The sequence below is a fragment of the Glycomyces rhizosphaerae genome (genome assembly GCF_042647865.1).
Taxonomy (GTDB): Bacteria; Actinomycetota; Actinomycetes; order Mycobacteriales; family Micromonosporaceae; genus Glycomyces; species Glycomyces rhizosphaerae.
On record NZ_JBHRWO010000012.1, the window covers coordinates 168983 to 226653 of the forward strand.

At 70.1% G+C, this 57671-nt stretch carries 44 protein-coding genes and 2 pseudogenes (2 of these 46 running past the window's edge); 37 read left to right on the plus strand and 9 right to left on the minus strand.

What is annotated here, in order from left to right:
* The 5 genes from ACFO8M_RS15135 to lhgO all read left to right on the plus strand — a co-directional run.
* On the plus strand, positions 1–435 hold the final stretch of the coding sequence (locus tag ACFO8M_RS15135) for an L-talarate/galactarate dehydratase (RefSeq protein WP_387976919.1). It extends 789 nt beyond the left edge of the window; the window shows 435 of its 1224 coding nt (coding positions 790–1224); its start codon lies off the left edge, out of view; its stop codon occupies positions 433–435.
* A gap of 108 nt (positions 436–543) precedes the next feature.
* The gene (locus tag ACFO8M_RS15140; protein ID WP_387976922.1) at positions 544–1326 is read left to right on the plus strand and encodes an IclR family transcriptional regulator; all 783 of its coding nucleotides are present in this window, start codon (positions 544–546) and stop codon (positions 1324–1326) included.
* A gap of 140 nt (positions 1327–1466) precedes the next feature.
* The gene (locus tag ACFO8M_RS15145) at positions 1467–2969 is read left to right on the plus strand and encodes an aldehyde dehydrogenase (NADP(+)) (protein ID WP_387976926.1); all 1503 of its coding nucleotides are present in this window, start codon (positions 1467–1469) and stop codon (positions 2967–2969) included.
* A complete protein-coding gene (locus ACFO8M_RS15150) occupies positions 2966–3739 on the plus strand; it encodes a sulfite exporter TauE/SafE family protein (RefSeq protein ID WP_387976929.1) in 774 nt (257 codons plus the stop codon). Before ACFO8M_RS15145 ends, ACFO8M_RS15150 begins: the two co-directional genes overlap by 4 nt.
* Positions 3740–3762: 23 nt before the next feature.
* On the plus strand, positions 3763–4953 hold the full coding sequence (gene lhgO, locus ACFO8M_RS15155) for an L-2-hydroxyglutarate oxidase (protein ID WP_387976932.1): 1191 nt from the start codon (positions 3763–3765) through the stop codon (positions 4951–4953).
* A 1311-nt stretch (positions 4954–6264) separates the two neighbouring features.
* On the opposite strand, the gene ACFO8M_RS15160 is transcribed toward lhgO, so the two are convergent.
* Positions 6265–6486, minus strand: coding sequence for a hypothetical protein (locus ACFO8M_RS15160; RefSeq protein ID WP_387976935.1), 222 nt, complete (start codon positions 6484–6486; stop codon positions 6265–6267).
* 47 nt (positions 6487–6533) lie between these two features.
* On the opposite strand from ACFO8M_RS15160, the gene ACFO8M_RS15165 reads away from it, so the two are divergent.
* Positions 6534–7418 carry a pirin family protein gene (locus tag ACFO8M_RS15165; protein ID WP_387976938.1) on the plus strand — a complete coding sequence of 295 codons (885 nt, stop codon included), beginning with the start codon at positions 6534–6536 and terminating at the stop codon, positions 7416–7418.
* Here the strand turns inward: ACFO8M_RS15165 and ACFO8M_RS15170 are convergent.
* Both ACFO8M_RS15170 and ACFO8M_RS15175 read right to left on the minus strand, forming a co-directional pair.
* Positions 7406–8470: a LacI family DNA-binding transcriptional regulator gene (locus ACFO8M_RS15170; RefSeq protein WP_387976941.1), complete on the minus strand. Its 1065-nt coding sequence runs from the start codon at positions 8468–8470 to the stop codon at positions 7406–7408. The two genes, ACFO8M_RS15165 and ACFO8M_RS15170, sit on opposite strands and share 13 nt — an antisense overlap.
* Before the next feature lie 52 nt (positions 8471–8522).
* On the minus strand, positions 8523–9530 hold the full coding sequence (locus tag ACFO8M_RS15175; protein WP_387976944.1) for a hydroxyacid dehydrogenase: 1008 nt from the start codon (positions 9528–9530) through the stop codon (positions 8523–8525).
* Between the two features lie 267 nt (positions 9531–9797).
* On the opposite strand from ACFO8M_RS15175, the gene ACFO8M_RS15180 reads away from it, so the two are divergent.
* From ACFO8M_RS15180 to ACFO8M_RS15195, 4 genes are read left to right on the plus strand one after another with little or no spacing between them, the layout of a single operon-like run.
* Positions 9798–11168, plus strand: coding sequence for an ABC transporter substrate-binding protein (locus ACFO8M_RS15180; protein WP_387976947.1), 1371 nt, complete (start codon positions 9798–9800; stop codon positions 11166–11168).
* A 57-nt stretch (positions 11169–11225) separates the two neighbouring features.
* Positions 11226–12191, plus strand: coding sequence for a carbohydrate ABC transporter permease (locus ACFO8M_RS15185; protein WP_387976950.1), 966 nt, complete (start codon positions 11226–11228; stop codon positions 12189–12191).
* Positions 12188–13048, plus strand: coding sequence for a carbohydrate ABC transporter permease (locus tag ACFO8M_RS15190; RefSeq protein ID WP_387976954.1), 861 nt, complete (start codon positions 12188–12190; stop codon positions 13046–13048). Before ACFO8M_RS15185 ends, ACFO8M_RS15190 begins: the two co-directional genes overlap by 4 nt.
* Positions 13045–13746, plus strand: a complete 702-nt coding sequence (locus ACFO8M_RS15195) for a hypothetical protein (protein WP_387976957.1) — start codon at positions 13045–13047, stop codon at positions 13744–13746. The genes ACFO8M_RS15190 and ACFO8M_RS15195 overlap by 4 nt, the downstream gene beginning before the upstream one ends.
* On the opposite strand, the pseudogene ACFO8M_RS15200 reads toward ACFO8M_RS15195, so the two are convergent.
* Positions 13743–14198: pseudogene (locus tag ACFO8M_RS15200) on the minus strand (LLM class flavin-dependent oxidoreductase); the annotation flags it as partial. The gene ACFO8M_RS15195 and the pseudogene ACFO8M_RS15200 overlap by 4 nt on opposite strands.
* 124 nt (positions 14199–14322) lie before the next feature.
* On the opposite strand from ACFO8M_RS15200, the pseudogene ACFO8M_RS15205 reads away from it, so the two are divergent.
* Positions 14323–15353 (plus strand): annotated as a pseudogene (locus ACFO8M_RS15205) (aldo/keto reductase).
* Between the two features lies 1 nt (position 15354).
* The gene (locus tag ACFO8M_RS15210; protein ID WP_387976960.1) at positions 15355–16392 is read left to right on the plus strand and encodes an LLM class flavin-dependent oxidoreductase; all 1038 of its coding nucleotides are present in this window, start codon (positions 15355–15357) and stop codon (positions 16390–16392) included.
* A 225-nt stretch (positions 16393–16617) separates the two neighbouring features.
* Here ACFO8M_RS15210 and ACFO8M_RS15215 read toward each other — a convergent pair whose 3' ends face one another.
* A complete protein-coding gene (locus ACFO8M_RS15215; RefSeq protein ID WP_387976963.1) occupies positions 16618–18333 on the minus strand; it encodes an RICIN domain-containing protein in 1716 nt (571 codons plus the stop codon).
* Between the two features lie 245 nt (positions 18334–18578).
* Between ACFO8M_RS15215 and ACFO8M_RS15220 the strand changes: the two genes are divergently transcribed.
* From ACFO8M_RS15220 to ACFO8M_RS15245, 6 genes are all read left to right on the plus strand, one after another.
* Positions 18579–19526 (plus strand): carbohydrate ABC transporter permease, encoded by a 948-nt coding sequence (locus ACFO8M_RS15220; protein ID WP_387976966.1) that lies wholly within the window; start codon positions 18579–18581, stop codon positions 19524–19526.
* Positions 19527–19537: 11 nt separating this feature from the next.
* Entirely contained in the window at positions 19538–20353 is an 816-nt protein-coding gene (locus ACFO8M_RS15225; RefSeq protein ID WP_387976969.1) for a carbohydrate ABC transporter permease, read from the plus strand.
* A 38-nt stretch (positions 20354–20391) separates the two neighbouring features.
* On the plus strand, positions 20392–21714 hold the full coding sequence (locus tag ACFO8M_RS15230) for an ABC transporter substrate-binding protein (RefSeq protein WP_387976972.1): 1323 nt from the start codon (positions 20392–20394) through the stop codon (positions 21712–21714).
* A 32-nt stretch (positions 21715–21746) separates the two neighbouring features.
* Positions 21747–22784, plus strand: a complete 1038-nt coding sequence (locus ACFO8M_RS15235; RefSeq protein ID WP_387976975.1) for a LacI family DNA-binding transcriptional regulator — start codon at positions 21747–21749, stop codon at positions 22782–22784.
* 11 nt (positions 22785–22795) lie between these two features.
* Entirely contained in the window at positions 22796–24871 is a 2076-nt protein-coding gene (locus ACFO8M_RS15240) for an alpha-galactosidase (protein WP_387976978.1), read from the plus strand.
* A 63-nt stretch (positions 24872–24934) separates the two neighbouring features.
* Positions 24935–25441, plus strand: a complete 507-nt coding sequence (locus ACFO8M_RS15245; RefSeq protein ID WP_387976981.1) for a GNAT family N-acetyltransferase — start codon at positions 24935–24937, stop codon at positions 25439–25441.
* 113 nt (positions 25442–25554) lie between these two features.
* On the opposite strand, the gene ACFO8M_RS15250 is transcribed toward ACFO8M_RS15245, so the two are convergent.
* Positions 25555–25896 (minus strand): ArsR/SmtB family transcription factor, encoded by a 342-nt coding sequence (locus ACFO8M_RS15250; RefSeq protein ID WP_387976984.1) that lies wholly within the window; start codon positions 25894–25896, stop codon positions 25555–25557.
* A gap of 55 nt (positions 25897–25951) precedes the next feature.
* Here ACFO8M_RS15250 and ACFO8M_RS15255 point away from each other — a divergent pair, with 55 nt between their 5' ends.
* The 6 genes from ACFO8M_RS15255 (at position 25952) to ACFO8M_RS15280 (ending at position 32466) form a co-directional block, all read left to right on the plus strand.
* Entirely contained in the window at positions 25952–27814 is a 1863-nt protein-coding gene (locus ACFO8M_RS15255) for a heavy metal translocating P-type ATPase (protein WP_387976987.1), read from the plus strand.
* A 172-nt stretch (positions 27815–27986) separates the two neighbouring features.
* Positions 27987–29129, plus strand: a complete 1143-nt coding sequence (locus ACFO8M_RS15260) for a GTP-binding protein (protein ID WP_387976990.1) — start codon at positions 27987–27989, stop codon at positions 29127–29129.
* Positions 29126–29977: a class I SAM-dependent methyltransferase gene (locus ACFO8M_RS15265; protein WP_387976993.1), complete on the plus strand. Its 852-nt coding sequence runs from the start codon at positions 29126–29128 to the stop codon at positions 29975–29977. The genes ACFO8M_RS15260 and ACFO8M_RS15265 overlap by 4 nt, the downstream gene beginning before the upstream one ends.
* Before the next feature lie 249 nt (positions 29978–30226).
* A complete protein-coding gene (locus tag ACFO8M_RS15270; protein WP_387976996.1) occupies positions 30227–31519 on the plus strand; it encodes an MFS transporter in 1293 nt (430 codons plus the stop codon).
* A 36-nt stretch (positions 31520–31555) separates the two neighbouring features.
* Complete coding sequence (clpS, locus tag ACFO8M_RS15275) at positions 31556–31852, plus strand: ATP-dependent Clp protease adapter ClpS (protein WP_387977454.1); 297 nt, start codon at positions 31556–31558, stop codon at positions 31850–31852.
* Positions 31852–32466 carry a DUF2017 domain-containing protein gene (locus tag ACFO8M_RS15280; RefSeq protein WP_387976999.1) on the plus strand — a complete coding sequence of 205 codons (615 nt, stop codon included), beginning with the start codon at positions 31852–31854 and terminating at the stop codon, positions 32464–32466. Before clpS ends, ACFO8M_RS15280 begins: the two co-directional genes overlap by 1 nt.
* A 33-nt stretch (positions 32467–32499) precedes the next feature.
* On the opposite strand, the gene ACFO8M_RS15285 is transcribed toward ACFO8M_RS15280, so the two are convergent.
* A complete protein-coding gene (locus ACFO8M_RS15285) occupies positions 32500–35256 on the minus strand; it encodes an exo-rhamnogalacturonan lyase family protein (RefSeq protein WP_387977002.1) in 2757 nt (918 codons plus the stop codon).
* 180 nt (positions 35257–35436) lie between these two features.
* On the opposite strand from ACFO8M_RS15285, the gene ACFO8M_RS15290 reads away from it, so the two are divergent.
* The 6 genes from ACFO8M_RS15290 (at position 35437) to ACFO8M_RS15315 (ending at position 44920) form a co-directional block, all read left to right on the plus strand.
* Complete coding sequence (locus tag ACFO8M_RS15290; protein WP_387977005.1) at positions 35437–37290, plus strand: rhamnogalacturonan lyase family protein; 1854 nt, start codon at positions 35437–35439, stop codon at positions 37288–37290.
* A 53-nt stretch (positions 37291–37343) separates the two neighbouring features.
* The gene (locus tag ACFO8M_RS15295) at positions 37344–39056 is read left to right on the plus strand and encodes a DUF2264 domain-containing protein (protein WP_387977008.1); all 1713 of its coding nucleotides are present in this window, start codon (positions 37344–37346) and stop codon (positions 39054–39056) included.
* 121 nt (positions 39057–39177) lie between these two features.
* Positions 39178–40470, plus strand: coding sequence for an ABC transporter substrate-binding protein (locus tag ACFO8M_RS15300; RefSeq protein ID WP_387977011.1), 1293 nt, complete (start codon positions 39178–39180; stop codon positions 40468–40470).
* Positions 40471–40544: 74 nt separating this feature from the next.
* Complete coding sequence (locus ACFO8M_RS15305; RefSeq protein WP_387977014.1) at positions 40545–41348, plus strand: SDR family NAD(P)-dependent oxidoreductase; 804 nt, start codon at positions 40545–40547, stop codon at positions 41346–41348.
* Positions 41349–41428: 80 nt separating this feature from the next.
* The gene (locus ACFO8M_RS15310) at positions 41429–42508 is read left to right on the plus strand and encodes a LacI family DNA-binding transcriptional regulator (RefSeq protein ID WP_387977016.1); all 1080 of its coding nucleotides are present in this window, start codon (positions 41429–41431) and stop codon (positions 42506–42508) included.
* A gap of 171 nt (positions 42509–42679) precedes the next feature.
* The gene (locus tag ACFO8M_RS15315) at positions 42680–44920 is read left to right on the plus strand and encodes an endo-1,4-beta-xylanase (protein ID WP_387977019.1); all 2241 of its coding nucleotides are present in this window, start codon (positions 42680–42682) and stop codon (positions 44918–44920) included.
* A 379-nt stretch (positions 44921–45299) separates the two neighbouring features.
* Here ACFO8M_RS15315 and ACFO8M_RS15320 read toward each other — a convergent pair whose 3' ends face one another.
* A complete protein-coding gene (locus ACFO8M_RS15320; protein WP_387977022.1) occupies positions 45300–46199 on the minus strand; it encodes an alpha/beta fold hydrolase in 900 nt (299 codons plus the stop codon).
* Between the two features lie 81 nt (positions 46200–46280).
* On the opposite strand from ACFO8M_RS15320, the gene ACFO8M_RS15325 reads away from it, so the two are divergent.
* From ACFO8M_RS15325 to ACFO8M_RS15335, 3 genes are all read left to right on the plus strand, one after another.
* Positions 46281–46958 carry a TetR/AcrR family transcriptional regulator gene (locus ACFO8M_RS15325; protein ID WP_387977025.1) on the plus strand — a complete coding sequence of 226 codons (678 nt, stop codon included), beginning with the start codon at positions 46281–46283 and terminating at the stop codon, positions 46956–46958.
* Positions 46959–47312: 354 nt separating this feature from the next.
* Positions 47313–48410, plus strand: a complete 1098-nt coding sequence (locus tag ACFO8M_RS15330; protein ID WP_387977028.1) for a polysaccharide deacetylase family protein — start codon at positions 47313–47315, stop codon at positions 48408–48410.
* 146 nt (positions 48411–48556) lie between these two features.
* Entirely contained in the window at positions 48557–53317 is a 4761-nt protein-coding gene (locus ACFO8M_RS15335; protein WP_387977031.1) for an ATP-dependent helicase, read from the plus strand.
* On the opposite strand, the gene ACFO8M_RS15340 is transcribed toward ACFO8M_RS15335, so the two are convergent.
* Positions 53314–54492: an FAD-dependent oxidoreductase gene (locus ACFO8M_RS15340; RefSeq protein WP_387977034.1), complete on the minus strand. Its 1179-nt coding sequence runs from the start codon at positions 54490–54492 to the stop codon at positions 53314–53316. The genes ACFO8M_RS15335 and ACFO8M_RS15340 overlap by 4 nt on opposite strands.
* 104 nt (positions 54493–54596) lie before the next feature.
* On the opposite strand from ACFO8M_RS15340, the gene ACFO8M_RS15345 reads away from it, so the two are divergent.
* From ACFO8M_RS15345 to ACFO8M_RS15360, 4 genes are all read left to right on the plus strand, one after another.
* Entirely contained in the window at positions 54597–55196 is a 600-nt protein-coding gene (locus tag ACFO8M_RS15345) for a TetR family transcriptional regulator (RefSeq protein ID WP_387977036.1), read from the plus strand.
* A complete protein-coding gene (locus ACFO8M_RS15350) occupies positions 55189–56340 on the plus strand; it encodes a damage-control phosphatase ARMT1 family protein (protein ID WP_387977039.1) in 1152 nt (383 codons plus the stop codon). The genes ACFO8M_RS15345 and ACFO8M_RS15350 overlap by 8 nt, the downstream gene beginning before the upstream one ends.
* Before the next feature lie 15 nt (positions 56341–56355).
* On the plus strand, positions 56356–57282 hold the full coding sequence (locus ACFO8M_RS15355) for an alpha/beta hydrolase (protein ID WP_387977043.1): 927 nt from the start codon (positions 56356–56358) through the stop codon (positions 57280–57282).
* A 167-nt stretch (positions 57283–57449) separates the two neighbouring features.
* Positions 57450–57671, plus strand: partial view of a GAP family protein gene (locus tag ACFO8M_RS15360; protein ID WP_387977046.1) — the 5' portion only. 444 nt of this gene lie beyond the right edge of the window; only the first 222 of its 666 coding nucleotides appear in the window; it begins with the start codon at positions 57450–57452; its stop codon lies beyond the right edge, outside the window.

A 57671-nucleotide genomic window follows, 5' to 3' on the forward strand; every position in this document is an offset into this window, starting at 1 on the left:
CTCGACGCCTACGACGCCGAGGGCCACGCCGACCTCGCCCGCGAGCTCGCCACCCCCATCGCCACCGGCGAGATGCTCACCAGCGTCGCCGAGCACGCCGAGCTCATCTGGCACCGCAGCGTCGACTTCATCCAGCCCGACGCGCCCCGCGTCGGCGGCATCACGCCGTTCCTCAAGATCATGTCGCTCGGCGAGCACGCCCGCGTGCGCATGGCGCCCCACTTCGCGATGGAGATCCACCTGCACCTCGCCGCCGCCTACGAGCACGACCCGTGGGTCGAGCACTTCGAATGGCTGGAACCGCTGTTCAACGAACGCCTCGACATCGCCGACGGCCGCATGATCGTCCCGGCCCGCCCCGGCCTGGGCTTCAGCCTCAGCGACCAGGCGCGCGCCTGGACCTCCGACGCCGAGCGGTTCGGATCGGACGTGTGACACCCCGAAAGGACCCCGCCCGCCGGAGGGCGCGAACCCCGCTAACCTGGTGGCCACCCGGCGCACCCGCACCTTCGTGCGCCGCAACAGACCTAGAAGGACACAGTCATGGCGCGCGAGGAGGCGGCCCCCAAGGGCGCACTGGACAGGGCCCTGGAGATCCTCGAGGTCCTCACCATGCGCGGCAAGGCCACGACGGCCGAACTCGTCGAAGCCGTCGGCGTGAGCCGCAGCGCGGTGTACCGCCTCGTCGAACGCCTGGAAGCAGCCGAGTACCTGACGCTCTCGGACGGCCAGTGGCGGCTCGGCCCGGCCGCCGCGCGGATGGCGATGGCGGCCGTGCAGAACATGGACGTGCTCGCGGTGGCCCCGCCGATCCTGCGCGAACTCGCGCACCGCACCGGCGAGACCGTGAGCCTCGGCGTGCACAGCGGCGACGAGATGGTGTTCGTCTTCAGGGAGATCGGCCACCAGGCCGTCCACGTCCGGTCCGAACTGGGCGCCCGCCGGCCCCTGCACGCCACCTCCGTCGGCAAGGCCTACCTGGCCGGGCTCTCGCCCGAGCGCTGCGAGGAGACCGTGGCACGGCTCCCGATGCAGATCTTCACCAAGTCCACGGTCACCGACCGGGACCTGCTGCGGGAAGCGGTGGGCGAGGCGCGGCTGCGCGGCTGGGCCGAGGAGCACGGCGAGTTCGACGCGGGCAGCACCTGCTTCGGCGCGCCCGTGTTCGACCAGAGCGGCGCGGTCACGGCGGCCATCAGCATCGCCGGGCCCACGGCCCGCATGGACGCCGCGCGCGACCCGTTCGGCCCGCTCGTGGCCGAGACCGCCGCCGCCATATCGCACCGACTCGGCTACAGCGACCGGACGAAACCGCAACAGCACTGACCGCCGCCTTCGAGCCGAACGGCCGATGAAGCACGCCAGCAAGGGACTCGGCGACGAGCGCATCGCACCTGTAGGCCACCGCCTCGCCTCTCCACCACCGCGAACCCACCACGAACTCGCCGGAAACTAAGGAGCCCAATATGACCGACCTCCTCGCCAGCACCGACCCGCGCACCGGCGACACCGTCGTCCAGGTCGCCCGGACACCCGCCGCAGAGGTCGCCCGCGTTGCCGCCGCAGCCGCCGCGGCCGCACCCGAACTCGACCGACGCGGTCGCGAGTTCCGCGCCCGCCTGCTCCGCGCCATCGCGTCCCGGCTCGAAGCGAGCCGCGAAGCCATCGTCGCTCTCGGCCAACGGGAAACGGGACTCCCCGAAGCCCGCCTCAACGCCGAACTGACCCGAACCGCCTACCAGGCCGAATTCTTCGCCGGCGTCATCGAAGAAGGCGGGTACCTCGAAGCGACGATCGACCACGCCGCCGACACCCCCATGGGCCCCGGCCCCGACCTGCGCCGACTCCTGATTCCAATCGGCCCCGTCGCCGTCTTCGGCGCCTCCAACTTCCCGCTGGCCTTCTCCGTCCCCGGCGGCGACACCGTCTCCGCGCTGGCGGCCGGATGCCCGGTCGTCGTCAAGGCGCACGACTCCCACCTCGGGCTTTCGCAGCTGTCCTTTGCGGCCCTTGCCGAAGCGTGCGCCGACGTCGACGCGCCGGAGGGCACGGTCGGCATCGTCTTCGGCACCGAGGCCGGAGCGGCCCTCGTCGCCGACCCGGCGATCAAGGCCGTCGGCTTCACCGGGTCGCTCTCGGGCGGCCGGGCCCTGCTGGACATCATCAACGGCCGCGACGAGCCGATCCCGTTCTACGGCGAACTCGCGAGCGTCAACCCCCTCGTCGTCACCCCGGCAGCCGCCGCCGAACGGCCCGAGGCGATCGCGAGCGGCCTCGTCGCCTCGGTCACCGCGTCGGGCGGGCAGCTCTGCACCAAACCCGGCATCGTCTTCGTTCCCGAAGGCGCCGAAGGCGACCGGCTCCTCCAGGAGGCCGCGTCGCTCATCGGTGAGACGGCGGCCCACCCGCTGCTGAACGCCCGGATCGCGGAGTCCTATCGCGACATCACCGCAGCCTTCACCGACGCGCCGGGCGTGAAAGTGCTCGCCACCGGCGCCGCCGCGCCGAACGAAGGACGCTTCGGCACGTCCCGACTGCTCGAAGTGGACGCCGCCGACTTCACCCCCGCGGTCGCCGAGGAATGCTTCGGCCCCAGCGCGATCGCCGTCCGCTACCGCGATGCCGGGGAGCTGCGCCGCGCGTTCGCCGCCCTGCCCGCCTCCCTGACCGCCACCCTCCACGCGGCGGCCGACGACCCGGACCTCGAAGCGCTCGTCGCACTGGTGCGGCCGCTGGCCGGCCGCCTGGTGTTCGACCAGTTCCCGACCGGCGTGCTCGTCTCCTGGGCCCAGCACCACGGCGGCCCGTGGCCCTCCACGAACACCCTCCACACCTCGGTGGGCGCCACCGCGATCCGCCGCTTCCTGCGCCCGATGGTCTGGCAGAACGCGCCGCACGCCGTGCTGCCGCCCGAACTCCACGACGACGCCGGCGTCCCGCAGCGCGTCGACGGGCGCCTGCGCCTGTGAGCGAGCTGCCAGCCGATGCCGCCGCCTGGGCCATGCTGGCCCTCGCGGCGGCGCTCGTCGGCATCGCCAAGACGGGCTTCAGCGGCATGGGGTCCCTGCCGATCCTGCTGTTCGCCACGGTGCTCCCCGCCAGGGAGTCCACCGGGGCGCTGCTGCCGGTCCTGATCCTCGCCGACCTCTTCGCGATCCGCTTCTACTCGCGGCACGTCGAATGGCGGGTGCTCGCCCGCCTGGCCCCCTGGGTCATCGTCGGCACCGTGCTCGGCGCGGTCGTGCTCTGGTTCGTCGACGACACGTTCATGCGGCTGCTCATCGGCGCCATCCTCCTGGCGATGCTCGCGATCCAGGTGTGGAACCGGCTGCGGCCCAAGGCGGTGGAGCCGAAGCCGCCCAGCGGCCTCGCCCGGCGAAGCGCCGCCGCCGGCGCGGGCGTCGCGGCGGGCGCGACCACGATGATGGCCAACGCGGCGGGACCGGTCATGGTCCTGTACCTGATGCTCTCGGGCTTCCCGAAGCTGCGGTTCCTCGGCACGATGGCGTGGTTCTTCTTCGCGGTCAACCTGTTCAAGGTCCCGTTCAGCGTTGGCCTCGGCCTCATCTCCTGGCACACGCTCCTCATGGCCGTCCTGCTCGTCCCGGCCGTCGCGGTCGGCGCGCTCGTCGGCCGCGCGGTGGTGCACCGGGTGAACCAGCGGCAGTTCGAACTCGCGACCCTCGTCCTCTCGGGCGTGGGCGCGGGCCTGCTCATCCTCTCGGCCGTCACGAGTTAGCAAGCGACAAAAGGAGGTCCGCAATGGCAGACGAGGTACTCGGCGTGGTCGGGGCCGGGATCGTGGGCCTGGCCGTCGCCCGCGAACTGACCCGTCGCCGCCCCGGGGTCCGGGTCGTGGTCTTCGAGAAGGAAGACCACGTCGCGGCCCACCAGACCGGCCACAACTCCGGGGTCGTCCACGCCGGGATCTACTACCCACCGGGCAGCCTCAAAGCGCGCCTGTGCACCCGCGGGGTCGCCCTCCTCAAGGAGTACTGCGCCGAACACGACCTGCCCTATGTCGAATGCGGGAAGCTCGTCATCGCCCTGCGCGACATCGAGATCCCGCGCCTGGACGCACTCCACGAGCGAGCCGTCGCCAACGGCGTCCCCGGCATCCGCCGGGTCGGCCCCGAGGAGCTCCGCGACATCGAGCCGCACGCGACCGGGCTCGGCGCGATCCACTCCCCAGGCAGCGCCATCACCGACTACGCCGCCGTCGCTCGCGCCTTCGCCGACGAACTGACGGCCGCCGGAGGCGAAGTGCGCCTTGGCTTCCCGGTCGAACGGATCGAACCCGAAGGCGCACGCGTGCGCGTCTCCTCCGGCGACGAACGGGTCACCGTCGACCGGCTCATCCTCTGCGCCGGGCTCCAGGCCGACCGCGTCGCGGCACTCGCCGGCGACGAGCCCGGCCCTCGCATCGTCCCCTTCCGCGGCGAGTACCTGCGCGTCAAGAACGCCAAGGCCGACCTGCTGCGCGGCCTGATCTACCCAGTCCCCGAACCCGGCTACCCCTTCCTCGGCGTCCACTTCACGCGCCGCACCGGCGGCGGCGTCGAGATCGGCCCCAACGCCGTCCTCGCCCTCGCCTCCGAGGGCTACCGCTGGCGCGACCTCAGCCCGGCCCACCTCGGCCGCCTCGCCGCCTGGCCCGGCGCCTGGAGGATGGCCGCGCGGCACTGGCGCATGGGGGCCAAAGAGGTGTACGGGTCACTCTCCAAGCGCGCCTATATGAAAGCCGCGCAACGCTACATGCCCGAGATCGGCATCGAGGACGTCGAACCCGATGGCGCCGGCGTACGAGCCCAGGCCCTCGACCGGGACGGCTCCCTGGTCGACGACTTCCGCATCCACCGACTCGGCCCGGTCACCGCCGTCCGCAACGCGCCCTCGCCCGCCGCCACCTCCTCGATGGCCATCGCCGAGCACATCGTCGACGCCATCGGCTAGCACGCGCAACACCAGCTTCCCGAAGGTGTGCCGCCCGCGCGGCTTCAACCCGTCAACGACCGCGAGGCGGGAACCGAGGGCGCGCGGCCGGGACCGGGCCGGGATTCGGACGGTGTTCAACCCGTCAGCGACAGCGTGGCGGGGGCTGACCGGGGAGTCCTGGGCCTGGTCGTGGTTGGGAGATGTGGCGGCCGAGTCGACCGCGCAGTGTCGGTCGTTCACGCCCGTCAGTCTTGCTTTGCTTGCACTGCACGCGGCCAGCGACGGCGAGGCTGAATCCCGGCCGGGGTCGTGTGGCCGGGGCCGGGCTGGTCGATGTCGCTGCTCAGCCGCCTGCGCGGTTACGGTCACCGACGCCCTCGATCTCGTTCTGCTTGCGCTACAAGCAGTCAGCGATGGCGATGGCGATGGCGATGGCGATGTCGGATCGGGTCCTGGGTCGTGTGCTCGTGGCCGGGTCGGTCGATGCCGCCGTCTGGCTGGCTGGGCGGTGCCGGTCGGCTCGGCCTGCTCGGCCGTGCTTCGGTTGGGCCGCTGCCAGTTGGCGTCGGCGCGGTCGAAGCTGGTCCAAGTGTTCGTGGCGTCAGCGATGGCCGCCGTGCACATACTGGTGCCGATCGCCGCGCTGAGGGCAGCCCTGCTCGCCGTGGCGGTGCCGGTCGGTGTCGTCTGCTCGGCCGCGCGGGTTCGTTCGCGCCGTCGAGCATCGGGCATCGTCGTGTCAGTCATATTTATGGACATGGTCTTTCACCTCCTTCCAGCATCCAGGTTCGAGCTTCGGTTTTGCCGTGCCTTGCTTGGAGTCGGCCCGTTCCTGTGGGCCGTCTCGCGGTGGGGTGTCGTCTCCTTCGTTGTTGTGGGTGCTTTGGTATGTCCGGCCTGTGATTGTCGGCCGGTCATCTCGCCGCAAGTCGGCTTATCCACCTTCGGGACCTCGACGGGGGCAATGGCACAAGCATGGAAGCGGTCGGATCTCTACGCTTCTGCAGCGCGGGCGACTGGTGCTTCTACGTGGTCGACGGAGTATCCGGCCAGAGGCTTATGTCTTAGTCTGCTTTCCACCGGACTCTGCGTCTACTATGTTCGGATTTCGCATCCTTGTGCGTACTTTCAATTATCCGCGATGCGAGGTCGGGCGGCAACACCCACAAGGTGCGAAAGGTTTCATGTTCCGCGCCCGCCACGACCAGAACCGCTGCGCCCCAATCGAAACCGGCCCGCCACCCGAGATCCGGCCCCACCCGTCCACCTCCTCGTCGCTGCCATCTTTGACCTGGTGCACCACCGGCCCATGGGAGCCCGGTGCGGTGGTTAGCGGCGGCGCTGGGGAGCGGTCGAGCCGCGGACGACGATGTGGGTGCCGAGGACGACCCGGTCGTTCGACGAGCCCTCGCTCTTGCGCAGCGCCAGGAGCGAGACCAGTCCTTCCTCGCCCTCATCCTCGACTGCCCGCGTCCCGAAGACGCGAGCCCACTCCCCGAAGCCGCACCCGACCTGGGATGAGCGAGCCGGACCTGCAAGATGAAGTGTCAAGTACGTTTGGGGTACCAGATCGAACACCAGTGATCGGAGTGCGGACCGTGGAACTCGAGAACGCGCGGCAGCGGACCCTGAACCGGGTGGAGACCAGGCAGTTGCTCGGCCCGGACTCCCAGGTCGACGACAAGGCGCTGGCGTTCGCGCCGAACGATCCGGCCCTGACCGACCCGTTCCTGATCATGGCCGAGGACTGGTTCTCCAGCCCCGGTTTCGAATGGCACCCGCACCGCGGCCTGGAGACCGTGACCCTCGTGGTCGACGGCGTCCTCGAACACGGCGACAACCTCGGCAACGCCGGGGCCCTCGAGCCCGGCGAGGTGCAGTGGATGACCGCCGGGAAGGGCATCGTCCACCGCGAGCTCGCCTATCGCGACGAGCACGCCCACACCTTCCAGCTGTGGCTCAACCTGCCGCGCGCCAAGAAGATGACCGACTCGCGCTACCAGGACCTCACCCGCGACGCGATGCGGCAGGTCCGCGCCCCCGGCGTCGTGCTCGACGTGCACGCGGGCACCGTCGACGGCGTCACCGGCGGGGCCGACACGCACCAGCCCGTGCAGGGCGTGCTGGCCCAGCTCGATCCGCTCGCGTCCTACGGGCTCGCGGTGCCCGCCGAGCACCGCCTGTTCGCGCACGTCGTGAGCGGCCGCGTCCTCGTCGGCGGCAGTTTGCTGGAGGCGGGTCAGACCGGCTGGTCCGAACCCGTGCCCGGCGCCGGCTCGACGACGCTGCACCTGGCCGCGCCCGACGGCGACGAACGGGCGCGCGTGCTGGTCTACAGCGGCACCCCGCTGCACGAGCCGGTCGCGTTCGGCGGTCCGTTCGTCATGAACAGCCGCACCGAGATCCAGCAGGCCTTCCAGGACTTCCAGCGCGGCGACTTCGGTCGGGTGCCGCGCCAGGCCCGGCTCGCCTACGACCGCTGACGGCGCGGGGGAGCGGCCGAGTCGCGGACGACGATGTGGGTGCCGAGGACGACGCGGTCGTTCGCCGAGCCCTCGCTCTTGCGCAGCGCCAGGCGGACGGCTTCGCGGCCGAGCTGCTCGTGGGGGACGTGCACGGTGGTGAGCGCCGGGGTGAGTTCGGCGGCGATCGGGATGTCGTCGAATCCGACCACGGACATGTCCTCGGGGACGCGGACGCCCTTCTCTCGCAAGGCCTTCAGCACGCCGATGGCGACCATGTCGGTGCCCGCGAAGATCGCGGTCACGTCCTGGCGTTCGGCCAGGAGCCGCTTGGTGAGCTCGTAGCCGCTGTCGATCTGGAACCTGCCGGGCAGGATGAGCGATTCGTCGAGGTCGACGCCGTGCTCGGTGTGGGCCCGGCGGAACCCTTCGATGCGTTCGTCTGAAGTGGAGAGACCGACTTCCCGGCCTAGGTAGCAGATCTTGCGGTGGCCGGCCGAGAGCAGGTGCGCGGTCATCGCGTAAGAGCCGCCCACGTTGTCGTACTGGACCACCAGCGCCGGAACGCCCTCGCCCAGCGACGGCCGGCCGCACAGGACGAGGTGCGAGCCGGACTTGTCGAGCGCCTTCGCGAAGTAGGCCATGCGCTCGGTGTAGACCTCGTTGTCCCAGGCGCCGCCGACGAGGATGACGGCCTCGGCGCGCTGCTCGCGCATGAGCTCGACGACGGCGAACTCGCGCTCGGGGTCCCCGTGGGTGGTGCACAGCAGGCACAGCCGCCCTTCAGAAGCGGCCTGCTGCTCGACGCCGCGGGCGATGTAGGCGTAGAAGGGACCGGTCACGTCGTCCACGACGAAGGCGATCGTCTTGGTCGTCGCTCCCGCGAGGCCGCGGGCGTGCGCGTTGACCACGTAGTCGAGCTCTTTCATGGCCCGCAGCACTTTCGCGCGCGTGGCGGGGGCGACCGGGTAGTTCCCGGCGAGCACGCGCGAGACCGTGGGCGCCGACACCCCGGCGTGGGCGGCGACGTCCTTGACCGTGGGTCGTCTACCGCCGCCTGAGGTCTCTCGCACCTGGTGCCCCTTTCGTATCCATCGTTCCCAAGGCTAGTTCAAGCGGGAACGGTCACGCCCGCCTCCCGAGGAGTTCGGGGTCGACGCGGTGCAGCAGCGGCAGGCCGGCGGCCAAGCGCTCGGCCTCCTCCACCATGTACAGCCCCATCCGGGCGAGTTCGTTGCCCTGCGAGCCCGCCACGTGCGGCGTCATGAAGACGTTGGGCAGGTCGAACAGGGGCGAGTCGTGCGGCGGCGGTTCGGGGTGGGTGACGTCGAGGACGGCCGAGAGGCGCCCGGTGCGCAGTTCACTGATGAGCGCATCGGTGTCGACGAGGCGGCCGCGAGAGGTGTTGACGACGACGGTGCCGTCCTTCATCGCGGCGAGGCGCTCGGCGTTGATCAGGTGGCGGGTCGCCGCGAGGTCGGGAGCGTGGACGCTCACCACGTTGGCCTGCGAGACCAGGTGGTCGAGATCGACGAGCCGGGCGCCGAGCGCCGCGGCCTCCTCCGGGGCCACGTACGGATCGGCCAGCAGGATCTCGAAGTCGAAGAGCCGCAGCAGTTCGATGACCCGTCGCCCGATCGCCGAAGCCCCGATGACGCCGACGCTGATGCCGAAGTTGCCCACCTCGGGGTGGATGAGGCCGAGCTCGAACGACCGGTCGGCCCGGAAGCGCTCGCGGAGGTTGAAGATGCCCTTGCCCGCCAAGAGGATCGCCGCGAGCGTGTACTCGGCGACCGGCAGCGCGTTCGCCCCCGCCGCCGACGACACGGCGATGCCGCGCGCCCACACGGCATCGCTGGTGTGGCCCTTGACCGACCCGGCCGCGTGGAGCACCGCCCGCAGCCTCGGCGCGCGCTCCAGGACACCTTCGTCGAGTTTCGGTGAGCCCCAACCGGAGACGATCACATCGACCGCAGCCAGAGCTTCGTCGATCTCCGGCCCGTCGAAGCGCTCGATCACCGTCGCGGGGTCGATGTCGACCACCGCACCGAGTCGGCGCAGGAGCGGCTCGGGGAACAACTGCGGCAGGAACACGGGGTTCATCGCGAACAGCGCCTTGGGGAGATCGGCCACGAGAAGAGTCCTCCGAACGGTTCGTATAGAAATCGATTTCTACTCTAAGGGAGCCTGGTGGATTTGTCGAACCCGAACCCCCGGCCGGCGACAAGCCTTCGAGATGAGTGCATTCACCTGCATGTTCGTCATCAACAGCAACTGTTTCGACCTCCGCGTGTAACGATTCGGCAAACTCGGCTTGCGCTCGTGACAGCGCTCACCTAGTCTCACAGAATCCGGTTTCTATGAGAGCGAGCCACTCGCTCACCCCCTGAAGGAGAACCCATGAGCACTGGGACGGAGCGGGCCGCGGCCCGCACGGCGTTGCCCGAACTGCACCTCTCGCGCCGCGCGATCGTCAAGGCCGGAGCGGCCGCCGCGGTGGCGGCGCCCGCGCTCGCCGCGTGCGGACCCTCGGCCGGCGGCGGCGGTGAAGGCAAGACCCTGATCCGGTTCCTGTACGCCACCGGCGACGCCACCTGGAACGAGGTCGTCGCCGCGGTCACCGAGGCGTTCAACGCCCAGAGCGACAACGTGGTGGTCGAGCCCGAGCCCCTGCCCGCCGGCGCCGACTACGCGACGGCGCTGAAGACCGTCGACGCCACCGGCAAGTGGCCCGCGCTGGTCGACATGCGCGACACCCTCACCTACATGGAGGCCGGCAAGATCGCGCCCATCCCCGAGAGCGTCACCTCACTGCTCAACGACGAGGTGTACGCCCCGTCCGAGGACGGTGAGGTCTACATCGTCCCGAGCACCGCGCTCAACGGCGAGATCGGCTTCAACATCGTCTACGACAAGGACTACTTCGAGGCGAACGGCCTCGCCGTGCCCACCACCTACGCCGAATTCATCGCCCTCATGGACGCGATCAAGGCCAACGGCGACGTGCCGCTCGCCATGGCCGCCGCCGAGATCTGGCCCTCCGACCAGATCTGGAAGCCTCTCGCCGCCCCGACCTTCGCCCAGTACAGCGAGGCCGGCGGCTTCTGGAACGCGGTCGAGGCGGGCGACGCCGCGATCGCGGACCTGCAGGACCCGATGGAGCGCTTGAAGACCATCACCGACGAGTACGCCCTCGAGGGATGGCAGTCCACCCAGGACGCCCAGACCTCCACGCTCCTCGTCAACGGCCAGGCGATCATGGCCACCTCTTCGGCCGGCCTCGGGCGCCTCAACGACATCGCCAAGGTCGACCCCGAGTTCAACGCCGGGCTCTTCATCATCCCCGCCGACGACGGCACCCTCCACGTGCTCAAGAACTCCGTCAACGGCGACACCGCCTCAGGCATCGCGATCTCCAAGCAGGCCCAGGAAGACGGCGCCGAATACGAGGCCGCCGTCGAGTTCCTGGAGTACTTCTACTCCGTCGACGCCTGCAACCTCATGGAGGCCACGGGCGTCGTCTCCCCGAACATCAAGCAGGCCGCCGAGGTCAAGCGCAACGACACCATCCCCGGCGCCGCAGACTACTTCGGACTCCTGGAGAACCCGAAGCTCTCCTGGTACGAGAACTCGCCCACCAACCCGAACCACAGCACGTTCCAGACCTTCTTCCGCCAGAGCCGGATCGAGATGATGGACGACCAGATCACCGTCGACGATCTGATCGAGAAGTCCCAGGTCGAATTCGAGAAGAACATGGCCGAGGGCTAGGCAGCACCGGCGGCGCCCACCCCGGGGCGCCGCCCGAATCGTCAGAGAGGACGACCAGTGACCGACCAGCGAGTGCTCGAGAAGGCCGCTCCGGCCGAGCCCCCGCCGCCCGCCGTCCGGCCCGCGCCGGGCCGCCGACGCCCCCGGTTCGACCGGCAACGCGTTTCGATGCTCCTGTTCATCGCGCCCGCCGCCATCCTTTACGCGCTCATGATGATCGTGCCCTCACTGCAGTCGATCCAGTTGAGCCTCACCGACTGGGACGGCATCAGCCCCACCTTCGAGTACGTGGGCCTGCGCAACTACGAGGACATCCTCACCGGCGGGCGCTTCTGGAACGCCGTCAAGAACACCCTGATCCTCGGCCTCGGCTCGGCCGTGATCGTCAACGTGATCGCCCTCGCGGTCGCGATGATGCTCGACAAGCTCGAGCACGCCCAGGGCTTCTTCCGCACCATCGTGTACCTCCCCGCCCTGGTCAGCGGCTTCATCGCCGCCACCATCTGGAAGTACGTGCTGAACTACAACTTCGGCGCCGTCAACTCCACGCTCAAGAGCCTCGGCCTGGACGCGCAGACCCGCGACTGGCTGGGCGACCACGACATCGTGATCGGCGTGCTGCTGTTCATCATCTGCTTCACCCTGGGCGGCAACACGACCCTGATCTACCTCGCGAACCTCCAGTCGGTGCCGCAGGAGCTCGTCGAGGCCGCCCGGATCGACGGCGCCTCGCGCACCCAGGTGTTCCGCTACGTCACCTGGCCGATGCTCGCCGGGGCCGTCACCGTCAACATGACGCTCATGATGATCGCCGGATGGACGATCTTCGACCAGATCATGGTGCTCACCATGGGCGGGCCCGGTTTCATCAGCGAGACCATGGCGTTCTTCATCTACAAGGTCGGCTTCGGGGAATACCGCGCGGGATACGGCAGCGCCGCCGCCGTCGTCCTGTTCGTCGTGGTCATGGCGACCACGGTGATCGCCAACCGCTACATGCGCAGCAGGGAGATCCAGGCATGACCGCAGCGAAGCCCAAGCGCGCCAAGGAACGCCGCCGCCTCACCGCCGGCGAGGTCGTCGTCATGGCGGTCCTCTCGATCCTGGTCCTCGCCGTCTCCTTCCCGGTGCTGTACGCGCTGCTGAACTCCTTCCGCGGCTACGCGGACATCACCAAGGACCCGATGGGCCTGCCGACCTCGCTCGACTTCGGCAACTACGTGACCCTCTTCCAGACCACCGAATACGGTGAAGCGCTGCTGAACACCCTGATCATCACGGTCGGGACGCTGTTGATCCTGATGGCCCTGGTCCCCATGGCCGCCTACGGGATCGAACGGGTCGGCGGACGCACCGGCCGGTGGATCTACCTGCTCTTCATCGCCGGGCTCATGATCCCCTTCCAGGTGCGGATGATCCCGCTGGTGACCTCCATGAACGAGGTCGGGCTCTACAGCACCCTGACCAGCGTCATGCTCGTCCACTTCGGCGGGTCCGCCGCCTTCGGCGTGCTCCTCTACTGCAGCTTCATCAAAGGCGTGCCGCGCGAGATCGAGGAGGCCGCGAACATGGACGGCGCGGGCCGCCTGCGCACGTTCTGGTCCATCGTCTTCCCGATGCTCCTGCCGGTGACCTCGGCGTTCGTGATCATCCAGGCCCTCGGCCTCTGGAACGACTTCTTCATCCCGCTGGTGTTCCTCGACGCCTCCTCGGCCGGGACGATCAACGTGGCACTGAGCCGCATGTCCGGGCTCATGGCCTCGCAGTGGGAGCTGATCTACACCGGCGCGATCGTCGCCACGGTGCCGTCGGTGATCCTGTTCGCCGCGTTCCAGCGCTACTTCATCAAGGGCATGTCGATCGGGGCGGTGAAGGGATGAGCGCCACCGGAACCCAGCGGGCGCTGTTCGCCTACGACGGGCGGCTCGCCCGAGCGCTCCTGGCGGTCTTCCAGTTCTTCGCGGTCTCGGCGCTGTTCCTGCTCACCGCACTCCCGGCCCTCGTCCTCGACCAGGCCTCGGGCAGCGTCTCCCACGTCGCGATCTGGCTCGGCGTGCTCGCCGCGCTCCCGATCGGGCCCGGCGCGTACGCGGCCCTGTCGGGCATGCGCGGCTTCATCGCCGAGCGCGGCTACCCCGGATCGCCGTTGCGGCGCTTCGGGAAGGCCTTCGCCGAAGGGACGGTGCGGCTGCGCTGGCTCTGGGCGGGCGGGGCCGGGATCGGCCTGCTGCTGGCGTACAACGCGGCGCTGTACGGCGGCGGCGACGGCGCGTTCCTGGCCGTCTCGGCGGTGGGCGCGCTGGTCGCGGTCGCAGCCATCGCGGTCTGCTGCATTGCGCTGCAAGGCGCTTCAGGTCGGCCTCTGGAAGTTCTCACGCTCGCGCTGCACGCCGCGACGGCCCGCCCGCTGGCCCCGGCCGCCTGGCTGGCCGTGCTCGTCACCGCCTTGGCCGCAACGCAACTGCCGATCTTCGGCACGAATCTCGCGCTGTTCCTCCCAGCCGCAAGCGCATGGGCGATCCTCACGGCCAATCGGCTGGTCGGATTCGACCGCAAGACCGCGGACCTCATCGGCTAGGCGCGCAGCAGCGGCAGGAGCTGCTCGCCCTGGCGTTTGATCTCCGGCGGGTACGGCGTGTCGGAGAGGACGAAGTGGCTGATGCCGAGGGCCTCGTATCTGCGGAGCGACTCGGCGACGTCTTCGGCCGAGCCGACCAGCCAGGTGGTGCCCGCGCCGCCGCCCAATCTCCCTGGGGCCGTGTAGAGGTTGTCGTCGAGCACGTCGCCGCGCGCGGCCAGCTCGTGGAGCCGCCGCTGCCCGGTGGCGGCCCGCCAGTCGTGATCGGGCGCGGTCTTCCCCGCGCTCGCCATCTGCGCCACCTTCGCTTCGGCATCGGCCCACGCCTGCTCGGTGGTGTCGCGGACCAGGGTGGTGACGCGCAGGCCGAACTCCAGCGGCGCGTGCTCGCGGCTCAGTTCGGCACTGAGCCGCTTGAGCCGGTCGATCCGCTCCGCGACGGGCTGTTGTGGCCCTGGACGACGTCGTCGCCGCGGTGGCCGGGGCGGGCCTGGTTCGGATTCGGCAAGGCGGTGCCTCTTCGCCCGCAGTCCCGCCCTCCGCGACCGCGCGAACCGTGGCTGAAAGGCTTCCCCCATGGCACACGGAGCTTTCGAAACCACCTATGCGGCCGCCCCGGACCGGTACGAGCACCTGCCCTACCGGCGGGCCGGCCGCTCCGGGCTCGACCTGCCCGCGCTCTCCCTCGGCCTGTGGCAGCGGTTCGGCACCGACCACGCCTACGCGACCCAGCGCGAGATCATCCTGCACGCCTTCGACCTGGGCATCGTCCACTTCGACAACGCCGACCGGTACGGCCCGCCGCACCGCGCCGCGCAGCAGGTCTTCGGTCAGATCCTCGCCAAGGATCTCGCCCCGTACCGGGACGAGCTGGTCCTCACCACCAAGGCGGGCAACCCGATCGGCCCGAACCCCTACCTCAAGGGCGGCTCTCGCAAGTCACTCCTCGGCTCACTCGACCACAGTCTGCGCGACCTCGGCACCGACTACGTGGACGTCTTCTACCACCACCGCCACGACCCGACCACCCCCATCGAGGAGACCGTCGGCGCCCTCGCCGGCGCCGTGCAGCAGGGCAAGACGCTCTACGTCGGCCTTTCCAACTACGAGCCCGAGCACGCGCACGAGGCCGCTGAACTGCTGCGGCAGGCGGGCGTCCCGCTGCTGGTCCACCAGCCGCGCTACTCCATATTCGACCGCACTCCGGAGATCAACGGCCTGCTCGATCTCGCCGCCCGGGACGAGTTCGGCCTGGTCGTCTACTCGCCGCTCGCGCAAGGGCTCCTCACCGACAAGTACCTCGAGGACATCCCTGCGGACGCCCGTGCCGCGAACAGCGCGTTCCTCTCGCCCGACGTCATCGACGACACCTACCGCAAGCGCGCCTCCGCTCTCAACGACCTCGCGAAGGAACGCGGCCAGTCGCTCGCGCAACTCGCCCTGCAGTGGGTGCTCCGGCGGCCCGAGGTCACCTCGGCGCTCATCGGCGCCAGCTCGACCGCGCAGCTCGACCACAACGTCCAGCCCTCGCCGCCGCGCCGCTGTCCGAAGAGGAACTGGCACTGATCGACGAGCACGGCGTGCACGGCACCGGGCTCAAGGCCTGACATGGGCCCGACCATCGGCGCGGGCATCGCGGACGGCCGACCCTTCCGGTTCGGCTTCCTCCTTCACCTCGACGGCGACCTGCCGCCGGACCGGGCCTACCGGGAGGCGGCCGAGCTGTTCGTCGCCGCAGAGGAACTGGGATTCGACTCGGGTTGGGTCGTTCAGCGCCATTTCCGGCAGGGCGACGTGCAGGTTGCTTCGCCGCTGATGCTGCTGGCCGCGATCGCCGGTCGCACCAATCGGATCAGGCTCGGTGCCAGCGCGCTCGCGCTCCCGCTCGAACACCCGATCAAAGTCGCCGAGGACGCGGCGACGCTCGACGCCTTGAGCGGCGGCCGGGTCGAACTCGGCGTCGGATGGGGGCCCTCCCCGGGCGCATGGGAGGCGTTCGGGAAGGCCTTCGCGCGCAGGCATGTCAGCTTCGAGGCGTCGGTGGTGCGGCTGCACGAGGTGTTGGAAGGCAAGGCGCTCAACAAGCTCGGCGACGTGCTCCACCCGCCCGGGACCGGGTTGCGGCGACGGCTGTGGCGGGCCGTCGGCGGCGAGCCCGACCGGGTGGTCGCGGCGGCCGCCGCCGCGACGGCGGGGGACGGGCTCCAGGTGCCCCGTGCCACCGCCTGGCGCGCCGCCACCGTCCTCGAAGCCCAACGGCGCCAAATCGAGCTGATCGACGCCTACCGCGAGGCTTGGTCCGACGGCACCCGCCCGGCCCGCGTCCAGGTCACCCGCGCCGTCTACCCGCATCCCGACCGCGACGAAGCGCTCAGACTGGTCGTGCCGGGCGTCCGACGGCGCACGCCCGCTGCCGATCTGCCCATCGAGGAGTACCTGGCGCGCGACCCCGTCTTCCTCGGCCCGCCTGACCGGATCGCGAGCGAACTCGCCGCCGACCCGGCGTTGCGGCAGGCCACGGACCTGCTCGTGAGCTTCGCCCCGGGCGTGCCCGATCTCCCCGAACACGTTCGCCTGCTCACCGCGGCCGCGACGGAACTGGCCCCGCGGCTGGGCTGGCGCCCCGCGCTGGAAGGAACCGCATGACCGGCACCCCGACCGCCCGATACGGCGACTCCGACGCGAAACTCGAGGTCGCCAGCGACGTCGTCGGCCTGCTGTCGCGGTGGACAAGCGCATGAGGCGGCGCTCGCACCGGCCGCGTCCGACCCGAGTGAAGTATCGCGGTGACGGCGGGGGAGCAGCGTCCCGACCGACCGCGCTGAAGCCCCGGGCCGGAGTCGCGAAACCCGGCCCGGGGCGCAGTCGTCCTTACTGGAGCGTCCACTGCTGGTTGGTGCGGCCGTGGCAGGTCCAGAGCAGCGCCTTCGCGCCGTTCGCGGTCGAGGCCTGCTCCACGTCCAGGCACAGGCCGGACAATTGGCTGGTGAGGGTGCCGTTGGCGTTGAGGCGCCAGCGCTGGTTGGCCTGGCCGTTGCAGGTCCAGATGATCACGGGTGTGCCCGCGGTCGTCCCGTTCTCATAGGCGTCCAGGCACCGCCGCGTCTGTCCTGAGTACACGCTCAGTTCGCCGTTCGCGGACAGTGTCCAGCGCTGGTTGGCCTGGCCGTTGCAGGTCCACAGCGCCAGTTGCGTTCCCGCGGTCGTCGAGGACTCGGGCACGTCCAGGCACTTGCCCGCACCGACCGAGCGGAGGGCGCCGGTGGTGTCGCCGCCGGTCGACCCGCCCGCCGTCAGCACGAGGCGATAGGCGCCCAGGTAGTCCTGGTTGTTCACCGGGACGCTGACGCTGCCGTTCGTGACGTTGAAGGTCTGGCTGAAGATCCGGGTCGGGCCGCTGACGTTGGTGGTCCTGCCCGATCCGGGGATGTACTCGAGGGTGCCGGTCACCGTGGAGCCGAGGGCGCCCAGGCCGTTGACCTGCACGGTGTTGTTCCCGGCTTCGCCGGCGAAGACGACGCTCACTTCCTTCTTGGCGGAGTCGTAGGAGGCGACGCCGTCGTTGTAGGTCGTCGGGTCGACGTCGACGATGCTGCCGGACTGCTCCGCGTACCACTTGTACATCCAGTAGGAAGCGGTCGGCTGGTTGTTGTGCAAGAGCCCGTTGAGGGTTCCGGCCTCGTACCAGAACGCGCGCTCGGCGTCGCGCACGCCGGAGCGCTCGAACTGGGCGACGTAGTGGTTGACGGTGCTCGGCACGTCGATCTCGCCGGTCCCGGCGTATTCGTTGATGGAGATCGGCAGCGGGCCGATGCCGAGGGACCGTTCGAGGGCGCGGTAGGCGGCGACGTGGTCGTCGACGTTCTGCCAGCCCGACAGCTCGTGCCAGGAGATGACCTGCGGGACGGTGCCTGAAGCCTTGGCCGCGTTGAGGAAGTTCCTCATGCCGGCCTCGTTCCAGTGCGAGGTGCTCGGGCCCATGATCGGGGTCGTCGGGTCGCTCGCGCGGATCCGGTCGTAGGTGCGCTCCCATCCGGCGTTGAAGGAGCCCGCCGAACTCGGCCAGGTCCAGTCCGGTTCGTTCCACGGCTCCCACGCGGTCACATTGGTGATGTCCGGGCGGGCCTCGAGGTCGGCGATCATCCGGTCGACCCGGCCGAGCCAGTCGTCCCAGCCGAACCACTGGTAGGGGAAGCCGGGGAGCGAGTCGGCCATGTCGACGGTGATGTCGGCCCCGGCCGCCATCGCGTTCCCGGCGATGTCCAGGGTGTCGCCGATCGGTTCGGTCTCCCCGTTGGGGATGTGGTCGTGGTTCGGCGGCGGCTGGCGGAGGGTGTTGAGGCCCAAGGGCATCAACAGGCCCACCGGCGGCTTGTCCGCAGTGGACAGGCCGTACAGCATGCCGTTGCCGACCTGGGTGACCGGGCGGATCGTCGAGCCCGCGTTCACCACGAGGACGCTCTGCGCCTCGACTTGTGCTTGCGAGGCGAGGGTGCCGGTGAACAGGGAGGCGATCAGCGCCAGCGCGGCGGCGAGCACGCCGAGCGTGCGCCGGCGGCGCCGGGTGAACAGGGGAGGAGCGGTCATCGCGGACTGCCTTTCGATGGGGGAGTGAAGACTGTTAGCGCTAACTGATTCTCAGGGTAGAGCGACCGGCGATCATCGGTCAAGGGCCGCATCCGTGCAAAGATGGCCAAAGCAACCGCATTTACCTGTGAGAACACCAGATAAATATTGATACGTGGAAATATTCATTTCCGTCCTTGACGCGATGCACCCGTGAGCGCTAACATTTGTTCGCATCCAGACCCTACGCGAGAAGTCAGGTGCCCATGACAGATCTTCTCGACACCGAACCGCGTTCCGAGTCCGCGAGCGCACGCCGCAAGCCACCGCATCGGCGACGACGACCGCGCGCGACGATCGAGGCCTACGCGATGCTCGCCCCGAGCATCCTCGGCTTCGCGGTCTTCCTCATCGCGCCGATCGTGATCGTCGTCCTCCTGAGCTTCTTCGACTGGAACCTCCTGTCCGACCCCGAGTTCATCGGCCTCGAGAACTACCGCCAGCTGGCCGGGGACGAGCGGGCGCTCCGATCGATCGGCAACACGTTCTACTACGTGCTGCTCAACATCCCCGTCCAGACCGCGCTGGCCCTCCTGCTCGCGCTCGCGCTGAACTCGAAGATCAAAGCCCGCAACGCCTTTCGCGTGATCTACGTGCTGCCGTGGATGGCGATGCCGGTGGCGCTCGGCGTGATCTGGCGGTGGGTCTTCGACCCGACCTACGGAGCGCTGAACCGCTTCCTCGGCCTGTTCGGGATCGACGGGGCCGCCTGGCTGACCGACTCGACCTGGGCCATGCCCGTGATCGCCTCGGTCAACGTCTGGCAGTACACCGGCTACACGATGCTGTTCTTCCTCGCCGGGCTCCAGGCGATCCCCGCCCAGCTCTACGAGGCGGCCGATGTGGACGGTGCGTCGCCGCTGTACCGGTTCTTCAAGATCACGCTGCCGCTGCTGCGCCCGGCGATGCTGTTCGTGCTCATCACCAGCGTCATCGGCTCGTTCCAGGTCTTCGACACCATCCACGTGATGACCGCGGGCGGCCCGGCCGGGTCCACCGCGACGCTGAACTACCAGATCTACCTGGAGTCCTTCACCCAGCGCAACGCGGGCTACGCCTCGATGCTCGCGGTGGTCCTCTTCGCGATCATCGCGCTCATCACCTTGACGCAGGCCGCGTTCTTCCGCAAGCGCACCACCTACGACTTCAGTTAGGGGCCAACCGCATGAAGAAGCTCCCGCTCTACCTGGTCCTCGTCGCCGGCGCGCTGATCTCGGTCGGCCCGTACCTGATGACCCTGAACGCCGCGTTCAAGTCCAAACAGGAGATCCTCACCTCCGAGCCGTGGGCGCTCCCGGCGAACCCGATCGTGTCGAACTTCGGCGAGGTCTGGAGCCGGTACGACTTCGCCACGTTCGTCGTCAACTCATGTGTCGTGGCCGTGGCGGTCACCATCGGGCAGCTCGTGTTCTCCACGCTCGCCGCCTACGCGTTCGCGCGCCTCGACTTCCCCGGCCGCGACCAGCTGTTCTGGGCCTACATCGCGACCCTGATGGTCCCGCAGATCGTGACGCTGGTGCCCACCTTCATCATCGTGCGCGAACTCGGCCTGGTCGACACGCACGTGGGCCTGATCCTGCCGTTCGTGTTCGGCTTCCTCATGCCGTACGGGGTGTTCCTGGTGCGCCAGTACTTCAAGACCATCCCCGAGTCGATCGAGCACGCCGCCCGCATCGACGGGGCCGGGACGTTCACGATCCTGTGGCGCGTCATGGTCCCCATGGCGAAGCCGATCCTCGGCACGCTCGCGATCATCAGTTTCGTCAACACCTGGAACAACCTCTTGTGGCCCTTGATCATCACGCACTCGGAGTCCACAAGGCTCATCACGCGCGGCATCGCCCAGATGCAGAGCCAGTTCAACCAGGAGTACCACCTCATCCTGGCCGCCTCCACCATGGCGCTCCTCCCGCTGGTCGTCGTGTTCCTGATCTTCCAGCGCCACATCGTCCGCTCCATCGCCCTGAGCGGCATGAAATGACAGCCCGGCAACCCTCTCAAAGACGAAAGGCAAGCAGGATGAACAAAACGCGCTCGGCGGCCCTCGCCGCCCTCGCTCTCGCCCTCCCAGCCGGACTCGCCGCCTGCGGCGGGGACGACGGCGGACCGGTGACGCTGCGCTACGCCTTCTGGGACGACAACCAGCGGCCCGCACTGGAGGCCATGATCGCGGCCTTCAACGAGGACCACCCCGACATCGAGGTGGAGCTCGAGCAGAACCCCTGGGAGGACTACTGGCCCGGCCTCGACAGCCAGTTCGCCGCCGAGGACGCCCCCGACGTGTTCTGGAACCACGTCTCCCGCTTCCCGACCTACGCCGACAACGGCGTCCTGCTCCCCATCACCGACTACCTCGAAGAGGACGGCGTCGACGCCTCGATCTACCCCGAGAGCCTCTACGACTCTTGGCAGTTCGAGGACGACCAGTACGGCCTGCCGAAGGACTGGGACTCGATCGCCCTGGTCTACCGCCTCGACGCGCTCGAGGCCGCCGGGATCGACCCGGCCACCGTGAACGACCTCGAATGGAATCCCGTCGACGGCGGCACCTATGTGGAGTTCCTCCAGAAGCTCACCGTCGACGCCGACGGCGACAACGCTCTGAGCCCGGACTTCGACCCCGAGAACGTGGTCCAGTACGGCACGGCCATGGCCTCCTCCACCGGCCAGACCGACTGGTGGAACTACGCGGTCCAGAACGGCTGCTCGCTCCAGACCGAACCCTGGGGCGACTACGCCATCGACGCCCCCGAATGCGTTGAGGCCCTGCAGTTCACCGCCGACCTCTACAACAAGTGGCACGTTGCCGTCCCGGCCGAATCGACCAACCAGCCCAACGGCGGCGTCCCCGGCGACTACGTGGTCCCCGGCCAGGCCGCGACCACGCTCGACGGCTCGTGGATGCTCAGCTTCTACCGCGACGGCCTGGAGCCCGGCTCCTGGGCGGTGGCCGACAACCCGTCCGGCCCGGTCGGCTCCGGCACCGTCATCAACGGCCTGTCCAACGCGATCTACGCGGGCACCGAGCACCCCGACGAGGCCTGGGAACTGGTCAAGTTCCTCGGTTCCGAAGAGGCCCAAGCGATCGCCACCGACATGGGTTCGGTCTGGCCGGGCGTCACCTCCCTCAACCAGGGCTTCGCCGACTACTGGGCGGGCGAGGGCATCGACGTGACGGGCTTCCAGACCGCCGCCGAGGGCACCACCATCGGCTACCCGTTGTCGATGAACGACGCCGCCTTCGGCACCGCCGCGCTCGACGAGTTCAATCAGGTCTGGCTGGGGCAGAAGGACGCCCAAGCCGCGGCCGAGGCGGTCGTCGAGCTCGCCAACGCCGAATGACCCAACGACTTCCTGGAAGGTGACCGACCGCCATGAGCGCCGCCGAACCCAAACCCGTGAGCATGTTCGACGTGGCGAGACGTGCCGGGGTGTCGCACCAGACCGTCTCGCGAGTCGTCAACGACGCGCCGATGGTCGCCGCGGCCACCCGGGCCAAGGTCAAGGCCGCGATCGCCGACCTGGGCTACCGGCCCAACCGGTCGGCGCGAACCCTCGCCGGCGGCACCGTGCGGTCGGTCACCGTCTTCACCTTCGACACCTCCCTGTACGGCACGGCCGAGACGCTGCGCGGCATAGAGGACGCCGCCAGCGCCGCCGGCTTCACCGTCCTGGTCTCCGTGCTCGATCCCGAGCAGACCTACACCGAGGGCGACATCCTCGGCCGCCTCTCCCACGACGGCGCCCCCGCGATCGTCATCGCCCACGATGAGACCACGCACCGGGCCCGGCGCATCCTCAGGAAGGCCCAGCCGGGCGCGGTCGTCGCCACCGGCGACGACATGCTCCTCGCCGAGCCCGACGCCGACGACTGGCTCGTCCCGCTCGACGACCGCCTCGTCGCCAAGCGGGCGACGAAATACCTGCTGTCGATGGGGCACCGGACGGTCCACTACCTCGCCATGCCGGGCAAGGCGAGGCGCCAGGACGGCTGGTCCGAGGCCCTCGTCGAAGCCGGGATCGAACCGCACGAAGTGGTCCGATCGGGCTGGACGATCGGTTCCGCGGCCGCGGCCGCGGCCGGGCTCGTCGCCGACCCCGAGGTCACCGCGATCATGTGCGGCAACGACGACCTCGCCTTCGGCGTCCTCCACGCCGCCCACCACGCCGGGCGCAGCATCCCCGGCGACCTGAGCGTCATCGGCTGCGACGACAGCCCGATGGCCGCCTACCACGTACCAGGTCTGACCACTGTGGACCTCGATTTCCGCGGGGTCGGCCGCAGCGCCTTCGAACTGCTCCGGCAGCGGCTCGAAGGCGGCCCCAAACCCCGTCCCGCGTGGCGGTCACCAGAACTGATCGTCCGCGAGACCTCCGGTCCCCCTCGGCAACGAGGGCCACACCCGCTGTGAAAGGAAACTGAATGCCAGCACGCGACACGCGCCTCTGGTCCATCGACACGCCGAACACGAGCTACGTCGTGACCGTGGACGAACACGACCGGCTCCGCGGCCTCCACTGGGGACCCAGGCTGAGCCCCGAGCAGGCGCTGGCCCTCCTCGACCTGCCGGAGTCCCCGTTCCGGCCGGTCGTGGGCCGCGAGCCCCGTTTCGACCTCGGCGCGGGATCGGCGTTCCAATACGGCCACAACGGCGTCCAGGTCCGCTTCGCCGACGGCACGCGCGACCTCGAACTCGTCTTCGCCGAGGCGATCGAGGAGGAAGGCGACCTGACCTTCGTCTTCACCGACCGGCACTATCCGCTCGAAGTGCGCACCCGCTACCGCAGCCACCCCGGCACCGACGTCATCGAACGCACACTCGCCCTGCGCAACACCGGCACCGAGCAGATCGAGGTCGTCCGGGCGGACTCGGCGACCTGGGTCGTGCCCGGACTCGACACCCCGCGTCTGAGCCAGCTCCACGGTGAGTGGGGCGCCGAAACGCAGCTCACGCGCACCACGATTCCTCACGGCGAGACCGTGATCGGCTCCCGGCGCGGTATCACGAGCCACCAGGCGAATCCGTGGGTCGTCATCGACGACGGCGCGGCCACGGAGACGTCGGGCCCGGTCTGGTCGACCGCGCTCGCCTGGAGCGGCACCTGGCGCATCACCGTCGAGAAGGGCCCGACGGGCAGCGTCGTCGTCTCCGTCGGCTTCGGCCACGACCCGATCGCGATCCGCCTGGGCGGCGGCGAGACGCTCGAGACCCCGATCGCGGCCGGGCTCCATACCGCAGGCGGATTCGCGTCGGCCGCAAGCGCGTGGCACGACTACGCACTCGCGCATGTCCTACCGCACCCCGAAGAGGTCCGCCCGATCCTCTACAACTCCTGGGAGGCCACGGAGTTCGACTTCACCGCCGAGGACCAGATGCGGCTGGCCGACCGGGCCGCGGCGATGGGCTGCGAGCTGTTCGTCATGGACGACGGCTGGTTCGGTGCGCGCGTCAACGACCGGGCGGGGCTCGGCGACTGGACCCCGAACCCCGACCGCTTCCCCGACGGCTTGGGGCCCTTGATCAAGCACGTTCACGGCAACGGGATGCGGTTCGGCATCTGGGTCGAACCGGAGATGGTCAACCCCGATTCGGACCTGTACCGGGCCCACCCCGACTGGGTCTACCACCAGCCGCACCGCCGCCGCAGCGAAGTGCGGCAGCAACTGGTGCTGAACCTGGCCCGCCCCGATGTGGCCGACTACATTCACGCCCGCCTCGACGAGCTGCTGAGCGAGAACGAGATCGACTTCGTCAAGTGGGACATGAACCGGCCCTTCACCGAGGCGGGCTGGCCCGGCTCGGACGACCCGGACCGGCTCTGGTTCGACCACACCCGCAACCTCTATGCGATCCTCGACCGGCTCCGCGCCGACCATCCTGCCTTGCGGATCGAGTCGTGCTCCTCCGGCGGCGGACGCGTCGACTTCGGCATGCTGCGCCGCACCGACCAGGTGTGGATCTCGGACAACACCGATGCGGTGGACCGGATCGCGATCCAGGACGGCTTCGCGCAGGTCTATCCCGCCCGGGTCATGGGCGCGTGGGTCACCGACTCGCCGAACCCGTTGACCCGCAGGGAGGTGCCGCTCGACTTCCGCTTCCACGTCGCGATGGCGGGAGTGCTCGCCGTCGGCGGGGACCTGCGGATCTGGAGCGATGAGGACCAGGCGCGCGGCGCGGAGCTGGTGTCCGACTACAAGCGGATCCGCCCCGCAGTGCAGCTCGGACGGCGCCAACCGCTGCGAGCCGGGGCCGTCACGGGCGTCCAGTACGACCGGGGCGACCAGACGGTGGTCCTGGTCTGGCGCAAGGCCCGGTCGTTCGCCTACCCCGACCCGCTGCTCAAGCTCCACGGGCTCGATCCCGATGCCCGCTACCGCGACGGGCGCACCGGCCGCGTCCACCACGGCGCGATCCTCGCGACGCACGGCCTCGAACTGGGCCTCGACCCGGCCGACTACGCCTCGGCGATGATCGAGCTGACGAGGCTCCCGTAACCGGACCCGGTGGCGGCGGCCATTTCGCTTGCCGCCACCGGGCCGGTCCCGCACACTGTCCCGATGCGCATTCGAGCCGTCGCCGCCGCCGAACTCCCACTCCTCCAGGACATCGAACGGGCCGCAGGGGAGTGCTTCCACGACATCGGCATGCCCGAGATCGCGACCGACGAGCCGCTCAGCCTGGACGAACTCGCCCGCTACCGGCGAGCCGACCTGGCCTGGGCGGCAGTCGACGACGAGGACCGGCCGGTCGCCTACCTCATCGCCGAGCCGGTCGACGACGCGCTCCACATTGAGCAGGTCTCGGTGCATCCCGATTGGGCGCACCGCCGCATCGGCCGCGACCTGATCGAGCACGCGGCCGCCCGCGCCGCCGCCGACGGCCTGGACTCGCTGACCCTGACCACGTTCACCGAGGTCCCCTGGAACGCCCCCTACTACGCCCGTTGCGGATTCGTCCCGATCGCCCCGGGCGACCTCACTCCCGGCCTTCAGAAGATCCGCGACCACGAAGCCGCCCACGGCCTCGACCGCTGGCCCCGCACCTGTATGCGCCGCGCGCTCTAGGGCCGGCCGAGCGTCGCCGGTCATTCCGGGAAATGGCCGCTCTGGAAGGGACACAACGGCATCACCGCGGGTTGCGGAACGAGCGGCGCGCGGTCGGACTCGCCGCGGCAGCGTCAGGACTCCGCGGGACTCGCTGTGCCGGTGACGAGGGCGGCGTGGGAGAGGACCTGTTCGAGAAGCGGCTCGATGTGGTGGTCGGCCGCCGAGTAGTAGACGAAGGTGCCCTCGCGCCGAGTGGTGACCAGCCCGGCGAGGCGGAGCTTGGCCAGGTGCTGGCTGACGGCGGTGGGGCGGGCGCCGGTGAGTTCGGCGAGGCAGGCGACGTTCTCCTCGCCTTGCAGGAGCGCCCACATGAGCTTGAGGCGGGTCGGGTCGGCGAGCATGCGCAGCGCGTCTGCGGCGACGCGGGCCTGCTCGTCGCCCGGCATCTTGAAGTCCTCGATCCCCTCGTGCATGGGCCCAGCTTACCCGTCTCACTATCTGCGTATCTGCGAATATAAGATGATGCGCATGTTCACGAGCATGTTCCGGTTGCCGGACGTCCGCTGGGCCGCCGCGGCACTCGCCCTGTTCGCCGCGGGCGGCCTCACTCAGCTGGCCGGCGCCCCCATGTGGGTCTGGCTGCCCGCCTACCTCGCCTGCTACGCGACCGGCGGCTGGGGCCCGGCCTGGGACGGCCTGACCGCACTTCGCAAGCCGCGCTTCGAAGTCGACCTCCTCATGGTCATCGCGGCCGTCGCCGCCGCCGCGATCGGCCAGTGGTTCGACGGGGCCCTGCTCATCGTCATCTTCGCGACCTCCGGCGCCCTCGAAGCCGTCCTGACCGAACGCACCGCCGACTCCGTGCGCAGCCTCCTCGAACACGCGCCCGATCAAGCCGTGCGGATGGTCGACGGCCGCGAGGCGACCGTGGACGCCGCCACGCTGGTTCCCGGCGACCTGGTGCTGGTCCGCCCCGGCGAACGCGTCCCGGCCGACGGCACCATCACCGCAGGCGAGTCTGAAGTGGATGAATCCACGCTCACCGGTGAGGCCCTGCCCGGACGCAAAGCCCCCGGATCACAGGTCCTGGCCGGTACCGGGAACGGCACCGGCGCACTGGAAGTGCGGGTGGACCGCTCCAGCGCCGACTCCGTGCTCGCCCGCATCGCCCGCCAAGTCGAGGAGGCCTCCGAGGCGAAGTCCAAGACGCAGTTGACCATCGAGCGGGTCGAGCAGCCCTACTCGCTCGCCGTGGTCGCCGCGACCCTCGCTCTCATCGGCATCCCGCTCGCCTTCGGCGCGGCCTTCGAACCGACCCTGCTGCGCGCCATGACGTTCATGATCGTCGCCAGCCCCTGCGCGATCGTCCTCGCGACCATGCCGCCGCTGCTGGCCGCCGTCGCCCTCGCCGGGAGGCAGGGCGTGCTCGTCAAGAGCGCCTTGATGATGGAACGCCTGGCCGAGATCGACCGGGCCGCGTTCGACAAGACCGGAACGCTCACCACCGGCCGACCCGAGGTCGAACGGATCGTCGCCTTCGAAGTCGACGAAACGCGACTGCGCCGACTCACGGCCGGCGCCGAATCCCGATCCGAGCACCCGATCGGCCGCGTCCTCGCCGACCTCGACGACTTCGCCGACGCGACCGAGTTCCAGGCGATGCCCGGCAGGGGCGTTCGGGCCGTGGTCGACGGCGTCGAAGTCCTTGTCGGCCACCCGATCCTGCTCGACAGCGCCGCGGCCGGTGCCGACGACGACGCGAAGGCCCGCGAGACCGTGGGGGAGTTCGAGACCGAAGGCCTCACCGTGGCCGTGGTGATCGCGGACAAGCGCCCCATCGGCGTGATCGGACTCTCCGACACCGTCAGGCCCGATGCCGCACATGCGATCACCGCACTGACGGTACAGCTCGGCACCGACCCGCGAATCCTCACCGGCGACCACTCGGCGGCAGCGTGCCGGGTCGCCGAAGCGGTCGGCATCCGCGATGTGGAAGCCGCCCTCCTGCCGGGGGACAAGGCCGACCGCCTCGCCGGGACCCGGACCCTCTACATCGGCGACGGCATCAACGACGCGCCCGCGCTGGCCGCGTCCCATGTCGGCGCGGCCATGGGCGGCACCGCCTCCGACCTCGCGCTGCAATCGGCCGACATGGTCCTGGTCGGCCGGCGCCTCACCGCACTGCCCGCCGCGATCGACTTGGCGCGCAAAGCGAGGCGCGTAGCCCGCGTGAACCTGGCGTTCGCCGCCACCGTCATCGCGGTCCTCGCCGCCTGGGACCTGTGCGGCGAGCTGCCCCTCGTCTTCGGCGTCGCCGGGCACGAGCTCTCGACGGTGATCGTGGGCCTCAACGGCCTGCGCCTGCTGAGCCGCCGCCACTGGAGGGAGTGAGCGGGAGGCGACCGGCACCTGGCAGCCCCGCGGTCATACGGGCGGCCCCGGGTACCCACCCATTCCCACCTTCACCACTGCCAGTGAAAAGCACACCGTCTCACAGGGGTACGACAACGGCCCGCGAGCATCGAGTAAACTGACAACCATTTCCATTAATGAAGGGTTGTCGATGAAGAAACTGCCGGTCACGGTGCTCTCAGGGTTCCTCGGCGCGGGCAAGACCACGCTGCTCAACCATGTGCTGGGCAACCGCGATGGCCTGCGCGTCGCGGTCATCGTCAACGACATGAGCGAAGTCAACATCGACGCCGACCTCGTGCGCGACGGCGGCAGCCTGTCCCGCACCGAGGAACGCCTGGTCGAACTCAGCAACGGCTGCATCTGCTGCACCCTCCGCGACGACCTCCTCGAAGAGGCCGCCCGGCTCGCCCGCGACGGCCGCTTCGACTACCTGCTCATCGAGTCCAGCGGCATCTCCGAGCCCATGCCGGTCGCCGCCACCTTCGCGTTCGGCGAACTCGAGCAGGGACTCCTCTCGGACCTGACCGAGCTCGACACCATGACCACCGTCGTCGACGCCGCGAACCTGCTCGTCGAGCTCCAGCGGGGCGACGACCTCGTCTCGCGCGGACTCGACGCCTACGAGGACGACGACCGCACCGTCTCCGACCTCCTCGTCGACCAGATCGAATTCGCGGATGTCCTGGTGCTCAACAAGACCGACCTCGTCACCGAGGCCGAAGCCGACCGCGTCGAAGCGGTCCTGCGCCGCCTCAACCCCGAAGCGCGCCTGGTCAGGGCGATTCACGGGCGTGTCGACGCCGCCAGTGTCCTCGGCACCGGCAGCTTCGACCTCGACCGCGCCCAGGAAGCCCCCGGCTGGGTCAAGGAGATCAACGGCGAGCACGTCCCCGAGACCGAGGAGTACGGCATCTCCAGCCTGCTCTTCCGCGACGACGCGCCCTTCCACCCCGAGCGGCTGTGGCGCTTCGTCCAGGAACTCGACTCCGGGCGCTTCGGCACCGTCCTCCGTTCCAAGGGCTTCTTCTGGCTCGCGACGCGGCCCCAGGTCACCGCCCTGTGGTCCCAAGCCGGCGCCGTCGCCCGCTTCGACCCCTTCGCCGCCCGCGACGCCGACCAAGGCCAGGAACTGGTGTTCATCGGCGTCGCCCTCGACCACGCCGCCCTCGAGAAGGCCCTGCGCGAATCCCTTGCCCGAGAAGGGGAAGCGGTCGACACCGACCCCTTCGAGCCCTGGGACGCCCACGGCCTCGACCTCCACGACCACGCACACGCAGGGATCGCACATTGAGCGAGCAGATCGCACTGGACTACGCCGAGCACACCGCCTGGCTGCTCGAAAGCGCACTCAAGGACGCGGAGCGCTACCGCCGGCTGGCCGCCGGCCTGATCGAGCCGGGTGACGAGCGGGCGGCCGACATCGGCTGCGGTGGTGGCGGCATGGCCGTCGCGCTGGCCGCGCGAGTGCACGAGGTCGTCGCGTTCGACTCGGACGCGGCCGTGCTCGACGCGGCACGCGCCTACGCCGCCCAATGCGGGGCGGACGTCGCGTTCGCCTTGGGCGACATCGAATCCGGACCCGAAGCGTTCATTGAGGCGCTGGGCGGGCCGGTTGACTTGATGTGGGCCGGGCATGTCGTCCATCACGCGGCGGACCAGCAGGCCGCGCTCGACACGCTGGCGGCGGCGGTGGTTCCGGGCGGGCGGCTCGCGGTGGCCGAAGGCGGCATCGGGGCGCGGGTCCTGCCCTGGGACGTCGGCGTGGGCAGGCCGGGCCTGCAAGCGCGACTCGAAGCGGCCGGGAGCGAGCGGATGATCGCCGAGAACCGCGAGCGCGGCGCAGTCCCGATGCCCTACGGGTGGCCGGCGGCGCTGAAGCGGGCCGGGCTCGCGGAGGTGCGCACCTTGAACGAGTTCATCGACCGGCCCGCGCCCCTGGAAAACGGGGCGCTCACCGAGGCGCTGGAAAACCTGGAAGCGCGCGTCGGTTGGTTCGAGGACTTCCTTGACGAGGACGACAAGACGGCCTGGAAGACGCTGCTCGACCCCGGCTCCCCAGCCTGGCTCGGCCGCCGAGGCGATCTCCACCACCTCGAAGTCCGATCGATCTACCTGGGCCGCAAGCCGAAGCGGAAGTGAGCAAGGATTCCCGCGAGCTCCGCGACCATCGCTCCGGTTCTCGGTGGACTACCTGGAGACTCTGGCTGCCAAGGGCCGGGGCCAGGTGCCAGATCGTGTTATAGCGTTTCTCAAGACCAACCCCAACACCAAGGACCTCCCCGCCGTCGTGAACGACCGATTCTTCATCCTCGACAACAACGAGGCCATCAGCGGACCCCGCGTCATCGACGGGCTCGAGGCCTTCTCCGCGCACCCGAACCCGATCCAGTGACCGCCCTGCGCCAGGAGCACGCGCCCAGCGAAGCGCGCCTCTGGGTCGAGCTCTGGCCGCTGCTGCTCGCCTCGGCCGTCAGCCTCCTCCCGTTCACCGTCTATTCGACGTTCCTGGTGCCCATCAGCGAAGGCGCCGGCGGCGACGTGGCCGCCGTCGGCGCCCTGCGCGGGCTCGGCGGCCTCACCTCGCTCGCCGTCGGCGTCGCGGCCGCGCCGCTCCTGGAGCGGTTCGCGAAGCAGCGCGTCAGCGCCTTCGCGCTCGCCATCCTGGCCGCCGGGTCGCTCGCCGCGATGCACGGCAGTTTCGCGGCGCTCACTGCCTTCTGCGCCGCGATCGGAACCGCGACCGCGATCCTGGTCCCCGCGCTCCTGGCCTCGGCCGCCGACCGGTACGACGACGACGCGACCTCCGGCCGCGCCGCCACCCTCGTCTCCGCCACGCAGGCCCTCGCGGCCGTCGCCGCCGGGCCGCTCATCGGCGTCGTCGCAGCTCAGACAGGCTGGCGCGGCGCCCTCTTCATGACCGCCGCCATCGCGACCGTGCTGGCGATCGGGTTCGCCCTCCGCCCCGACGAGCACCGGCACCCGGGCCCACCGAACCGGTCGGCGGGCTATTTCGAAGCCTTCCGGCAGATCGCGGGCAGACGGATCCTGCTGGCGCTCATCGCTGCCGCCTCGTTCCGCACGGCCGCCCTCATGGGCTGCCTGGCCTACATGGCCGCCTGGTACGACCACGCCTTCGCCCTCGACGCGACCCTGTTCACCCTGGTGTGGACCGTCAGCGGCCTCTCGTTCTTCCTCGGCAACTACTTCGGCGGCCGCTGGATCGGGCGGACCGAGGACCCGCACCGGGTCGCCGTCGTGCTGCTCATCGGCGTCGGCGTCGCCACGGTCGGCCTCGTGCTCCTGTTCGCCGCACCGTCGCTGGCCCCGGCCGTCGCCGGGACCGCGCTCCAATCGGCGGGCCACGCGGTGACCGCGGCGGCGATCACCGCCCTCATCGTCCGCCGCGGCGGGCCGGTGCGCTCCGCCGCGCTGAGCGTCAACGCCGCCGGGATGAGCCTCGGCACCTTCGCGGGCGCGAGCCTCGGCGGGGCGGGCCTGGCCCTGTTCGGCTACCCCGGTGTCGCCGCCGCACTCCTGCTCCCGCTCGTCGCGGCCATCGCCATCGCCGCGGTCCTCGCCTCGCGCGTCAAGCGAGCGTTACGAGGGACGCGACGGCCGCCACCTCGATCGACCTTTTCCTCGACGGCCTTCGACCCTCGCCTGCGGCGGTGCGCCCGCTGATGGCAGCATTGCCGTGTGAGTGCCGCTGTATTGCCCATCCGATGCGCCGCCGCGGTCGAGACCGAGCGGGCCGCGACGCCCGCCGAGGTCGCCGATCCCGACGTCCCGTGGATCACGCTCGTGCACAACGACCCGGTCAACCTGATGAGCTATGTCGCGTACGTCTTCCAGTCGTACTTCGGCTTCTCCGAGGCGAAGGCGAACCAGCTGATGCTCGACGTCCACAACGAGGGCCGCGCGGTCGTCTCCAGCGGCTCCCGCGAGGAGATGGAACGCGACGTGCAGGCCATGCACGGCTACGGCCTCTGGGCGACCCTCCGGCAGGACCGCTGATGGCGCGCTACTTCAAGCCGCACGAGGGCGGCGGCGCGACCGCGGCGTTCGACGAGATCGAGGCCGGCCTGCTGCGCGCCTACGCCGAGCAGATGCTGGAGCTCATCGACGCGCGCGAAGGGACCGCCGGGGGCGACGCCGAAGACCTCATCGCCTCGGCCTTCCACGAAGGCCCCACCGAACGCCCCGAAGACCCGGCCCTGGCCCGGCTGTTCCCCGACGCCTACACCGATCCCGACGTCGATCTCGGCAATGGGATCGACACGGTCGCCGCCTCCGCCGAGTTCCGCCGCTACACCGAGAACGACCTGCGCGCCCGCAAGCGCGACGACGCCAAGGCCGTGATCCGCGCGCTCGAGGCGCTGGCCCCCGAGGGCCGCAAACGCGAAGCGGTGCACCTGAAGCCCGACGAGTGCCGGCAGTGGCTCGGCGCGCTCAACGACCTCCGGCTCGTCATCGCCTCCCGGCTGGAGATCCACGTCGATGAGGACTTCGACGAGCTGATGGACCTGCCCGACGAGGACCCGCGCAGCCCGCTGGTACTGACCTACGGTTGGCTGACCACGTTGCAGGACACCTTGATCGAAGCGATGACGCGTTCCCTGGGGGAGTAGCGGGACGGGCCTGTGCCCGCCCCGCTCCTGTACTCACTCCTCGGGCGCGAAATCGCCGACCATGCCGAGGATCTGGACCGCGGCCTGGCCCCATTGGGCGATCTCGTTGGTGGCGATCGGATACCACGTGCTCGGGTTCAACGTGTGGGCCGTCTCCTCGGCCTGGCGGTCCGGGTCGGGGAGGATCTCCCAGCTCTTGATCGGGTTCCGGAACCGCCGCCACGCGAGCTCGGCCTGGGACTCGTCTCCGGTCCGCAAGTACACGAACGCGTTGGCGCGCGCATAGCAGTACAGGAACAGGTCGGAGAACCGACCGCCGTACTCGGCCTCCTGCTCGGCGAACGTCGCGGTGTAGAACCGGGAGTAGCGCAGCCAGTCCGCTTCGAACGCGGGCATGTCGATCTGCTGGATCAGTTCGGCGCAGATCTCGATGCGGCCGAACGAGTTGGAGAGATTGCTCCTCTCGACCACAGGTTCGGTCTCGATGGCGTACCGGTACGTCTCCATGTTGTACTTCGCCGATCCCTGCGCGAACCCGCTGGGCTGCGCCGCGATCGTCTCCATGGTGCCGAGCACCTTGTCCCGGCAGGCTTCCCAGTCCGGGCCGCGACGCTCCCATTCGGTCAGCCAGGCCGCGGCCAGGGCCGCCCAGCTCGTGCCGAAGCCGATGTCGAGGGCGGTCGGGTCGGGCACGTAGTCGTCCTCGGGGTCGCGGATCTTGCGGCCGGTGTCGAGGACGAGCGCGGTCTTCTCGGAGTCGGCGAGGAGGTGGAGCAGGTCGCCGGTCCGCTCGTCGGCGGTCAGGTAGTAGAAGTACCGCCGGTAGTTCGCGTTGGAGACGCGCACCTGCTTGGACGAGTCGCCCCAGTGCTGGACCCCGTGCCTCGTGCCCAGCCCGGCCCAGTCGCCGATGTGGTAGACGTTGACCTCGCTGGTCTTGCGGGTCATGGCCTCCGCGAAGCGGAAGACGTCCGCCCGGTTGTTGTGCAGGTATGCCTGCCACAGCCACTGATCCGGGGAGATCTCGGAGTTGTCCCACGCGTAGCCGCCGACGTCGTAGCTCCAGATCCGCCGGGACGGGTCCTGGGAGTGCATGATGTCGCCGAAGTCCCAGAAGCCGTACCAGTGCCGCTGGTCCTGCTGCGCCTTGTAGTACTCGAAGAAGAAGTCGAGCGAGTCCTCGACTTCGGCGAGGACCGGGTGCGAGCGGTCGACGGGGCCGAAGATGCCGCCGAAGGCCCCTGCGGCGGCCATGTGCTCGGTCGGGGCGATGATCTGCGGCTGCGCGCGCACCGCGTCGGCCATGGCGCCCAAGCGTTCGCGCGACGGCGTGGACTCGGTGACCCAGAACTGGAGCTCCGACGTGCGGGCGACGCCGTAGGGCGTGCCGAACCCGGGTTCGTAGTCCTCGTAGGTGATCTCGAGGGCGTCGAGCTGCTCGGGGTAGGTGTCCTGCCCCATCCCGTCGTGGTAGAACCGCGTGTCCATCGGCTGGGCCTCGGGGGACCACATCCACACGGTCACCGTCGCCTCGTCGGTGTGGGCGTCGCGGATGTCGAGCCCGGTGGGGTGGCGCTGCCAGAAGTCCTTCATGCCGAAGCCGAACCCGCCGGAGGGGCCGCCGAGGTAGGCGAACCCGGAGGCGCGGCGGCCCTGGTCCACCGGCACCCAGCCGTGGCCTTCCTTGGTGCGCTTCTTGATCGCGAAGCCCTCGCTGTTGAGCTGGGCGAGCGAGTAGTCGCCCCAGTTCGGGATCCAGTGGAGCCGCGTCGTGACGCGCTGATCCCAAGTGGACGGATCCGGTAGCGCCTCGCCCGCGACCTGGGCGGCGCGCACGGCCGCGCCGGGGTCGCGGCGCAGGCCCGTGATGCCCTTGACCGCTTCGGTGAGCTGGCCGTGGCCCTCGCCGACGAAGCGCACGTGCCGGTCGTACATCTCGTCGGTGAGCGCGACCTTGAAGCGCACGCCGAGCCCGGCGATGAAGGCGTCCTCGCCGTCGGAGTCGAAGACGAACGTGTGGACCATGCGGAACGACTCCCCGCCCGCGTAGAAGTACAGGCGCACGGTGAACGGCAGCCAGGTGCGTCCCCGGGACTTGCGGTGCGTGCCGGTCACCTTGACGACGGCCCGCACGGGGCCGTCCTGCTCGACGGTGACCTCGTCGATGTCGCTGGTGTAGCGGTCGCGGCTGACCGATCCGGTCTCGGGGTCGGGGGCCTCGTCCTGAGTGATGTTGACCAGGTGCCCGTTCTTGACGAGGGTGCGGTCGCCGCGCTTGATGTGCTTGATGAGGTCGGTGCCGCCCTTGCCGATCCGGGCGGTGATGACGCCGGTGCCGACGTCGATGTGGTTGCTCGACTCAGTGACGGTGACCGCGAACGCGGGTGCCGCGGGCTCCCCGGCCCTGAGCGTGAAACTCTCGGCTTTGGCCGCCGGGCCGACGGCGTGGCCGGTCCACTTGAGCGAGCCGTCGGGCCAGTAGGCGAGCGGCCAGGTCTGGACCGGGACGGTGGCGCCGTCGTCGGCGATCATCTGAAACCGCTGGTCCTCGGGGAAGCGGCCTTGTCCCCAAGGGACGCCCCAGGTCGAGCCCGGGGACTCGGCCGGCTGTCCTTCGAGCCAGCGCAGTTCCACGGAGTCGGGACCGGCGCCGTCGTCCGTGTCGGTCTGTGCGTGGGCGGGTGCCGCTTCGAAGAGCGCGGCCGCGGCCGCGACTCCCGCGGTGGTGGCGAGGACGCCGCGGCGGCTGACGCCGCCTGCTGTCTCGTGTTCCGGGGCAGGGGTGGTCAAGGTTCCTCCAAGGGGATGGGTGCACCGCAGGGGATTAAATCGTTTTAACTCAAGGGCTTCAATATAGCCATCGGTCAATGTATAGTCAACCATTCCAAGGAGTGCCCCGGCCTAGTCCATCCCGCGCACAACGACCGGCCCACAGGCGCTTCCGTTCCGACCGGCATACTTGGAGCAGTCATGGAAACGTTTACGCGGGTTCGGGTCGCGGGGGCGGTGGTCGGCCTCCTGGCCGCCTCCGCCGGCTTCGCCCTGAGCACCTCGACCACCAGTGCAGAAGAAGCACCCGAAGCCCCGATCGAAGCGCAGCAGACCCTCCGGCCGATGGAGGACCTCGGCCGCGGCGTCGTCGCCGTGCGGTCCAGTAGCACCAGCGTCCTGGTCAGCTGGCGGCTGCTCGGCCTCGACACCTCCGGCACCGGCTTCAACGTCTACCGCTCCACCGCGGGCGGCACCTGGACGAAGCTCAACAGCCAGGTCCTCACCGGCGGCACCAACTACACCGACTCGACCGCGAACCTCGCGCAGGCCAACGCCTACCGCGTCACCGCCGTGGTCAACGGCGCCGAGCAGGCCCCGAGCACCGCGTTCACCTTGAGCGCCAACCACGCCGAAGAACCAGTGGTCCGCGTGCCGCTGCGCGGCGGCGGCGCCGTGAAGTTCGTGTGGACCGGCGACCTCGACGGCGACGGCGCGTACGACTACGTGGTCGACCGCCAGACCTCGCCCCAGTCCATCGAGGCCTACAAGAGCGACGGCACGTTCCTCTGGGAGGTCGACCTCGGCCCCAACAGCACCAACCAGGACAACATCGAACCCGGCTCGGCCACGATCGACGTGGGCCACAACGACGGCGTCACCGTCTACGACTTCAACATGGACGGACGCGCCGAGGTCGCCCTGAAGATCGCCGACGGCGTCACCTTCGGCGACGGCGCGACCTGGACGCACGCCGACGACAACCGCCAGTTCATGGCCATCCTCGACGGGCAGAGCGGCGCCCTCCGCAACTGGGCCGCCGTCCCGACCGACTACCTCGCCGACGGCCCGATGGCCGCCCGCTTCGGCGTCGGCTACCTCGACGGCGTCACCCCCAGCCTCGTCGCGTACATGAAGAACCGCAAGGACGACGGGTCCTTCAACCTCATGATCGGCGCCTGGAACTGGAGCGGCCAGAACCTCACCCAGAAATGGAAATGGCTGCGCGGCGGCCAAAACGCCCCCGACGGCCACAACACCCGCATCATCGACGTGAACGGCGACGGCAGGGACGAGGTCGCCGAGATCGGCTTCGTGCTCAACGGCGACGGCACCCTCCGCTACTCCCTCGCGAGCCAGGGCATCGTTCACGGCGACCGCTTCCACATCGCCGACATGGACCCGAGCCGTCCCGGCCTCGAAGGCTATGGCGTGCAGCAGAACAACGCCAGCGGTCTGCGCGAGTACTACTACGACGCCTCGACCGGCCAGATGATCTGGAAGCACACCCTCAGCGGCAGCGCCGACGTCGGCCGCGGCATGGCCGGCGACGTCGACCCCCGCTTCCCCGGCATGGAGGTCTGGTCCTTCGACGGCCTCTACAACGCCTCCCAGAACCGCCTCACCGAACCCGACACCTCACTGCGCCCCTGGCCGCAACTGGGCCTGTGGTGGGACGGCGACCTCACCATGGAACTCCTGAACGCGGGCAAGATCGAGGAGTGGGACCCGCTCAATCCGACCCCCACCGGCAGCCTGCCGCGCATCGAGAGCACCTGGAACTACGGGGCCGTCACCGCCGCCCAGAGTGGACCGACCCTCGTCGGCGACCTCTTCGGCGACTGGCGCGAAGAGGCCGTCTACACCAATGCCGCCTACAACGAGCTCATCATCTTCACCACCGACAAACCCACCAGCACCAGGCTCTACACCCTGGCCCACAACCCGGCCTACCGCAACGCGATGACTCTCCACGGGTACATGCAGTCCCACCACGTCGACTACTTCCTCGGCGCGGGCATGAGCACCCCGCCCGCGCCCCGCATCACCTACTAGCCGCCGCGGGGCCGCTCCGGCGGCCCCGCCACGAACCGATAGCGAGTGCCACAGTGACCTCACCCTTGCGGGCGTTCGGGCCCCTCGAACCGACCTTCACCGGATGGCAGGACGCGGCGGTGGCCCTCGGCCGACCCGCCGTCGACCTCGCCGCCCGCGGGCCGGACGAGATGCCGGTGACCATGTCGAACCACTCCCACCTGGAGAACTGGTTCGAACTGCTCACCCGCCCGCTCTGGGGTCTGGCCCCGGCGAAAGACGCGGTGCCCGAAGACCTCTGGGACCCTCTGGTATCCACATTGGCCCGCGCCCTCGACCCCGACGACCCCTGGTACGTCGGCGACGTCGGCCCCCGCAACCAGCGCTGCGTCGAATCCGCCGCCGTCGGCTGGAGCCTCGCCACGGCCCCCGAACAACTCTGGGACCCCCTGCCCCCCAAAGCCAAGGACAAGGTCACCACCTGGCTCTCCCAGGCCTACCGGACCGAGGTCATCGACAGCAACTGGCGCTTCTTCCCCGTCCTCGCCGGACACGGCCTCGCGGCGCTCGGCATTGAAAGGGACGCCTCGATCGCCGACGCGCACCTGAAACGCCTGGGGGAGTTCTACCTCGGCGACGGGGTCTTCGAAGACGGCCCGGGCAACCGGGTCGACTACTACAACCCCTTCGCCTTCCACACCTACGGCCTGCTCCACTACCGGATCTCAGGTGACGACCGGTTCGTCGACACCGCCGCGGCCTTCGCCGAGCGCTTCCGCTCCTGGTTCGCCGCCGACGGCACCGGAGTCCCCTATGGACGCAGCCTCGGGTACCGCTTCGCCCAGGGCTCCCTGTGGGGCGCGCTGGCCGCCGCCGACGTGGAGGCCGTGCCCTGGGCTGAGGCGGCCGGTTACGCCCGGCGGCACCTGGAATGGTGGTGGGACAAGCCGATCCTCGAACCCGACGGGCGGCTCTCGGTGGGCTACGGGTACCCGAACGACGCCCTCGTCGAGCAGTACCTCACTGCCGGTTCGCCCTGGTGGGCCGCGAAGATCTTCACCGGCCTCCTGGCCGGCGCCGACCATCCGTTCTGGACGACCGAGCCCGCGGTGCCCGGCCCAGTCGTGGAGCCGCACCCGCCGGCCCGCGCGATCCACGTCCGCGACACCGGCGGCCACGTCACGCGCCTCAACGGCCAGGCCTGGCGGGCGATGATGCGCGGCGGCAAGGACACCTACGGCAAGCTCGCCTACTCGACCCTCGCCGGATTCTCGCACTCGGTGGACGGGCCCGGTCTCGAAGCGGCCGTTCCCGATGGCGCCCTGGTGTTCTCGGAGGACGGCCGCCACTGGCGCGGCCGGGAGGACTCCGACGACGGGGTCTTCGGCGAGGACGGCTCGCTCACCGTCACCTGGCGTCCCTGGTCGGACGTCCGGGTCACGACCACATTGGAGGCCGGGGTCGACGGCTGGCACACCCGCGTCCACGTCATCGACGCCGAGCGGCCGCTCCACACCGGCGAGGGCGGCTGGTGCGTCCCGCGTGACGGCCATGAGGCCGCGGTCGCGGACGACCGGATCGCGTTGGTGGCGCGGGGGATCCGCAGCGAGATCGTGGACGACGGCGGGAACCGCCGGGCCGAGCTGATCGGGGCGATGCCGGGCACCCACCTGTACTGGCCCGCGACGATGCTCCCGGTGCTCACCGGCCGGATCTCGCCTGGGCGGCACGTCTTTCGCGCCCGGTTCTTCGTCGGCCGGGAGGCAATCGTGACCGAAGCACCTTGACAGCCTTGGAAAGCGCGTTCTAAGGTGACCAGATCGAAAGTTAAAACGATTTAACAACCTGGATCCGCTACCCCGCTCGCTTCCCCGATCCCCCTCCCCTCACTGCAAAAGGAGTGCATCAATGTCGATCCACCACCCCCTCCGCCGCCGGAGCCTCCTGGCCGGGGCCACCGCCGCGGCCGCCCTCGGCGCGACCGCCGCCTGCGGCGACGACGCCCCCGCCGGGACCGCCGACGATCCGGTCGAGATCAGCTTCGAATGGTGGGGTGACGACGCCCGCGCCGAGGTCACCAAGCAGGCCGTCGACCTCTTCATGCAGAAGAACAAGGGCGTCAAGGTCCAGACGAACTTCGCCGACTACCCGGCCTACTGGGAGGGCCTGACCGGGCGCATGGCCTCGCGCGACCTCCCCGACGTCTTCCAGATGGACTACCCGCGCCTGCGCCAGTTCGGCGCCAACGGCATGCTGCTGCCCCTCGACGGCGTCGTCGCGACCGACGACTTCCGCGACGGCGTGCTCGACACCGCCAAACTGGACGGACAGCTGCTCGCCGTCCCGGTCGGCAGCAACATGTTCGGACTCATCTACCGCCCCGACTGGTTCGAGGAGCACGGCATCACGCCGCCCGAGGCCGGCTACACCTGGGAGGACTACGGCAACCTCATCACCCAGACGACCACCGCCCTCGGCGAAGGCAAGTGGGGCGGGAGCGACTGGGCCAGTTCGTATCTGCTCATGGAGCTGTGGCTTCGCCAACAGGGCGGTGCCTTCTACGCCGAGGACGCCGCGAGCCTGGCCTTCACCAAGGACCAGCTCGTCGAATGGTGGTCCTCGTCCGCCGCGCTCGTGTCGTCGGGCGCGATGCCCCCGCCGGGCGTCGCCGCCGAAGCCACGGCGCCCGGCGTCGCGGGCGGCGTGATGGCCACCGAACTCCGTTGGGACACTGCGATGAGCGGCTACTGGGAGTCCGTGGCCGAAAGTGGCGGCACGCTCGCGCTCGCCCCGCCGCCCTCCGCTGACCCGGCCAACCTCGCGCTCCACCTGCGCCCGTCCGTGCAGTTCGTCATCGGCGCGAACTCGGAGGCCCCCAAGGAGAGTGCCAAGCTCATCGAGTTCCTCCTCTCCGATCCCGAAGCGGCCGCGATCCTGGGCACCAACCGCGGCATCCCGTCCACGAAGACCGGACTCGACAGCGTCGAGATCGACGAGGCCTCGCAGGTCGTCCTCGACTACGAGGCCACCGTCGAGCAGTACCTCATCGAAGCGCCGGTCGTGCCCCCGGCCGCGGCCGGCGCGATCGAAGCCAAGTTCACCGAGATCTACGGGCAGGTCCAGTACGGCGAGATGACCCCGGCCCAGGCCGCCGACCTGTTCTTCACCGAAGCCGAGACCCTGTTCGCCAGCGAGCAGTAGGGCCACCCCGGCGGGGGAGCGGCCCGCGGGCCGCTCCCCACTCCCGCCGCGCGCGGCGTCGATAGACTCGGTCGATGCCCTCACCTTCCCGGCCGACCGCTCTCATCACCGGCGGGGCGGCCGGGATCGGCGCGGCCTTCGCCAGGGCCCTCGCGCGCGAGGGTTACCGGCTGGTTCTGGTGGACCGCAATCCCGAAGGCCTGCAAGCCGCCTCGGACACCCTCGACGCCGACTGCGAGACCGTCACCGCCGACCTCACCGTCGAAGCGGACATCGCCCGTGTCGAGCAACGCTGCCGAGTCGGCGTCGACCTCCTGGTGAACAACGCCGGCTTCGGACATCCCACGGAGTTCCTCGCCACCTCACCAGAAGCCGAGGTCGCGATGCTGCGGCTGCACACCGAGACCGTCCTCCGCCTCACGCTCGCCGCGCTGCCGTCGATGATCGAGCGCAAGGGCGGCGGCGTCATCAACATCGGTTCGGTACTCGGGTTCTTTCCCAGCTCGACCTACTCCGCCTCGAAGATCTGGGTCGTCGACTTCAGCCGATCGACGGCCAGGAGCGTGCGCCCCCACAACGTCGCCGTCATGGCGTTGTGCCCGGGATTCACGCGCACCGAATTCCACGACAGCGCCGGCATGGACATGACCAAGATCCCGGGCTTCCTATGGCTGGAGGCCGACGCCCTGGTCGCGGCCGCGCTGCGGGACTGGCGCAGACGCAAAGCCCTCAGCATCCCCGGCTGGCACAACAAGATCATCGTCGCCCTCTCGCGGCTGCTCCCGATGCGCCTGATCGACCGCATCCAGTCCGGCGCGGGCAGAGGGTCCATGACAGTGCGCGGCGGAGCCGCTGATCAGCGACTCCACCAGCGCTGACCGCCCACCCTGAACTTGACACGCCCTCACCCACGGTGAATCATGGTTTCTGTAACCGTTCTCGAAAATCTTTAACCGAGGTGAATACATTGGCGCGTAAGGCAAGTGCTTCGGGAGACGGGACGCGCCACACCACCATCCGCGAGGTGGCCGAGCGGGCCGGCGTCTCCGTCGCCACCGTCTCGCGCATCCTGTCGGGCAGCTACCCCGCCGCGCCCGCCACCCGCAGCAAGGTCATGCGCGCCGTCGAAGAGCTCGACTACGTCGCGAACCACCACGCCCGCGCCCTGCAGGGGACCACCCGCAAGAGCATCGCCCTCATCGTCAACTCGGTGATCTCCCCGCACTACGCCCATGTGGCCCAAGGGGTCCAGACCCAGGCAGCCGAGGACAGCCGCCTGTGCCAGATCGGCACCACCGGTGGCGACGCCGAACGCGAACTCGCCATGGTGCAGTTCATGCGCGAGCAGCACCCCGAGGCCGTGATCCTCGTCGGCAACGTGAACGCCGACGCCGAGTACCGGGCCCGCATGAGCCGTTATGCGCACGCCTTGGCCGCCATCGGTTCGCGCCTGGTGCTGTGCGGCAGGCCGCCGCTCGGGCCGGACGTGCCCGCGGTGGTCGTGGAGTACGACAACAGCGGTGGTGCGTTCGCGGCCACGAGCCATCTGCTCTCGAACGGGCACAAGCGGATCCTGTACCTCGGGCGGCGCCCCGGCTACACCACGGCGGACGCCCGGATCGAGGGCTACCGCAAGGCGCTCGCGGCCTACGGCGTCGAGCACGACCCGGGCCTGGAGGTCGACGGCACGTTCGAGCGCTTCGAGGGCTACCGGATGATGAAGGAGCGCTTGGCCTCCGGCCCGCCGGACTTCACCGCGGTCTTCTCCGGCAACGACCAGATCGCGGCGGGCGCTCGGCAGGCGCTCATCGAGCACGGCCTGCGCGTGCCCGAGGACCTCTCGATGGTCGGCTTCGACGACCTGCCCCCGGCCGCCGACATCGACCTCACCACGGTCTACCAGCCGCACGAGGAACTCGGACGCACGGCCGTGCGCCTTGCCCTCCAGCACGCCAAGCACGGCGGTCCGCCGCCCCACACCGTCCTCGGCACCCACCTGGTCATCCGCGGCTCGGTGCGTCCGCTCGTGTCCGCTTAGCGTCGATCTGACGGCGCAGCGGCCCGCCGTTCCAAAGTGTCGTCGTCATCTAGTAATTGACAAGCCTGTATATCCCACTTACCATGGCACAGTCCTTCTCCGGAAGTTTCATGAAATCTCCGAAACTTTCGGAAGCCTGTTCTCCCTCCTCCGCAATGGAGTCGCAACGCCATGGAACGTCAACCCCGAGTAAGGCATCGGCGCCTGCGCGCCCTCGCCGCCGGAACCGGAGTGCTGGTCCTCCCCGCCGCGCTCGCCTTCAGTCAGCCCGCCACCGCCCAGGACGAAGGCACCGTCGTCCACACCTCGAACTTCGAGGACGGCACCGTCGGCGACTGGGCCCCGCGCGGCCCGGTCACCCTCGCCGTCGAGAACGGCGCCCTCCTCACCACCGGCCGCACGGCCGAGTGGAACGGCCCCTCGATCGACCTCAGCGACTTCATCGTCTCCGGTGGCGTGTACGAGATCTCGCTGGACGTCCGCTTCGCCGCCGAGAGCGCGGGCGAGGCGATCAGTGCCACCGTCCAGCGCGAGTCCGCCGGGGAGACCTCCTACGACAGCCTCGTCTACCAGGCCGCCGTCGGCACCGATTGGGCCACGCTGAGCGGCGAGTACACCATCGCCTCTCCCGCCGACGCCTTGACGTTCTATGTGGAGTCCCCGACCCCCGACGCCTCCTACTGGATCGACGACTTCCAGGTCACCGAGCTCAGCCCGCCCGGCGTCGACCCGAACATCCCCTCGCTGAAGGACGTCCTCGCCGAGGAGTTCCGCTTCGGCGCCGCCGTCGACCCCCGCGACCTCGCCGACCCCACTGGGCAGCTGCTGGACAAGCACTTCAACCAGATCACCGCCGAGAACCACATGAAGCCCGACGCGCTCCAGCCGACCGAGGGCACCTTCACCTTCGACGCCGCCGACGAACTCGTCGCGCACGCCGAAGCGAACGGCATGGAGATCTACGGCCACACGTTCCTGTGGCACAGCCAGGTCCCGGACTGGTGGTTCACGTACCCCGCCGGGCACCCCAATGCCGGAGAGCCCCTTGGCAACTCCACTGAAGACCAGCAGATCATGCTCGACCGCCTCGAAGCCCACATCGGCGCCATCGCCGCGCACTACGGCGACCGCGTCTGGGCCTGGGACGTCGTCAACGAGGTCATCAGCGACAACGCCGCCGAGGTCTACCGCAACAGCCGCTGGTTCCAGATCTTCGAAGGCCCCGAGTACATCTCGCATGCCTTCCGCATCGCCCGCGAGCAGCTCGACGCCGTCGGCGCCACTGAGGTGAAGCTCTTCATCAACGACTACGGCACCGACAACCCGGCCAAGCGCGACAACCTCTACAACCTCGTCGCCGACATGCGCGCCAACGGAGTCCCCGTTGACGGCGTGGGCCACCAGACCCACATCAGCCTCAACACCCCTCTCGGCAACATCGAGGCGAGCATCGACAAGTTCGCCGGACTCGGCGTCCTCCAAGCGGTGACCGAACTCGACGTCGCCATCGGCGCCCCCGTCGAGGGCGTGGAGTTCCCCGAATACGACGCCCGCATCGTCCAGCAGGGCCACTACTATCGCGACCTGTTCGCCATGCTCCGCGAGAAGGACCTCGAATCCGTGACCGCCTGGGGCCTGCACGACGGCCGTTCCTGGCTGCGCGGCTTCAACGGCACCCGCCCGCTGGAGTCCCCGCTGCCCTTCGACGACGACCTCCAGGCCAAATGGGCCTACTGGGGCATCGTCGACCCAAGCCGCCTCCCCGAGATCCCCGAAGAACCGGAACCCGACTACGCCCGCGTGCAGGTGCCGTTGGCCAAGACCGCCCCCGTGATCGACGGCGACAAGGACAAGGCCTGGAAGAAGGCGGCCACCGTGGCGACCGACGTCCGCGTCGAAGGCGCCGCCGACGGCGCCAAGGCCGACGTCTCGCTGATGTGGGACGACAACGCGATCTACGCCCTGTTCGAGGTGACCGACCCGAACCTGGACGACAGCAGCGCCAACCCCTGGGAGCAGGACTCCGTCGAGGTGTTCCTCAACCCCGGCAACACCAAGGAAGGCGGCTACGGCGACGCCGACGGCCAGTACCGCGTGAACTTCGGCAACGTGGTCACGCTGGGCGGCAACGGACCCGACGCGGGCGAGATCACCAGCGCCGCCGTGGCCACGAGCACCGGCTACACCGTCGAGATCGCGATCGCGCTGGCCGAGGGCCAGGGCGCGATCGGCACCGAGCACGGCCTCGACCTCCAGGTCAACGACGCCACCGACGGCGTCCGCACCGCCGCGCACACCTGGTACGACCCGACCGGCCAGTCTTGGAGCACCAACAAGTACTGGGGCATCGCCGAACTGGTCAAGAAGGTCAAGGCCGGCAGCGAGACCCTGCCGGTCCCGGAACCGGTCTGACCATCGCCATCGCCTTGGCAATCCCGGCCGCTGCCGGGATGACGACCCTCATGCTGGTGCGCCGCCGCCGCGCGGCCGCCGACTGGGGGAGTAAGCGCCAGTGCAGCAATAGGGGACGGGATCGCGCATTGCGGTTCCGTCCCTTTGTCGGCGAGCTCGCGGCCCCCGGAGGCGCTAAGCGGCGGCCGGCGCGGCGAGCGCGAACGCTCCGATGAGGATCGATGCGAGCACGGTGGCAGTGCGCCGCAGGTTCTTCACTGACATGGCCCGTTTCCCTTCAACAGCAGTATGTATTGAAGCGAGCCTATGTCTGTGATCGGCCGGCGTCGTCCGGCCGGAGTGGTCGATCCGGGCTACCTCCCGGGGTGTATGAGCGGCCTCACCTCGATTCCGAGAACGCGCGTGAGGCGGTAGCCCTGATCTCGTCGGCGTAGTAGGTCCACATCGCGGGCGGGATGTCGTGGCCGACGCCCGGGACGATGACGAGCCTGGCCCCGGGAATGTCCTTGGCGAGGTCGCGGGCCGCGCCGGTTCGCAGCAGCTGGTCGGCCTCGCCGTGCATCACGCTCACCGGGATTCGCAGCTGCGCGAGGCTGCCGCCGCTCCAGTGAGCGCCGAGCTGGCGTCCCATGGACTTCGGGTCCCGCACGGAGCTGACGTCGTCTTTCTCGATGCGCGCCAAGGCCTCCGCCTCGTCGAACGGATGGCCCGGCGACGCGAGCGCCCGAGATACCGCCATCGACAACGCGATGTCGCCTTCACGCCCGTCTGGGAACTTGAGCCGCGCCATCTTCGCGACGAAGCTGAAGCGGATGTACCGCAGCAGCTTCAGCCGTCCGGCGTCGCTCGAGACGGCCGCTGATGCGACGAAGCTCCGCACCCGTTGCGAGTGGCGCATGGCGATGCGCTGCACTCGCAGGCCGCCGTTCGAGTGTCCGAAGAGGTGTGCCGAGGCCCAGCCGAGGGCGTCCAGGACGGCCGCGGCGTCGTCGGCGATGTCCTCGCCGGTATAGGCGGGGACGCGATTGCGGAACAGCGCCGTCACCGGATGGGCGGTCTCGGCGGGGAAGTGCGTTGACTGCCCGGCGTCGCGGTTGTCGAAGGACGCCACGTGGAAGCCGCGCTCGATGAGGGCCGTGATCAGGCCCGGCGGCCACCAGTACCGGCTCACGGCGGAACCCATGACCAGCAGCAGCGGTTCGCCGCCGGTGCCGCCGTGGTCTTCGTAGGCGATGCGGACCTCGCCGTTGCGGGCGTAGCCGGTAGGGGGCTGGCTCATGGCTTCTCCTCAGGGTTCGCGAACGGTGTTCCCAAACTCTAGCCTTCGAGTACACTGTTCGCAAACACCCGGAGGAGTGATATGACCGACGCGATCTGGCTGCGACCCGAACGTGCGGCCACCGGCCGCCCGGCCTCGCGCGACCGGGCCGAGATCACGGCCGCCGCGATCAATGTCGCCGACCGCGGCGGCCTCGACGCGGTGTCCATGCGCAGCATCGCCATCGAGCTCGGCACCGGCGCGGCCTCGCTCTACCGCTACGTCTCGAGCCGCGACGACCTGCTCGACCTGATGATCGACGCGACCGCCGCGGAATGCCGCCTCGAGCCGCCCACCGGGGACCCGGTCCCCGATCTCGTCGCGGTCGCCGAAGCGCTGCACACGATCATGATGCGCCACCCATGGCTGCCCGAACTGGCGGTGACCCGCCCGGTCCTCGGTCCCGGCGCGGTCGCCGTGCTGGACCACGTGCTCGACGTTCTGGCCGACCACCCCGGCGACGGCCCGGCGAAGCTCGAGATCTTCGCACTGCTCAACGCCCTCACGGCCACCTTCGCGCGCAACGAACTCGCCGCCGCGAACCGGCCTGAGCGCGCCGTCGCATATCTGGGCCACGTCGCCGCCACCGGCGAGCGCCCCCGCATCTCCGCCCTCTACGACGATCTCTCTGCGGCGTACGGCGACCCGCGTGACCGCCGCGTCGCCGCCATGACCGCGCTCCTGTCCGGCCTGCTCGGCCAGGAGGTGAACACCCTATAGGGGCTTAGGGTCTGGCCTTGTGTGGGACGAGCGAGTCTCGATCCGGAGTGGAGTGTCCAGGGTGTGCGTTCGCCGCTCGTCTCCCGCTCGTCGCCCGCTCCCCGACCGGTCGCATATAAATCGATGTCTATCGATCTTTGCTGTGGTCGGATCCATTGTCTTCCAGCGGACGGGACGGGATGATTGCAATCGTTCCTGTACATCCACGGGACATCGATCCATCGTCATCCCCTCATGACGACTAGGGCCCTCACCCCTGGGAGTTCGTCGACGCAGACTGATGCGCCGTACCCCGGACCGCCGCCGGCACCCTCAACCCGGCGGCTTCGGGCGACAATCCCAAGGAGGCCGATCATGCGAAGTCGCATGAAGACGCTCATCGCCACCCTTTCCGCATTCGTTCTCGCCGTCGGCACCGCCGCCGTGGTGCTCGGCGTCGCCGCATCGCCGGTGCAGGCCCAGACCTGCAACGGCTACGTCGCACTCACCTTCGACGACGGGCCCAATCCGGGCACCACCACCAACCTGCTCAACGCCCTGACCTCCAACGGGCTGCGCGCCACCATGTTCAACGTCGGGCGGCAGGTCTCCGCCAACCCCTCGCTCGCCCGCGCGCAGGTCAGCGCCGGCATGTGGATCGCCAACCACACTTCGACCCACACCGACCTGACCAAGCTGAACTCCTCGCAGATCGCCCAGGAGATCTCCAGCGCCCAGCAGACCATCCAGCAGACCACCGGGGTCACCCCGCAGCTGTTCCGGCCGCCGTACGGGGCGACCAACGCGACCGTCAAGTCCATCGCGGCCCAGCAGGGGCTCACTGAGATCCTCTGGGACGTCGACTCGCAGGACTGGAACTCGGCCACCAGCACCGCGCAGATCGTGCAGAACGCTCGCAACCTCCAGAGTGGCGGCGTCATCCTGATGCATGACCTCTACCAGAGCACGATCAACGCGATCCCGCAGATCGCCGCCGACCTGCGCTCGCGCGGGTTGTGCGCGGGGATGATCTCCCCGAGTACCGGCCGGGCCGTCGCCCCCGACGGCTCCGGCGGCGGTGGAGGCGGTGGTGGCACCGGGACCGACCTGCTGCGGAGCACCTCGGCCGGCAAATGCATCGACGTGCCCAGCGGCAACACCGCCAACGGCACGAAGGTCCAGCTCTACACCTGCTACGAAGGCGCGAACCAGCAGTTCACCTACACCGCCGCGCAGGAGCTGCGGGTCCTCGGCAAGTGCCTCGAAGCCCCCTCCGGGAGCAGCGGCACGCAGGTGCAGATCAACGCGTGCAGCAACGCGAACGGTCAGAAGTGGACGTTCGGCTCCGACGGGACGATCCGAAACGTCGGGTATTCGACCGCGTGCCTGGACGTCTACAGCTCTTCCAACGGCGCCCCAGTGCAGCTCTACACCTGCTGGGGCGGCGACAACCAGAAGTGGACCCGCGTCTGACGGGCCCCGCTGAGCGGTGAACTCCGGCCGGTCCGCAAGGACCGGCCGGAGCACGGCACGCGAGTGAGGACGACGCAGCCGTCCCGGCCGTGGCACCTGCCACGAATCCATCAACCGGTGCCGGTCGGGGAGGCACCATGGACGGCATGATCCCTCGCGACTCCGACGACGCCGCTTCGCAAGGAGCGGCCGGGCGTTCCGCGCCCGCCGGCCACTCGGATCCGCCCGCGCCGCATCCGGCGCTCGCCCGGTTCTCCCCGGCCACCGCCTCCTGGTTCACCCGCGAATTCGCGGCGCCCACCGCCGCGCAGCAGGGCGCCTGGCAGGCGCTGGGGGAGCAGAAGGACGTCCTGGTCGTCGCTCCGACCGGCTCAGGCAAGACCCTCGCGGCGTTCCTGTCCTCACTGGACGACCTCGCATCGGCGCCGCCGCCCGAAGACCCCAAGCGGCGCTGCCGGGTCCTGTACCTCTCGCCGCTCAAAGCCCTGGGCGTCGACGTGGAGCGCAACCTCCGCGCACCGCTCGCGGGCATCCGCGAGGAGTCGGAGCGCCTCGGCGTGCCCGCCCCGGACGTCAGGGTCGGGGTGCGCTCGGGCGACACGCCGCAGTCCGAGCGCCGCTCGATCGCCAACCGGCCGCCGGACATCCTGATCACGACGCCCGAGTCGCTGTTCCTGATGCTCACCTCGAAGACGCGCGAGGCGCTGGCCGGGGTCGAGACGGTGATCCTCGACGAGGTCAATGCCGTCGTCGGTACCAAACGCGGCGCGCACCTGGCTCTGTCCTTGGAGCGGTTGGACGCCCTCCTGCCGCGACCCGCCCGCCGGATCGGCCTGTCCGCCACGGTGCGCCCGGTCGAGGAGGTCGCGCGGTTCCTCTCCCCGCGCCGGGACGTCGCGATCGTCCAGCCGCCGTCAGAGAAGCTGTGGGACCTCTCGGTCGTCGTCCCGGTGGAGGACATGGGCGATCTGGCCGCGGCCGCCAAGTCCTCGACGACCTCCGACGCGCGCGCGGCCGGCTCGATCTGGCCGCACGTCGAAGAGCGCATCGTCGATCTCGTCGAGGCGCACCGGTCGACGATCGTCTTCGCCAACGCCCGCCGCGCCGCCGAACGCCTCTCGGGGCGCCTCAACGAGATCGAGTACGAGCGCCGAACCGGCCTCAGGCTCCCGGAGGACCATGGCCCCGCCGAGCTGATGGGCGGCTCCACGGCCACTCCGGGCGCGCCGCCGGTCCTGGCCCGCACGCACCACGGCTCGATCTCCAAAGAGCAGCGCGCGCAAGTGGAGGACGACTTGAAGGCCGGGCGGCTGCGCGCCGTCGTCGCCACGTCCAGTCTGGAGCTCGGCATCGACATGGGCGCGGTGGACCTGGTTGTCCAGGTCGAGGCGCCGCCGTCGGTCGCCTCCGGCCTCCAGCGCGTCGGACGCTCAGGCCACCAGGTCGGGGCCGTCTCCCGCGGGGTCTTCTTCCCGAAGGTCCGCGGCGACCTGATCCAGTCGGCGGTGGTCGCCGAGCGGATGCGGGACGGCGGGATCGAGGCGCTCAAGGTCCCGGCCAACCCGCTCGACGTCCTCGCCCAGCAGCTCGTCGCCATGGCGGCGATGGACGAATGGCGGTGGGACGACATGCTCGCGCTCGTCCGCCGGGCGGCCCCGTTCGCCTCGCTCCCCGAGTCCGCGTTCGAAGCCACCATGGACATGCTCGCGGGCCGCTACCCCTCGGACGCCTTCGCCGAGCTGCGCCCGCGCCTGGTCTGGGACCGCGTGAACGGCACCGTCACCGGCCGTCCCGGCGCGCAGCGCCTGGCCGTCACCTCCGGCGGCACCATCCCCGACCGCGGCCTGTTCGGCGTGTTCCTGGCCGGCTCGGACCCGAAACGGGGCGGCGGCCGGGTCGGCGAACTGGACGAGGAGATGGTCTACGAGTCACGCGTGGGCGACGTGTTCTCCCTGGGCACCTCGTCGTGGCGGATCGAGGAGGTCACCCGCGACCGCGTCGTCGTCTCCCCGGCGCCCGGCGTCCCCGGCCGCCTCCCGTTCTGGCGCGGCGACGGGCTGGGCCGTCCGCTCGAACTCGGCCGCGCGATCGGCGCGTTCGTGCGCGAGCTCGGCGCCATGGGCGACGCCGAGGCGCACGCCCGGCTCGCGGCGGCGGGCCTGGACGACTTCGCCGCCCGCAACGCCATCGCCTACCTCAAGGAGCAGCGCGAGGCCACCGGCCACGTCCCCGACGACCGCACCGTCGTCGTCGAGCGCTTCCGCGACGAACTGGGCGACTGGCGGATCGTGATCCACTCCCCGTTCGGCGCAAGGGTCCACGCGCCGTGGGCGCTCGTGCTCGGCGCCCGCCTGCGCGAGCGGTACGGCGTCGACCCGCAGCTGATGCACAACGACGACGGCATCATCCTGCACCTGCCCGACGCCGCCGGATTCGACGACGCCGACGAAGGCGGGCGGCTCGGCGTCCACGGCGACCACGGGCCGGCCCCGATCGAAGCCGCCGACCTCGTCTTCGGCAAGGACGGGATCAACGGCCTCGTCACCGAGGCGGTCGGCGGGTCCTCCCTCTTCGCCTCCCGCTTCCGCGAGGCCGCCGCCCGCGCACTGCTTCTGCCGCACCGCCAGCCAGGCAAGCGGCAGCCGCTGTGGCAGCAGCGCCTGCGCTCCTCGCAGCTCCTCGAAGTCGCCTCCGAGTTCCCGTCGTTCCCGATCATCCTTGAGGCCGTCCGCGAGGTCCTGCAGGACGTCTACGATGTGCCCGGCCTGGCAGAGCTCATGGGGGACATCGAGTCCCGCGACGTGCGGCTGGTCGAGGTCGCCACCCCCGAGGCCTCGCCCTTCGCCCGCTCCCTGCTCTTCAGCTATGTCGCCCAGTTCATGTACGAAGGGGACTCGCCCCTCGCCGAACGCCGCGCCTCCGCCCTCGCCGTCGACTCCCGGCTCCTGGCCGACCTGCTCGGCGAGGCCGAGCTGCGTGAACTCCTCGATCCGGAAGTGCTCCACCAGCTCGAACGCGAGCTGCAGTGGTTGACCGAAGAGCGCCGGGCACGTGACGCGGAGAGCGTCGCCGACCTCCTGCGCCTCCTCGGCCCGCTCACCGATGCGGAGCTGACCGAGCGCGGCGCCGCCCCGGACTGGGTGCGGCAGCTGGCTGCGGCCGGGCGCGTCGTGCCCGTCGCGATCGCGGGCCTGGAGCACTGGGCGTCCATCGAGGACGCGGGTCGGCTGCGCGACGCCCTCGGCACCGCGCTGCCCGCCGGCATCCCCGAATCCTTCACCGAGCCCGTCCCCGATCCCCTCGGAGACCTCCTCGCCCGCTACGCCCGCACCCACGGCCCGTTCACTTCGGGCGAGGCGGCGGCCCGCTTCGGCCTGGGCGTCGCCGTCACCGAGGGCGTCCTGCGCCGCCTCGCCTCCTCCGGCCGCCTCGCCGAAGGCGAGTTCCGACCCGATGGCCAGGGCCGGGAATGGTGCGAGGCCCAGGTCCTGCGCCGCCTGCGCCGCCGCTCCCTCGCGGCACTCCGCCAGGAACTGGAACCCGTGCCGCCGTCCGCCCTCGCCGAATTCCTGCCCCACTGGCAGCACATCGGGACACCCGAGGCGCCCGGCCGCGGCGCACTCCGCGGCGTCGACGGTGTCGCCCGCGCCGTCGAGCAGCTCCAAGGCGTCGCCGTTCCCGCCTCCGCGCTCGAGAAGCTGATCCTTCCCTCGCGCGTATCGGATTACACGCCAACGCATCTCGACGAGCTCACCGCCTCCGGCGAAGTGCTCTGGGCGGGGGCGGGCGCGCTCGGCGCCAGGGACGGCTGGATCGCCCTCTTCGCCGCCGAGACGGCCCCGCTGCTGCTGCCCGAGCCGCAGCCGCTCGAACTCGGCCCGCTGCACCGATCCCTTTTGGCCGCGCTTTCGGGAGGGTACGGCCTGTTCTTCCGGCAGCTCGCCGAGCGCGTCCGCGCCGAAGGAAACCCTGAAGCGACTGAGCCCCAACTCATCGACGCCCTATGGGACCTGGCCTGGTCCGGCCGCATCACCAACGACACCCTCGCGCCGCTCCGCGCCTTCCTCGGCTCCGGCCGAACCGCGGGCGCCACGGCGCACCGCGCCCGGCGCCACGCTCCCCGGGGTCGCTACGGCTCCTTCCCCGGTGGCTGGCGCGAGCTGCGGAGCGACGACCGGGGCATCGTCACGAGCCCGCCCACGGTCGCCGGACGCTGGTCCCTGCTCCCCGAAGTCGAACCCGACGCCACCCTCCGGGCCCACGCCCTGGCCCGCACCCTCCTCGACCGGCACGGCGTCGTCACGCGCGGCGCCGTCGCCGCCGAAGACGTCGAAGGCGGTTTCGCCAAGGTGTACCGGGTGCTGTCGGTCTTCGAGGAGACCGGCAAGGCCCGCCGAGGCTATGTCGTCGAGGGCCTCGGCGCGGCCCAGTTCGCCATGGACGGCGCGGTCGACCGCCTTCGGGCCACCGCCGCCCGGCGCGAACGCGGCGAGACGGCAACGGACGGCGGTCTGGTCCTGGCGGCCGCCGACCCGGCCAACTCCTATGGCGCCGCGCTGCCCTGGCCCGATCCGCCGATCGGCTCGGGGCACCGGCCCGGACGCAAAGCCGGAGCCCTCGTGGTCCTCGTCGACGGCGAACTCACCCTCTACATCGAACGAGGCGGCAAGACCCTCCTCGCCTGGGGCTCGCCGTCCGATGGCGACGACGCCGATCGGTCAGCCGACGCTCGCCTTGTCAAGGCGGCCACTGCACTCGCCGACGCGACCCGTGCGGGCGCCACTGGCGCGCTCTCGATCGAACGCGTCAACGACGCCTCCGCACTGTCGTCCCCGCTCGGTCCGATCCTGGAATCGGCCGGATTCCACGCCACGCCTCGGGGGTTCCGTCTCCGCCCTGATCGCTAGCGCGCGTTCTTGATCGAGCGCTGCACCATCTGACGGACGCCCGGCAGGGCGATGGCGCGCATCGCCATGTCGCCCATCCAGACGTGGAACTTGGTGGGCGGCGCGAACTGCGCGATGCCCCTGCGCGCCAGCGCCTGCCGCTTCCTGATCTCCGGGCGCAGCCCCGACTCCCAGTCCGCGAGCGCCGCCGCAAGGTCGTCGCCGTGCCGTTCCAAGGCTTCGCCGAGCTTGTCCGCGCCCGAGAGTGCCAGGCCCGCACCGTATCCGGCGAACAGCGTCACGCACCAGGCCGCATCGCCGAGCAGGACGACCCGGCCGCTGCTCCACCTGTCCGCCTGGATCTGGCTGACCGAATCGAAGTAGGCACCGCCGGGGTCGGCGCGGAGCTGGTCGAGGGCGTCGGGCACGCCGCCGCCCAGGTCACTGAAGGCCTCACCGAGCGCGGCGACCGCGCCGCGCTCCAGGTCTGCCCCGGTATCGGCGCTCTGGTACGTGAAGAACGCCGATGACCGGCCGGGCCCGAGGTTGATGACCGCGGCGGTCCGGTGCGGGCCGATGAACGTGGTGCCGCTGCCTTCGGCGAGGCCGCGCGGCACCCGGCTCAGCGGGAAGGCCCCGACCATGTGCCGCAGGTCGACAAGGAACTGGGACTCCTCACCGAAGACGAGCCTCCGAACGCTGGAGTGCAGGCCGTCCGCACCGATGAGCAGATCGGCCCGCTCGACGGACCCGTCGCTGAGCGTCGCGGTGACGCCGTTCCCTTCCTGCGAAACATTGGTCACCGTGGTGCCGAACCGGAACTCGGCCGTGTCCGCGACCGCTTCCCACAGCACTGTCTCCAGGTCACCCCGGAACACCGACATCGCCCGCGCGCCGTGCGCGGCCTCGACGATCGCGGCCGGGACCGTGAACTTCACGGAGCCGTCGGCCCTCACGAGGATCGACTGGAACGAGCCGAGATCGCGCTTCGACAGCTCTGGCACCAGCCCGAGCGCTTCGACGGCGTCGTAGCCGCGGCCGATCAGATTCAGCATGTAGCCGCTGCTGCGCCGCGCGGGCGCGCGCTCGATCACGACCGCGCGCCACCCGGCGCGGTGGAGCCGCAAGGCCGCGGCCAGGCCGGCGATGCCCGCGCCGACCACGATCGCCTTGCGTCGGGGATGCGTTCCCGTCATCGCCGTTCCGCCTCTCACTAGTTTGAGCGTGTGTTCATTCTCAGTATGAACGATTGCTCAAACTCGTGTCCAGGCCCCCTCGGCGAACCGATACACTGGCACCCGTGCCAAGAGGAGTCGCCATCCCCGAACTGCGGCAGCAGCTTTTCGCCGCCGCCGAACGCGTGATCCTCCGCGACGGCCCCGCCAAACTCAGCGGCCGCGCCGTCACCACTGAAGCCGGCGTCGCCGCCGGCCTCCTCTACGCCCACTTCACCGACCTCGACGACTTCCTCGCCGCCTACGCCGTCGACCGGACGTTCATCATCGGCGCCACCGCAGGAGCCTTGCCCGACCGCGCCGGCACCGGCGACCCGGCCGCGAACCTGACCGACACCCTCCTCGCCATCCCCCGCGAGGCACTCGCCGCACTCGCCCGCCTCATGGTCCTCAAACCCGAACTCGCCGCCCGCGTCCGCGACGTGCTCGGCGACCACGCCACCGCACTCGACGCGATCGAACAGGCCGCCACCGCCTACCTCGAAGCCGAACGGCGCCTCGGCCGCATCACCGAAACCGTCGACCCCCCAGCGGTCGCGCTGGCAATCGACGGCCTCCTGCACCACCTGGTGCTGACCGCCGAAGACATCGACCCACGACTCCGCCGGGCGATCACCGCCCTGGTCGGCACAACTGCGAACGAACGGAGCGGCGACAATGGATGACCTGCCCCCCAGGATCGGCATCGACCGGCCCGGATCCTTCAGCCGCTCGGTGTTCCAGGAACGCCACCCGGTCCTCATCGCGAACCTCCTCGACGACTTCCCCTACCCGCCGCGCATCCGGGCCCGCCTCGAAGCCCTGCTCGCCGAAAGCCGCGACGGCGCCGTCCCGACCGCGGTCCCGCCGGGACCGAACGCGCCGTTCTGGGAAGCCCAGATCGCCGAATGCGCCGGAAGGCCTTGGCGCTCACTGCCGTTCCTGTGGGCCGAGTCGTATTTCTACCGCCGCATCCTCCACGCGACCGAATACTTCGCACCCGACAGCCCTTGGTACGGCGTCGACCTCTTCGCGCCGCAGAAGCACGCGCAACTCGACGGCCCCGAGATCCTCTCCGACCTCGACGCCTACACCGCCCTGGCCGAACGCGAACCCGATGAGCGACGCCAGGCCCTGCTGCACGCCGCCCTCTGGGGCAACCAGGCCGACCTCGGCTTCCGCACCATCAGTGCCATTGCGGGACAAGCGGACGTGGTGGTCGACGACAGCGCCGCCGTCTGGGACCTCATCGACGGCCCGGGGGAGGGGCCGGTGATCGTGGTGGCCGACAACGCCGGCCGCGAGATCACGGCCGACCTCGCCCTCATTGACGCGATCCTGGAAACCGCCACGGTCGAGCTGCACCTCAAACCGCACCCCTATTTCGTCTCGGATGCCACCGGCCAGGACGTGCTCGCCACCCTCGCCGCGCTCGCCGCCAACCCCAACAAACCCGTCCAGGCCCTCGCGCAACGACTCCGCGAGGCGATACGCGACGAGCGGCTGATCCTGCGCACCCACGGCTTCTACGTCCTGCCCTCCACCTACCGGCACCTCCCGCCCGACCTCGCGGACGACTTCCGCGCCGCGACACTCGTGATCCTCAAGGGCGACTTGAACTACCGGCGCCTCGTCGGCGACCGCGAATGGGACGCCACCGCGCCCTTCGGCGAGGTCGTCGACTACTTCCCCGGGGACGTGGCCGCCCTGCGCACCGCGAAGTCCGACCTCGCCGTCGGCATCCCCCCGGCCCGTCTCACCGAGTTGGAAACCGGTTCCCCGGATTGGCGTATCAGCGGCACGCACGCGATGATTCAAGTCCTGCACTGATTCGAGGAGGCCCGGATGCCGGTCGACGAGTACTTCACCACGATGTTCCGAGGCCTGGAGGCGGCCACCGCCAAGGGTGGGACCGCTGAGGAGAAGGACGCGCTCGGCCAGGCGTTCATGCGGGAGTACACCGGCGAGGCCATCGCCTGGGACGCCACCGGTGTCGCGTTGGAGGACACTGCGATCGACGGCCCGCACGGGTCGATCCCGCTGCGCCTCTACCGCCCCGAAGGGACCGTCAGCGGCGCCGTCCTCTGGTGCCACGGCGGCGGTTTCCGCTGGGGCGACCTCGACATGCGCGAGGCCCACGCGGTGAGCATCGAACTGGCGCGCCGCGCCGGGGTCGCAGTGGCCTCAGTGGACTACCGCCTCGCCGACGACACCACGAAGTACCCGGTGCCGATCGACGACGTGCACGCCGCCTGGAACTGGTGGTGCGAACAGCCGCTCCCCGAGGGCGCCCCGATCGCCCTCGGCGGCGCCAGTGCCGGAGCCGCTCTCGCTCTCTCGACCGCCTTGCGCACCAGGGACACCGGAGGCCGACCGGCGGACGTGCTCCTGCTCGCCTACCCGTTCGCGCACTACCCGAACCCGTCGCTCAGCCCGGCGATGAACGCCGAGATGGCGGCGGTGCCGTTCCGGTTCGAGCCCGAGAGCGTCGAGGGCATGGTCCGCAACTACGTGGGCCGCATCAGTGACGTGCCGCCGGACGCGCTTCCGGGCGCGGCGAGGCTCGACGGCCTGCCGCGCACCCGCATCGTCGTCTCCGAGTACGACGACCTGCGCGCCTCGGCCGAACTGCTGGAACGCCAGCTCCGCGAGGTCGGCGTCCCGGTCGAGTCGTACCTGGCGCAGGGCATGACGCACGGCCACTTGAACCACTCGCCCGAACTCGCGGAGGTCGGGCAGTCCCTCGACTTCTTCGCGAAGGGCCTCGCCTAGAGCCTGCAGGGGCTCAAGGGCCGGTCGGGGCGGGTACTGTGCGGTCGGGCGGCGCGAGCCGCCCTTGACAAGGCTTCCGGCCCGGGTGTCGGAGTTGAGGAGGGATTGCGCATGGGCCGCAACGGGGGCAGCCTGATGGGGTGCGCCGGGGGACGGGGCGGTGCCCGTTGACCGCTGGGCTGCTGTGGAGCCTGACGGGGCTGGCGCTGCTCGACTCGGTCAACGCCGCCACGATCTGGATCGTCATCGTGATCCTGCTGGGTGCGAACCGCCCTGCGCCGACCGGCTGGGCGTTCATGCTCGGGGCGGCCGTGTCGTTCCTGGCGTTCGCCGTGATGTTCTACTTCGGATTGTCGTTTGCGGACTCGGTGCTGGAGGGGTTCACGCTG

Bases quoted from the DNA above. Each gene is read 5' to 3' on its own strand.
- ACFO8M_RS15340 (WP_387977034.1), bottom strand. From the start codon at position 54,492: ATGACGGGAACGCATCCCCGACGCAAGGCGATCGTGGTCGGCGCGGGC.
- ACFO8M_RS15350 (WP_387977039.1), top strand. From the start codon at position 55,189: ATGGATGACCTGCCCCCCAGGATCGGCATCGACCGGCCCGGATCCTTC.
- ACFO8M_RS15145 (WP_387976926.1), top strand. From the start codon at position 1,467: ATGACCGACCTCCTCGCCAGCACCGACCCGCGCACCGGCGACACCGTC.
- ACFO8M_RS15230 (WP_387976972.1), top strand. From the start codon at position 20,392: ATGAACAAAACGCGCTCGGCGGCCCTCGCCGCCCTCGCTCTCGCCCTC.
- ACFO8M_RS15210 (WP_387976960.1), top strand. From the start codon at position 15,355: ATGGGCCCGACCATCGGCGCGGGCATCGCGGACGGCCGACCCTTCCGG.
- lhgO (WP_387976932.1), top strand. From the start codon at position 3,763: ATGGCAGACGAGGTACTCGGCGTGGTCGGGGCCGGGATCGTGGGCCTG.
- ACFO8M_RS15260 (WP_387976990.1), top strand. From the start codon at position 27,987: ATGAAGAAACTGCCGGTCACGGTGCTCTCAGGGTTCCTCGGCGCGGGC.
- ACFO8M_RS15250 (WP_387976984.1), bottom strand. From the start codon at position 25,896: ATGCACGAGGGGATCGAGGACTTCAAGATGCCGGGCGACGAGCAGGCC.
- ACFO8M_RS15235 (WP_387976975.1), top strand. From the start codon at position 21,747: ATGAGCGCCGCCGAACCCAAACCCGTGAGCATGTTCGACGTGGCGAGA.
- ACFO8M_RS15220 (WP_387976966.1), top strand. From the start codon at position 18,579: ATGACAGATCTTCTCGACACCGAACCGCGTTCCGAGTCCGCGAGCGCA.
- ACFO8M_RS15195 (WP_387976957.1), top strand. From the start codon at position 13,045: ATGAGCGCCACCGGAACCCAGCGGGCGCTGTTCGCCTACGACGGGCGG.
- ACFO8M_RS15190 (WP_387976954.1), top strand. From the start codon at position 12,188: ATGACCGCAGCGAAGCCCAAGCGCGCCAAGGAACGCCGCCGCCTCACC.
- ACFO8M_RS15225 (WP_387976969.1), top strand. From the start codon at position 19,538: ATGAAGAAGCTCCCGCTCTACCTGGTCCTCGTCGCCGGCGCGCTGATC.
- ACFO8M_RS15140 (WP_387976922.1), top strand. From the start codon at position 544: ATGGCGCGCGAGGAGGCGGCCCCCAAGGGCGCACTGGACAGGGCCCTG.
- ACFO8M_RS15240 (WP_387976978.1), top strand. From the start codon at position 22,796: ATGCCAGCACGCGACACGCGCCTCTGGTCCATCGACACGCCGAACACG.
- ACFO8M_RS15315 (WP_387977019.1), top strand. From the start codon at position 42,680: ATGGAACGTCAACCCCGAGTAAGGCATCGGCGCCTGCGCGCCCTCGCC.
- ACFO8M_RS15290 (WP_387977005.1), top strand. From the start codon at position 35,437: ATGGAAACGTTTACGCGGGTTCGGGTCGCGGGGGCGGTGGTCGGCCTC.
- ACFO8M_RS15335 (WP_387977031.1), top strand. From the start codon at position 48,557: ATGATCCCTCGCGACTCCGACGACGCCGCTTCGCAAGGAGCGGCCGGG.
- ACFO8M_RS15305 (WP_387977014.1), top strand. From the start codon at position 40,545: ATGCCCTCACCTTCCCGGCCGACCGCTCTCATCACCGGCGGGGCGGCC.
- ACFO8M_RS15215 (WP_387976963.1), bottom strand. From the start codon at position 18,333: ATGACCGCTCCTCCCCTGTTCACCCGGCGCCGCCGGCGCACGCTCGGC.
- ACFO8M_RS15330 (WP_387977028.1), top strand. From the start codon at position 47,313: ATGCGAAGTCGCATGAAGACGCTCATCGCCACCCTTTCCGCATTCGTT.
- ACFO8M_RS15255 (WP_387976987.1), top strand. From the start codon at position 25,952: ATGTTCACGAGCATGTTCCGGTTGCCGGACGTCCGCTGGGCCGCCGCG.
- ACFO8M_RS15300 (WP_387977011.1), top strand. From the start codon at position 39,178: ATGTCGATCCACCACCCCCTCCGCCGCCGGAGCCTCCTGGCCGGGGCC.
- ACFO8M_RS15320 (WP_387977022.1), bottom strand. From the start codon at position 46,199: ATGAGCCAGCCCCCTACCGGCTACGCCCGCAACGGCGAGGTCCGCATC.
- ACFO8M_RS15280 (WP_387976999.1), top strand. From the start codon at position 31,852: ATGGCGCGCTACTTCAAGCCGCACGAGGGCGGCGGCGCGACCGCGGCG.
- ACFO8M_RS15245 (WP_387976981.1), top strand. From the start codon at position 24,935: ATGCGCATTCGAGCCGTCGCCGCCGCCGAACTCCCACTCCTCCAGGAC.
- ACFO8M_RS15180 (WP_387976947.1), top strand. From the start codon at position 9,798: ATGAGCACTGGGACGGAGCGGGCCGCGGCCCGCACGGCGTTGCCCGAA.
- ACFO8M_RS15325 (WP_387977025.1), top strand. From the start codon at position 46,281: ATGACCGACGCGATCTGGCTGCGACCCGAACGTGCGGCCACCGGCCGC.
- ACFO8M_RS15355 (WP_387977043.1), top strand. From the start codon at position 56,356: ATGCCGGTCGACGAGTACTTCACCACGATGTTCCGAGGCCTGGAGGCG.